At 39.6% G+C, this 47055-nt stretch carries 37 protein-coding genes, 3 tRNA genes and 1 pseudogene (1 of these 41 only partly in view); 25 read left to right on the forward strand and 16 right to left on the reverse strand.

Features of this window, described 5'->3' with window-relative positions; genetic code table 11:
* The 5 genes from kdpB to HMPREF1534_RS12800 all read right to left on the reverse strand — a co-directional run.
* Positions 1-892, reverse strand: the 5' portion of a protein-coding gene (kdpB, locus tag HMPREF1534_RS12815; protein ID WP_005852468.1) for a potassium-transporting ATPase subunit KdpB. The gene continues 1142 nt to the left of window position 1, outside the view; only the first 892 of its 2034 coding nucleotides appear in the window; the start codon lies at positions 890-892; the stop codon falls past the left edge of the window.
* A gap of 33 nt (positions 893-925) precedes the next feature.
* Positions 926-2632, reverse strand: a complete 1707-nt coding sequence (gene kdpA / locus HMPREF1534_RS12810; protein WP_005841245.1) for a potassium-transporting ATPase subunit KdpA — start codon at positions 2630-2632, stop codon at positions 926-928.
* A 26-nt stretch (positions 2633-2658) separates the two neighbouring features.
* Positions 2659-2739 (reverse strand): potassium-transporting ATPase subunit F, encoded by an 81-nt coding sequence (locus tag HMPREF1534_RS19715; protein ID WP_074783379.1) that lies wholly within the window; start codon positions 2737-2739, stop codon positions 2659-2661.
* Between the two features lie 398 nt (positions 2740-3137).
* Positions 3138-4682, reverse strand: a complete 1545-nt coding sequence (locus HMPREF1534_RS12805) for a sulfatase-like hydrolase/transferase (RefSeq protein WP_005938560.1) — start codon at positions 4680-4682, stop codon at positions 3138-3140.
* Between the two features lie 26 nt (positions 4683-4708).
* Positions 4709-6052 carry a sigma-54-dependent transcriptional regulator gene (locus tag HMPREF1534_RS12800; protein WP_005938563.1) on the reverse strand — a complete coding sequence of 448 codons (1344 nt, stop codon included), beginning with the start codon at positions 6050-6052 and terminating at the stop codon, positions 4709-4711.
* Between the two features lie 171 nt (positions 6053-6223).
* On the opposite strand from HMPREF1534_RS12800, the gene HMPREF1534_RS12795 reads away from it, so the two are divergent.
* From HMPREF1534_RS12795 to HMPREF1534_RS12775, 5 genes are all read left to right on the forward strand, one after another.
* Entirely contained in the window at positions 6224-7450 is a 1227-nt protein-coding gene (locus tag HMPREF1534_RS12795; protein WP_005938565.1) for a quaternary amine ABC transporter ATP-binding protein, read from the forward strand.
* Complete coding sequence (locus tag HMPREF1534_RS12790; RefSeq protein ID WP_005938568.1) at positions 7447-8271, forward strand: ABC transporter permease; 825 nt, start codon at positions 7447-7449, stop codon at positions 8269-8271. Before HMPREF1534_RS12795 ends, HMPREF1534_RS12790 begins: the two co-directional genes overlap by 4 nt.
* A 2-nt stretch (positions 8272-8273) precedes the next feature.
* Positions 8274-9113 carry a glycine betaine ABC transporter substrate-binding protein gene (locus HMPREF1534_RS12785; protein WP_005938571.1) on the forward strand — a complete coding sequence of 280 codons (840 nt, stop codon included), beginning with the start codon at positions 8274-8276 and terminating at the stop codon, positions 9111-9113.
* Between the two features lie 128 nt (positions 9114-9241).
* Positions 9242-10162 carry a DMT family transporter gene (locus HMPREF1534_RS12780; protein WP_005938574.1) on the forward strand — a complete coding sequence of 307 codons (921 nt, stop codon included), beginning with the start codon at positions 9242-9244 and terminating at the stop codon, positions 10160-10162.
* The gene (locus tag HMPREF1534_RS12775; protein WP_005938578.1) at positions 10155-10703 is read left to right on the forward strand and encodes a sugar O-acetyltransferase; all 549 of its coding nucleotides are present in this window, start codon (positions 10155-10157) and stop codon (positions 10701-10703) included. The genes HMPREF1534_RS12780 and HMPREF1534_RS12775 overlap by 8 nt, the downstream gene beginning before the upstream one ends.
* A gap of 50 nt (positions 10704-10753) precedes the next feature.
* Here HMPREF1534_RS12775 and HMPREF1534_RS12770 read toward each other — a convergent pair whose 3' ends face one another.
* Positions 10754-10972, reverse strand: coding sequence for a winged helix-turn-helix domain-containing protein (locus tag HMPREF1534_RS12770; RefSeq protein WP_005938580.1), 219 nt, complete (start codon positions 10970-10972; stop codon positions 10754-10756).
* 266 nt (positions 10973-11238) lie between these two features.
* Here HMPREF1534_RS12770 and HMPREF1534_RS12765 point away from each other — a divergent pair, with 266 nt between their 5' ends.
* Positions 11239-11703: a TspO/MBR family protein gene (locus HMPREF1534_RS12765; RefSeq protein WP_005938582.1), complete on the forward strand. Its 465-nt coding sequence runs from the start codon at positions 11239-11241 to the stop codon at positions 11701-11703.
* A 75-nt stretch (positions 11704-11778) separates the two neighbouring features.
* On the opposite strand, the gene HMPREF1534_RS12760 is transcribed toward HMPREF1534_RS12765, so the two are convergent.
* Together HMPREF1534_RS12760 and uxaC are read right to left on the reverse strand one after the other, a co-directional pair.
* Positions 11779-12084 (reverse strand): hypothetical protein, encoded by a 306-nt coding sequence (locus tag HMPREF1534_RS12760; RefSeq protein ID WP_005938584.1) that lies wholly within the window; start codon positions 12082-12084, stop codon positions 11779-11781.
* 255 nt (positions 12085-12339) lie between these two features.
* Complete coding sequence (gene uxaC / locus HMPREF1534_RS12755; protein ID WP_005938586.1) at positions 12340-13746, reverse strand: glucuronate isomerase; 1407 nt, start codon at positions 13744-13746, stop codon at positions 12340-12342.
* 357 nt (positions 13747-14103) lie between these two features.
* Between uxaC and HMPREF1534_RS0118900 the strand changes: the two genes are divergently transcribed.
* Complete coding sequence (locus tag HMPREF1534_RS0118900) at positions 14104-14514, forward strand: hypothetical protein (RefSeq protein ID WP_018452844.1); 411 nt, start codon at positions 14104-14106, stop codon at positions 14512-14514.
* A gap of 71 nt (positions 14515-14585) precedes the next feature.
* Positions 14586-16043 carry a sulfatase-like hydrolase/transferase gene (locus HMPREF1534_RS12750; protein ID WP_005938591.1) on the forward strand — a complete coding sequence of 486 codons (1458 nt, stop codon included), beginning with the start codon at positions 14586-14588 and terminating at the stop codon, positions 16041-16043.
* Positions 16044-16235: 192 nt separating this feature from the next.
* On the opposite strand, the gene HMPREF1534_RS12745 is transcribed toward HMPREF1534_RS12750, so the two are convergent.
* The 4 genes from HMPREF1534_RS12745 to HMPREF1534_RS12730 form a co-directional block, all read right to left on the reverse strand.
* A complete protein-coding gene (locus tag HMPREF1534_RS12745) occupies positions 16236-19106 on the reverse strand; it encodes a PD-(D/E)XK nuclease family protein (RefSeq protein WP_005938594.1) in 2871 nt (956 codons plus the stop codon).
* Positions 19107-19108: 2 nt separating this feature from the next.
* Positions 19109-22330, reverse strand: a complete 3222-nt coding sequence (locus HMPREF1534_RS12740) for a UvrD-helicase domain-containing protein (protein WP_005938598.1) — start codon at positions 22328-22330, stop codon at positions 19109-19111.
* Between the two features lie 164 nt (positions 22331-22494).
* Positions 22495-24162 carry an AMP-binding protein gene (locus HMPREF1534_RS12735; protein WP_018452846.1) on the reverse strand — a complete coding sequence of 556 codons (1668 nt, stop codon included), beginning with the start codon at positions 24160-24162 and terminating at the stop codon, positions 22495-22497.
* 198 nt (positions 24163-24360) lie between these two features.
* Entirely contained in the window at positions 24361-24846 is a 486-nt protein-coding gene (locus tag HMPREF1534_RS12730) for a PepSY-like domain-containing protein (RefSeq protein ID WP_005938604.1), read from the reverse strand.
* 141 nt (positions 24847-24987) lie between these two features.
* Here HMPREF1534_RS12730 and HMPREF1534_RS12725 point away from each other — a divergent pair, with 141 nt between their 5' ends.
* Positions 24988-25197, forward strand: a complete 210-nt coding sequence (locus HMPREF1534_RS12725) for a hypothetical protein (protein ID WP_005938607.1) — start codon at positions 24988-24990, stop codon at positions 25195-25197.
* A gap of 79 nt (positions 25198-25276) precedes the next feature.
* Here the strand turns inward: HMPREF1534_RS12725 and HMPREF1534_RS12720 are convergent, their stop codons facing one another.
* Together HMPREF1534_RS12720 and HMPREF1534_RS12715 are read right to left on the reverse strand one after the other, a co-directional pair.
* Positions 25277-27625 (reverse strand): family 20 glycosylhydrolase, encoded by a 2349-nt coding sequence (locus HMPREF1534_RS12720; RefSeq protein ID WP_005938609.1) that lies wholly within the window; start codon positions 27623-27625, stop codon positions 25277-25279.
* 777 nt (positions 27626-28402) lie between these two features.
* A tRNA-Ala gene (locus HMPREF1534_RS12715) sits at positions 28403-28476 on the reverse strand.
* 277 nt (positions 28477-28753) lie between these two features.
* On the opposite strand from HMPREF1534_RS12715, the gene HMPREF1534_RS12710 reads away from it, so the two are divergent.
* The 4 genes from HMPREF1534_RS12710 to uxuA are packed head-to-tail and all read left to right on the forward strand — an operon-like array spanning position 28754 to position 32881.
* Positions 28754-29059 (forward strand): DUF4286 family protein, encoded by a 306-nt coding sequence (locus tag HMPREF1534_RS12710; RefSeq protein WP_005938612.1) that lies wholly within the window; start codon positions 28754-28756, stop codon positions 29057-29059.
* On the forward strand, positions 29056-29625 hold the full coding sequence (gene ruvC / locus HMPREF1534_RS12705) for a crossover junction endodeoxyribonuclease RuvC (RefSeq protein WP_005938614.1): 570 nt from the start codon (positions 29056-29058) through the stop codon (positions 29623-29625). Before HMPREF1534_RS12710 ends, ruvC begins: the two co-directional genes overlap by 4 nt.
* Before the next feature lie 37 nt (positions 29626-29662).
* Positions 29663-31657, forward strand: a complete 1995-nt coding sequence (pulA, locus tag HMPREF1534_RS12700) for a type I pullulanase (protein WP_005938616.1) — start codon at positions 29663-29665, stop codon at positions 31655-31657.
* A 45-nt stretch (positions 31658-31702) separates the two neighbouring features.
* Positions 31703-32881 carry a mannonate dehydratase gene (gene uxuA, locus HMPREF1534_RS12695; protein ID WP_005938618.1) on the forward strand — a complete coding sequence of 393 codons (1179 nt, stop codon included), beginning with the start codon at positions 31703-31705 and terminating at the stop codon, positions 32879-32881.
* Here uxuA and HMPREF1534_RS12690 read toward each other — a convergent pair.
* Positions 32864-35065, reverse strand: a complete 2202-nt coding sequence (locus HMPREF1534_RS12690; RefSeq protein ID WP_229031993.1) for a patatin-like phospholipase family protein — start codon at positions 35063-35065, stop codon at positions 32864-32866. The genes uxuA and HMPREF1534_RS12690 overlap by 18 nt on opposite strands.
* A 388-nt stretch (positions 35066-35453) precedes the next feature.
* Here HMPREF1534_RS12690 and ileS point away from each other — a divergent pair, with 388 nt between their 5' ends.
* The 5 genes from ileS to HMPREF1534_RS12665 all read left to right on the forward strand — a co-directional run bounded on the left by ileS (position 35454) and on the right by HMPREF1534_RS12665 (position 41325).
* On the forward strand, positions 35454-38939 hold the full coding sequence (gene ileS / locus HMPREF1534_RS12685) for an isoleucine--tRNA ligase (RefSeq protein ID WP_005938631.1): 3486 nt from the start codon (positions 35454-35456) through the stop codon (positions 38937-38939).
* Between the two features lie 25 nt (positions 38940-38964).
* Complete coding sequence (locus tag HMPREF1534_RS12680) at positions 38965-39345, forward strand: TraR/DksA family transcriptional regulator (RefSeq protein WP_005938633.1); 381 nt, start codon at positions 38965-38967, stop codon at positions 39343-39345.
* A 72-nt stretch (positions 39346-39417) separates the two neighbouring features.
* Positions 39418-40065, forward strand: a complete 648-nt coding sequence (locus tag HMPREF1534_RS12675) for a lipoprotein signal peptidase (RefSeq protein ID WP_005938635.1) — start codon at positions 39418-39420, stop codon at positions 40063-40065.
* Positions 40055-41002, forward strand: coding sequence for a DUF4296 domain-containing protein (locus HMPREF1534_RS12670; RefSeq protein ID WP_005938636.1), 948 nt, complete (start codon positions 40055-40057; stop codon positions 41000-41002). The genes HMPREF1534_RS12675 and HMPREF1534_RS12670 overlap by 11 nt, the downstream gene beginning before the upstream one ends.
* Positions 40999-41325: a hypothetical protein gene (locus HMPREF1534_RS12665; RefSeq protein ID WP_005938638.1), complete on the forward strand. Its 327-nt coding sequence runs from the start codon at positions 40999-41001 to the stop codon at positions 41323-41325. The genes HMPREF1534_RS12670 and HMPREF1534_RS12665 overlap by 4 nt, the downstream gene beginning before the upstream one ends.
* Here HMPREF1534_RS12665 and HMPREF1534_RS12660 read toward each other — a convergent pair.
* Positions 41322-42074, reverse strand: coding sequence for an RNA methyltransferase (locus HMPREF1534_RS12660; protein ID WP_005938640.1), 753 nt, complete (start codon positions 42072-42074; stop codon positions 41322-41324). The genes HMPREF1534_RS12665 and HMPREF1534_RS12660 overlap by 4 nt on opposite strands.
* 101 nt (positions 42075-42175) lie before the next feature.
* On the opposite strand from HMPREF1534_RS12660, the gene tamL reads away from it, so the two are divergent.
* The 7 genes and pseudogenes from tamL (at position 42176) to HMPREF1534_RS12625 (ending at position 47019) form a co-directional block, all read left to right on the forward strand.
* A complete protein-coding gene (tamL, locus tag HMPREF1534_RS12655) occupies positions 42176-44491 on the forward strand; it encodes a translocation and assembly module lipoprotein TamL (protein WP_005938642.1) in 2316 nt (771 codons plus the stop codon).
* Between the two features lie 22 nt (positions 44492-44513).
* Complete coding sequence (locus tag HMPREF1534_RS12650; protein WP_005938645.1) at positions 44514-44762, forward strand: DUF6965 family protein; 249 nt, start codon at positions 44514-44516, stop codon at positions 44760-44762.
* A 160-nt stretch (positions 44763-44922) separates the two neighbouring features.
* Positions 44923-45252, forward strand: a pseudogene (locus HMPREF1534_RS21220) (DUF6845 domain-containing protein).
* Between the two features lie 126 nt (positions 45253-45378).
* The gene (locus tag HMPREF1534_RS12640; protein WP_005938655.1) at positions 45379-46182 is read left to right on the forward strand and encodes an MBL fold metallo-hydrolase; all 804 of its coding nucleotides are present in this window, start codon (positions 45379-45381) and stop codon (positions 46180-46182) included.
* 90 nt (positions 46183-46272) lie between these two features.
* A tRNA-Lys gene (locus HMPREF1534_RS12635) sits at positions 46273-46345 on the forward strand.
* A 22-nt stretch (positions 46346-46367) separates the two neighbouring features.
* Positions 46368-46440, forward strand: a tRNA-Lys gene (locus HMPREF1534_RS12630).
* Between the two features lie 195 nt (positions 46441-46635).
* On the forward strand, positions 46636-47019 hold the full coding sequence (locus HMPREF1534_RS12625) for an ISAon1 family transposase N-terminal region protein (RefSeq protein ID WP_005937579.1): 384 nt from the start codon (positions 46636-46638) through the stop codon (positions 47017-47019).
* Positions 47020-47055 lie beyond the last annotated feature (36 nt).

The raw sequence follows: 47055 nt of genomic DNA on the forward strand, positions 1-47055 counted from the left end.
TGTCTCCGGCTGTTTCCACTGCTTTACCCGATTTGGTTATGACATTGGCACGCAAAGCACGATCCATCCCGGCGATACCGATAGCCGAAAGCAATCCTCCGATAGTGGTAGGAATGAGGCAGACAAACAAGGACAGAAAAGAAGCAATGGTAATGACAGTTCCCGTATAATCGGCAAACGGTTTAAGGGTGATACACACAATGACAAAGACCAATGTAAATGCTGCCAACAGGATAGTCAATGCAATTTCATTCGGTGTTTTCTGGCGGGATGCGCCTTCCACCAATGCAATCATCTTATCCAGGAAACTTTCACCCGGCTGGGTGCTTACCATTACTTTTATCTGATCGGACAATACTTTTGTACCTCCTGTTACTGAACTCTTGTCACCGCCTGCTTCACGGATTACAGGAGCGGATTCGCCTGTGATGGCACTTTCGTCAATAGACGCCAGTCCTTCGATGATCTCGCCATCGGCAGGAATTACATCTCCTGCCTCGCATACAAAAATATCACCTTTCTTTAACCGGGAACTACTGACAGTTTTCAAAGTCCCGTTCACAATCAATTTGGCAGGGGTTTCCTCACGAGTCTTCCTCAGGCTATCGGCTTGTGCTTTTCCGCGCGCTTCGGCAATAGCTTCAGCAAAATTAGCAAATAACAAGGTGATGAACAGGATTACGAAAACCCATAAATTATAAATAAATGAGCCTTGTGAATCATTAACGATAGAGTAGAGCATCACCAAGAACATAATAGCTGTACAAACCTCTACCGTGAACATAATCGGATTCTTAATCATCACTCGCGGATTCAACTTCACGAATGATTGTTTTATGCTGTCAATAACTTGCTCCTTCTGAAATAAAGAAGCTGATTTATTATCTTTCATATCTTCTATTAATATCGTTGTCTGTTATCAGAATTATAAACTCAAATGCTCGGCAATAGTGCTTAATGCATGTACCGGGAAGAATGATAGTGCGGCAACAATAAAAATAACCGCAAATGTCATCACACCGAATGTCACTGTATCGGTTTGCAATGTGCCGGCGCTTTCGGGAATAAATTTTTTCTTAGCCAGAATACCTGCTATGGCCACTTGACCTACAATCGGGACAAAACGTCCTAATATCAGCACAATACCACAAGAGTAGTTCCAAAACCATGTGTTATCACCCAGTCCTTCAAAACCGGAACCATTATTGGCGGCACACGAGGTGTATTCATAAAGCATTTCACTCAGACCATGATATCCGGGATTGTTCAGCCAGCCACCTTCACTTTCCACAAATGCAGGCGCATGAACAAACAGATAAGCAGCCAATGCCGTACCAACTAAAATGATAAACGGATGAAGTAGTGCCACAATGGAAGCAATCTTCATTTCACGTGCTTCTACTTTATGACCAAGGAACTCCGGTGTACGGCCTACCATCAACCCACTGATGAACACGGCGATAATAATAAATGTAAAGTAGTTCATCCATCCCACACCTACACCGCCAAACCATGTGTTGATCTGCATGTTCAGCATTTCCATCATACCCGAAAGCGGCATTGTTGAATCGTGCATACCATTGACAGAACCATTGGAAGTAACCGTAGTAGTAATACTCCACAAAGCAGTGGCGGCCGAGCCCAAACGTATTTCTTTACCTTCCATCGCGCCATTATCCTGCGCTATCCCCATTTCGTCAATACGTGGATTACCACCCATCTCCTGACTCACATTGATACAAACTCCTACCAGATAGGCAAACAGCATGACACCATATATACTATAACCCAATTTTTTACGTTTCAGATAGAAACCGAATGCAAATGCCATCGCCATAGGTATGATAAGGATAGACCAACATTCCACCATATTGGCAAAATAGGTAGGGTTCTCCAATGGATGAGAAGAGTTTACACCAAAATAACCACCACCATTAGTACCCAATTGTTTGATAGGGACAATAGCCGCCGTAGGGCCTTGTGATACATATTGTGTAGCTCCTTCCATGGTGGTCACCTTCATTTTTCCGTCAAAGCCCATCGGAGTTCCTTGCACAATCAGGATAAAGCCTACGACCAATGAAAGAGGCAACAGGACACGGGTACAACTTAATACCAAATAGTTCCAGAAATTGCCAATAGTCTGAGTAGTCTTTGCAGCCAGCGCTTTCATTATACCTGCCATGGCAGCCATACCGGTAGCGGCAGTAATAAACTGAAAGAGCATGATGACGAATAGCTGAGTAAAATAAGTCAGCCCACTTTCACCGCTATAATGTTGCAAGTTGCAGTTCACCATGAAACTGATACAAGTATTGAATGCCTGATGCGCAGTCTGACCGACATTTCCATCCGGGTTAAGCGGTAGCACACCTTGTGTAACCAACAGTACCATCCCCCAAAGGAACCAAAATAGATTTACCACCAGCAAGGCTCTCAAAAACTGTTTCCAGTTCATCTCCTCATTGGGATTGATACCACTCAGTTTGAACATAACCCGTTCAACGGGCTTCATAAAATCCGACCAAGTCTTTTCACCTTTATAAACTTTAGCGATATATTTGCCCAAAGGATAGCTGAGCACTACCATTAAGACAATTTGCGCTATAACACCTAAAACTTCAGTATTCATAACTCTTTATTTCTTAACTTACTTTTTTAAAACTTCTCCGGCTTGATGAGAACATACATCATATAGCCGAACATAATCAAACTAACTACAAATAATGCTGTGTACATAACTTGTTTCTCCTTTCTTTTTTTAGATCTTCTCGAACCAGTCTATGCATTTAAAGAAAAGCCAAAAGCAAGCTATGCCGCTCAAGGTACAAACTACAAATCCGATTGAAAATAAATCCATAATTCCTTTTTTTTAATTAATACTATTGTTAACTGTCACGTTATATGCCAATAGTGTGCCAAAGAAAAAACATGTAATGTATATACTTGTAAAACAGAATAATGCAATAAATCAGGAAGTAAAAGGAGAGGAGTATACCTTTTCAAAATGAAAAGAGATCAATATCAAAACAGGAAGATATTGAATAAAAGATGAAGGTGTGCCAAAATGAAATGCCCCCCGAAAGTTTTTTATCTGACTTTCGGGAGGCATTTCATTTTTTAATAAGAAAGAGAATTTAATAACGAGTCACTTTATCTGTATGTCCTTTCAAATATTCAAAGCGGTTGATTAATTTTCCTAATAATTCAGGGTATTTCTCTGCTAAATTATTTTGCTGGCTAATATCTTCTTTCAGATTATACAATTTATATCCGTATCCTAAACCGATAAATTCACCATCTTCTTTACTGTATGGATTATAATAAGGAGGAATCAATGCCCAATCACCTTGGCGGTATGCATAATTAAACATTCCTTCAATAACCAATTCTTTACGCCCTTCTTGACTCTTACCCAAAAAAGCATCTAATGTATTTTCGCTGTCCAATTGATCAGGATAAGTCTGCCCCAATAATGCGGCGAATGATGCTAACAAATCCATTTGACAAATAAAGGCATCGGAAACCTGCGGTTTTACCTGAGCCGGCCAACGTAGCATAAACGGAATTCGTGTTCCGCCATCAAACATACTGGTTTTACCACCACGTAACGGACCTGCAATCTTGTGGTCACCTACCAGCTCTTCTGCTTGATCTTTGTATCCGTCATCAAGTACCGGACCATTATCGCTAGTAAAAATCACGATAGTATTTTCCGTTAATCCCAACTTATCTAATTCTTTCAAAAACTCACTTACACACCAGTCTGCTTCCAAAATAGCATCTCCACGAGGCCCCATACCCGATTTCCCTACAAAACGTTCGTTTGGAACACGAGGCACGTGTGGTTGATGAAGTCCATAATATAAAAAGAATGATTTCTCTTTGTTGATATTTACAAATTGCTTGGCTTTATTCAAGAACAATTCTGCCATCTCTTCGTCTTTCCACTGAGCAGCTTTTCCTCCCTTCTGAAAACCGATGCGAGGCACTCCATTTACAATAGACCCTGCATGACCTACACTAGGATGCATACGAAGTAGCTCAGGGTTATTCTTTCCAGTGGGTTCACCAGGAAAATTCTTCCGATAATTTACATAAAGAGGATCATTAGGATCTAGCCCTACGACTTTTCCATTTTCAAGAAAAACACAGGGCACGCGGTCATTGGTAGCTGCTTGAATAAAGGAATAATCATATCCGATTTCTGCTGCACCGGGACTGACCTCTTTATTCCAATCTACATTTCCGTCTCCCAATCCGATATGCCATTTACCGACCGAACCTGTAACATAACCTGCCTGCTTCATCAGTTTAGGAAAGGTTATTTTTTGAGTATCAATAATTAAGGCTGCATTTCCGGGAAGGATTTTAGCATCGACATTGCTCCAAGGGTATTTACCGGTCATTACCGAATAACGACTGGGAGTAGAAGTTGCTGCTGTACAAAATCCTTGTGTGAAGCGAATGCCTTCATTGGCAATGCGATCCATTCCGGGAGTTTGGAGGCGATGAGCACCATAACAGCTTAAGTCACCATATCCCAAATCATCGGCAACTATCAAAATAACATTGGGGTGTTTATCCTTCTGTTCTTGTTGGGGCTGTAAGTTTGCAGTCATCGCAACCGTTGGCGAAAATGCACTTGCCATCAGGCCTAGAGTGTAACTGAATAATTTCATATCATAATAGTTTTAAGTGTTTTTCATTAAAGGCTTATACCGTATTCTTCTATCTTACGATAAAGCGTGGTCAGGCCTATTTTCAATAAACGCGAGGCTTCAGTCTTATTTCCTTTAGTATATTGCAGAACTTTAGTGATGTGATGTTTTTCCATAGCAGCCAGTTCAAATTCTGAATAATTTTTGCTAGTAAGCTCTTCTTGCTGGCTGTTTTGTATTTCAATGGGAAGGTCTTGCAAAGTTAATTGTTTATCACAAATAATCATACTGCGCTCTATCACATTACGCAACTCACGAATATTCCCTCTCCAATCAGCTGCTTTCAAAGCTGTCAAGAACTCCGGAGTCATTCCTTCCACTTGTTTTCCCAGTTTATTTGAAAAAAGCCGGATAAAAGTTCTCGCTAAGATTTCGATATCTTCTTTACGTTCACGGAGGGGAGGAAGATGTATCTGAAAAACGGAAAGGCGATAATAAAGGTCTTCACGGAAATTGCCTTGTTCTATTTCTTTTTTCAAATCACGATTGGTGGCGGAGATAATACGAACATTTACTTTCGTGGGCTTCGTGTCTCCTATTTTTATATATTCTCCTGATTCAAGCACACGGAGTAATTTAGCTTGCAATTCAAATGCCATTTCACCTATTTCATCTAGAAAGATAGTGCCATTATTAGCAACTTCAAATAAACCTTTCTTATCTTTCATCGCTCCGGTAAATGAACCGGCTTTATGGCCGAATATCTCGCTTTCAAGCAAATCTTTACTAAAGGCGGAACAATTTATCGCCACAAAAGCATTCTCTTTACGAAGGCTATTACGATGGATAGCTTGCGCGAAGACTTCTTTTCCTGTTCCGGTTTCTCCGGTAAGCAATACTGTGACATCAGTCGCTGCCACTTTCTGGGCTAAAGCGACAGTTTGTTGCATGCAGTTCGACTTACCTTTAATGGTTTCAAAAGAATAGGTATGCGCTTCTTCCGGTTTTGCTTTTTCTCCTATATTCTTTTTAGCTTGCTCCATGGCGCGACTAACGACAGGAATAATCTTATTGTTATCGTCTCCCTTGGTGATATAGTCGAAAGCCCCGTTCTTAATCGCCTGCACTCCATCAGGAATGTTTCCGTGAGCTGTTAATAAAATGATTTCCAGCTCGGGATAGAGCTTTTTCATAGTAAGAACCAAATCGACTCCGTGACCATCAGGCAAAAAGACATCACACAATGCCACTTGAGGAGTGTGCAGTTTCAATTGTTTTAAAGTCGATTGGCAATCAGTTGCTTGAAAGACCTCATAGCCTTCTAGTTCCATCATCCGTGAAAGGAGTTTTCGTATCTGCGGTTCGTCGTCAATTATCAAAATACTATCCATTTCCATTTTATTTGTTTCACAAAGATAGAACAAAATAGCGTCTCACAAAAGATTATTAAAAAAAATGTCCGATGAACAATTTTATATATTCTTTCGTTAAATAAAACGGAAGCTACTTCTTTATACCTCTTCACCTGCCCTATTCTTATTAATTTAAACTCTATATAAACAATGAATAAAATAGAAATTAAAAACTTATATCTTATTTTCGGTTCGGAAAAACAAAAAGCCCTTCGGATGTTGAAAGAAGGAAAAAGTAAAAATGAAATATTAAAAACTACTGATTGCACCATCGCTGTAAAAGACGCAAATTTAGATATCCATGAAGGCGAGTTCTTTGTTATAATGGGATTGTCGGGCAGTGGAAAATCAACACTGCTTCGTTGCATCAATCGGTTGATAAAGCCCACGAAAGGACAAATCCTTATCAATGGCAAGAATATTACCACAATGTCTGATAAAGAATTGTTGGATATGCGGCGCCACGAGATTTCTATGGTGTTTCAAAACTTTGGCTTGCTTCCTCATCGCAGTGTGTTGAGCAACATAGCCTTCGGATTGGAGTTGCAAGGTGTTTCCAAACAGGAACGTGAAAAGCAAGCAATGAAAAGCATGGAAATCGTCGGACTGAAAGGTTACCAGAATCAAATGGTGGGACAATTGTCGGGAGGTATGCAGCAACGGGTGGGACTAGCACGTGCATTAGCAAATAATCCTGAAGTATTACTTATGGACGAAGCTTTTTCCGCACTCGACCCCTTAATCCGCGTGCAGATGCAGGATGAAATGCTAACCATACAGTCTAAGATGAAAAAAACGATTATTTTTATTACTCACGATTTGAATGAAGCCATTAAATTGGGAGACCGTATTGCTATCATGAAGGATGGGGAAATAGTGCAAGTGGGAACTTCTGAAGAAATCCTGACTGAACCTGCTAATGATTATGTAGCACGTTTTGTTGAAAATGTAGACCGAAGTAAGATTATCACGGCAGGAAGCATTATGATAACTCGTCCGGCAGTCGCTCGTCTGCGTAAAGAAGGACCTGAAGTCTTGATTCGGAAAATGAAAGAAAGAGATATTACCGTACTTCCGGTGATAGATGAAAATGATAAATTGATTGGAGAAATCACATTGGAAGACACTGCTATTCTCCGACATAAAGGGATAAAATCCATCCAAACTGCTGTACTGAGTGAAGTACATTCCGTTACAGAAGATACTAAAATAGAAGACTTACTTCCATTGATTACCAAAACCAATTCCCCCATCTATGTGGTTAATGAAGAACGTGAATTAAAAGGATTGGTTCCTCTCTCATCCATTGTAGTAGAGATGACCGGAAAAGATAAAAACGAAATTAACGAACTTATTCAAAACGCAATCGAATTATGATAAATATCGGAAAATATATAGAAATGGCAATCAATTGGTTGACCGAAAACTTTACACTTTTTTTTGATGCAATTAATGTCGGGATAGGCGGGTTCATTGACGGATTTCAAAATGTATTGATGTGGATTCCTTTTTATATAACTATTGTGCTGCTGACTCTTCTTGCTTGGTATAAATCGGGGAAAGGAGTAGGGGTGTTTACCGTCTTCGGGTTATTACTTATTTGGAGTATGGGATTTTGGAATGAAACGATGCAGACACTGGCATTGGTATTGTCGTCCACCATTATTGCTCTGATTATTGGGCTTCCTCTCGGAATTTGGAGTGCCAATAGTCAACGATGCGATAAAATTCTGCATCCTATTCTCGACTTGATGCAGACAATGCCTGCTTTTGTTTACCTGATTCCCGCTGTCCTCTTTTTGGGATTGGGCACTGTGCCTGGAGCATTTGCAACTATCATCTTTGCTACGCCTCCGGTGGTACGTTTAACTAGTTTGGGCATTAAGCAAGTCCCCAAAAACGTAGTCGAGGCATCCCGCTCTTTCGGAGCAACTCCCACACAGCTATTGTTCAAAGTACAATTGCCTTTAGCATTACCCACCATCATGACAGGTATCAATCAAACCATCCTGATGTCACTCTCGATGGTGGTAATTGCAGCCATGATTGCGGCTGGCGGTTTGGGAGAAATCGTATTGAAAGGCATCACACAAATGAAAATCGGTCTAGGATTTGAAGGGGGGATAGCAGTGGTTATTCTTGCCATTATTCTAGACCGCATTACACAAGGATTTGGAAAACAAAAGAAAGGAAAATAAACATGAAAAGAATCTTTTATTTTTTATCTTTCCTTTTGCTGCTCACATCGTGCAGCGGAAAGAAGGATAATAAAACAATCAGCATAGGATACATAAACTGGGATGATGGCATTGCCCTGACCCATTTGGTGGAAGTGATTTTGGAACAGCAGGGTTATCGGGTGATACTGAAGAATGCCGACCCTGCACCCATCTATGCTACCATGGCTCGCGGAAAAGTGGATTTGCTGATGGATGCGTGGTTGCCTGCCACACAAGCAGATTATATGAAACAGTATGGCAAGAATCTGGAAATCCTTGGCGAGATTTATCGGAATGCCCGCATCGGATTGGTAGTACCGGATTATGTATCCATGAATTCCATTGAGCAATTGAATGCCAACCGTGAGAAATTTAAAGGGGAGATTATCGGCATTGATGCAGGGGCAGGTATTATGCATGCCACCGATTTGGCGATAGAGAAGTATAAGCTCAACTATAAATTGTTAGAATCAAGCGGTCCTGCCATGACTGCCGTCCTGAAGCGTGCCATTGATGAGCACCAATGGATCGTAGTGACCGGATGGACTCCTCACTGGATGTTTACCCGCTTTAAACTTAAATTTCTGGAAGATCCGAAAGGTATTTTCGGAAAGGTGGAAATAATTACTGCCATTGCCCGAAAAGGCTTTGGCAAACAGCATCCGTTTGTGGCAGAGTTAATAGGTAATATACACATGACCACAGATGAAATCAGTAGTCTGCTGAATGATGTCTCGCAAAATGAATATAATGAGAAAGAAGGGGCAGAAAAGTGGGTAAAAGAACATCAAAGTTTGGTAGATTCCTGGATACCAAATTAATTCTTTTTCGGAGAGATACCAGATACCTTTATTTTAAATAATAGCAAGAATATTTTTTTATGCAATCTACATTAGAACGAATTGTTTTTATCTCTATCTTTGCATTATTATAAAATATGATATGAAACATGAATGCAACTAAATCGAGATTGATTTTTCATCTTATAGCTATCGTAACTGTAATTATCTGGGGAACGACTTTTGTTTCCACTAAGATTCTCATTCAAAATGGCTTGACTCCTTCAGAGATATTCTTTTACCGTTTTGTTTTGGCTTATATCTGTATGTGGAGCATCTCCCGCAAGAAGTTTTTTGCCAATAGTATTAAGGATGAGTTTTTATTACTTTTAGCCGGACTGTGTGGAGGAACTATATATTTTCTTACTGAAAATACAGCACTGGGTATCACACTTGCTTCCAATGTATCATTAATTGTTTGCACGTCACCCATCCTGACAGCTTTCTTATCATATCTTTTTAAAAGAAATGAATCCTTTACGCGACATTTATTTTATGGCTCATTTATGGCATTAATAGGAGTAGGACTGGTAGTTTTCAATGGTAGTTTTATTCTCAAGATAAATCCATTGGGAGATTTCCTATCATTAATAGCAACTCTAATGTGGGCTTTCTACTGCCTTATTATTAAACAGTTAGATAGTCGGTATTCTACAGCATTTATTACTCGAAAAGTCTTTTTTTATGGAATAATGACAATATTGCCTGTTTTTTTATTTCGTCCATTGCATTGGGATATTTCCTTGATGCTACAACCTGTCGTTTGGGGTAATCTATTCTTCTTGGGTATCATTGCTTCCATGTTTTGTTTTATCTCTTGGAATGCTTGTGTAAAAGAACTGGGTGCGGTACAAAGTACTAGCTACATTTATATCGTTCCACTGGTAACATTACTTACCTCAGCCATAATTATAAATGAGAAGATTACTGTAATAGCATTATCCGGTTGTTTCCTTATATTATGTGGCGTATATTTGGCAGAAAGAAAAATATCCTTTACATTTAGTACAAAATCCAAAGTATATGAATGAAATAGATAAAATGCGTAAAAGTGAATTGGCTGATATGGAAAAGCCAGAAATACAAGCTAGTTTTATCCATGCCAAAAAGTTATTGGCCAAGATGAGAACAATGACTATTTATGATGAAGATTTTCGTCAAATATTAGAAGAATTGGTGCCGAATATCCCTATTACTTCCATCATTTGTCCGCCTTTTTATTGTGACCATGGCACCGGTATCAAATTGGGAGAACATGTATTTGTCAATTCTAATTGTACTTTTTTGGATGGAGGATATATAACTATCGGTGCCCACACCCTTATCGGCCCCAACGTACAATTATATACTCCACACCATCCTATTGATTATATTGCAAGAAGAGAAACCAAAGAATATGCTTATCCTATAACAATCGGTGAAGACTGTTGGATAGGAGGAGCTATTATCTGTCCGGGAGTAACTATTGGAAACCGATGCATTATTGGAGCCGGTAGTGTTGTTACAAAAGATATCCCGGATGATTCTATTGCCGTAGGTAATCCGGCTAAAGTTATTAAGAATTTAAATTGAGATTAAACAGAGAATGGTACCATAATCTATGATCCATTCTCTTTACTTTATTATCCGATATACACATTTACACATAAAAACAATCGATCGTTCCCACCTTCGGTTTCAAAATCAATTTTATCTTCACGAGCCAACCAGCCAATGGCGGCATTTAAATCTCTATCAGACAATCCGACCGCCTCCTTCAATTCAGAATAGCTCCATCGTTTATTATTATTTAGAAGCTGCCAAACTTTTCCGGCATTTAAGCCAATTAAATTCTTATTCATTTTGAACTTTCATTAAATAGGTTAATAATAGAATGCTTAGTTATTTGTCGTGAAAATAGCATTTTATCATGTAAAAAGCTAAATTTTATATATAAATTTCATTTAAATGACGTTATAATTTAACATTATTTTCTTTTAGATTTCATCATTTCTCATTTAGTAGTGTTATTGATAGAGATGATAAGTCCCTTTTACAAAAATCTTATCTGTCTTTATTAAGCAAAACAGAATTTTATTTGTTATTGCATAAAACAAAATAATCAATAATGAATAAAATAATACCAGTACTTGTAGCGGTAATAATTTGTTTTAGTGTGGGAGTCATGGCTTCATATTTCCAGGTTGATGCTATTCAAACATGGTATCCATTCTTAAATAAACCATTATTAACTCCTCCTAATTTTATATTTCCTATTGTGTGGAGCATACTTTATTTTTGTATGGGGATATCGATAGGACTAATATGGAATACTAAACATAGAAAAAGGAAAATATTGAGATGGCTTTTTAGTTTTCAACTATTACTTAATTTTACATGGAGTATTTACTTTTTCTACTTTCAAAATCCGTTTCTGGGATTTATAGATATACTACTTCTTGATATATTTGTCATATATTATATGATGAAAAGTTATTCAATAAAGAAGATGAGCTCCTTATTATTTATTCCTTATATATTGTGGCTACTACTTGCCACATATCTGAATGGATATATAATGCTATATAATTGATATGTATATATTATAAGAAAGGTTCCGACTTATCACAAGCCGGAACCATCATCATTCTACATACTAACTAAAAAATTATCTTATCACTTTTCCATCTTCACTGAAGTATCTAGTAGTTTCTTCCAAACTACTAGTCAAGATAATCACTTTATAGATTCTGCTTCCATCAGCACCATAGGATAAAAATGCCTGTTTTATCATGGCACCTTCACATGCCAAAGTATCCATGATCGTTTCGGGAACATCATTCATATAGATTTCAATAAAATCGGGAGATTTCTTTACAGTTTGTTCCTTCTTTGCATCTTTTACACCTTCTGCGAATACAACTGACGTGCCTAATCCTAATACCACTGCTAATAAAACTAATACCTTTTTCATTATTTCTCGTTTTTAAATTAATTTGTTGTCGATATATAAGCAAGTTGCGTGCCAAAGTTTTGAAGATATTAATAATATATTGATAATAAGGTGCTTAATTATATGTATGCTTTTGAAGGAAGTGTGGAAAAATGATTTTAGCTCTACAAAATTGTAGAATAATTCCACATATCAAGTGTGGAGTGATTTCCTATAAAACTAAAAAAGTCACTGATGGCAACAGTAACCATCAGTGACTCATCAAAGGTTGCTTTATTAAAATTGAAAAAATTTCTTTGCGTTGTTATATGCAATGTCTTCTACCATCTGATTAACGCGTTCCATTTCGCATACGGGTATTTCACCGTTTTCTATATCATTGCCTAATAAGTTACACAAAGTGCGACGGAAATATTCATGACGAGGGTAGGATAGGAAAGAACGTGAATCTGTCAACATACCTACAAAACGACTTAATAGTCCTAATAATGATAATGCATTTATCTGCTTTTCCATACCATCTTTCTGGTCTAGGAACCACCATCCTGAACCAAACTGAATTTTGCCCGGAATAGTTCCATCTTGGAAATTCCCTACCATAGTAGCAATAACTTCATTAGCACAAGGATTCAAATTATAAAGAATAGTCTTAGTCAGTTTTCCTTCCATATTCAGGCGATCAAGAAATTTTGCCATTGCCTTAGCCGTAGTAAATTCACCGATCGAGTCAAAACCGGTATCAGGACCGAGGAGCTTGAACATCTTGGTGTTATTGTTACGGATAGCACCATAATGAAACTGCTGAGTCCAACCTTTCTCCCAATCCATTTCGCCCAATATAACTAACATGGCAGATTTGAATTTCAATATTTCTTCTTTTGTCAATACCTGTCCGCTATATACTTTATTAAAAATAGTTTTAATTTCAGCATCGGTATAATTTTCAGCATAGAATTCTTCAATGCCATGGTCAGATAATTTGCAGCCTTGTTCTGCAAAGAAATCATGGCGTTTGTGCAAGGCCGAGACCATATCATCAAAAGAAGAAATAGTAACACCGCTCACTGCCGATAGCTTTTCCATATATGTGCGAAAATCACTAGGAACCTCTACTGCCATAGTTTTGTCAGGACGCCATGTAGGAAGCATTTTTATTTCGAAACCACTTTCACGTGTTTTAATATGATATTCCAAAGAGTCAACAGGATCATCAGTTGTACAAACCGTTTCTACATGATAACGGCGCATCATACCACGTGCAGAGTATTCTGGTTGTTGCAGTTTCTCATTACATTCCTCATAAATTTCGCGGGCAGTTTTCGGATTTAATATTTTATCAATACCAAAAGCCGTTTTTAATTCCAAATGGGTCCAATGATACAGTGGATTGCGAAAAGTATATGGAACTGTTTCAGCCCATTTCTCAAATTTCTCCCAATCAGAGGTCTCTTTACCGGTACAATAACGTTCGTCCACTCCGTTGGTACGCATGGCACGCCACTTATAGTGATCACCTCCCAGCCAGATTTCGGTCAGTGACTTGAACTGATAATCATCGGCTACCATTTGAGGAATAAGATGACAGTGATAATCAATAATGGGCATTTTAGCTGCATGTTCGTGATATAATTTCTGTGCTGTTTCTGTCTGAAGCAAAAAGTTTTCATCCATAAAGTTTTTCATAAGTAGTCTTTTTAATATCTATATAATTGTTGTCTATTTTAACCTGTATCCAAGCATGGTATTTGAAAAGATATACAAGAACGTTTATTTAAAGTTATCAACTGTTATCGAACACGAAGTTAGAAGTTTTATTTGAAATAGCAAAATGATTCGTATATTTCAGCTGATATTTAAATATTTTAAATGATTACTGTTTGAATAGTAAATAAAGAAATATTATCACTTAATGCTGTTATGTAGTACTATGAATATACCATTAATTATCATAACCTTTACAAGGTGTAAATAATTTCTATGGGGAAGTTTGGTTATTTAACCTAATCTCCCTATTTTTGCTTAAATCAAATACGAAATAAAATGGAAAAATACGAATTCAGAACCAAGCAACCTTTGTGGGTATGGATACCGATAGCTTTCATCCTTATATTTGCAATAATATATGTAGGTATGACAAAAAAGTATGAATTAGGAATTATATGGCTGATTTATGCTATCATTACATTCTTGGCCGGTCATTTTACTTACACTATTACGCCAAACTATTTTATATATAACCCCGGATTGGGAAAAACAAGGAAATTCCCATTGGCTAATATCACAGAAATAGAGAGAAAAATGTCAAAGAATGAAGAAATAAGATCTATTATAGTAAGATATTCTGAGGATAAAATTTATCATAATTTTTTTGAGATTAAAGGACATAATGTTAATGTTAAAGCCATTTTAGATGCTATTCAGGACTATTATCCTACCGTTCTAATTCGTTAATGATAATTATCAAAGAAAAATAAAGAAATACCGATTTTGTTAAACTATAAATACTAAGAAAACTAATATCTATGAGAAAGTTATTATTTTCCATAGGAACATTATTATATACTGTTACCTGCATGGGAACATCGAAAAAGGAGTTACCCAATATTCTATTTCTTTTAGTGGATGATATGCAGCGGACTTGCATTCATCACAATGGTTGTGAACAAGTAAGTACACCCAACATTGATCGTATTTATCAAAATGGTATCTCATTTCATTCTACTTACACCAATGGCTCGTTGGGAGGCGCGCTTTCTATGCCTAGTCGTGCCATGATTATGACCGGTAGAGGAGTTTTTCAGATAGTAAAGGACGGACAAGTAATTCCTGAGCAACACGTTACATTACCCGAACTGCTGCGTCAGCATGGATATATTACTTTCGAAACCGGAAAATGGCACTCGGATTTCGCATCCTTCAACCGCTCTTTTTCTAACGGGGAAAATATATTCTTCGGAGGAATGCACACTTATGAAACAAACGGCCATGTAGAGCCTCGCCTGAATCATTATGATTCTAGTGGAAAATATCGAGAAAAGTTTACCGGAGATAAATTTTCCTCTGAAATGTTTGCTGATGCAGCTATTGCTTTCCTAAAAAAACAGAAGAACGGCAAACAACCGTTTTTTGCTTACGTGGCCTTTACTTCTCCTCATGATCCTCGATTGAAACATCCTGACTACGGTAAACATTATGAAGCGGATACCATTACATTGCCTATCAACTTTCTGCCACGTCATCCTTTTGATACGGGAGATATGAATGTGAGGGATGAAATATTAAGACCTGTACCGCGTACTGAAGAAGCCATAAAAAAGGAGATAGCAGATTATTACGGTATGATTAGTGAAGTAGATACTCAGATCGGTCGTGTATTACAGGCACTGCAAGAAAGCGGACAACTTGACAATACGATTCTGGTATTTGCTTCTGACAATGGTTTGGCGGTAGGTCAACACGGTTTGTTAGGCAAGCAGAATTTATATGATCACAGTGTTCGTATTCCTTTGATTATTTCCGCACCCGGAATGGAGAAAGGGACGCAACGAAATGTATATTGTTATCTATCGGATGTATATCCTACCCTATGTGATTTAATAGGCATCCGTCCGTCTTCTTCCGTAACAGGAAAATCATTGCTGCCGGTGATGAAAAAAGAAGAAAATACGCATCGTGACCATCTCTTTCTTGCCTACAACAGCATTCAGCGCGGTCTTGTGAAAGACGGTTGGAAATACATCATTTATAATATTAAGGGAGAGAAGAAAGAACAGCTTTTCAACTTGAATGAAGACCCATGGGAAATGGTGAATCTTGCAGAGATGCCGGCTTATGCTTTCTTGAAGAATGCTTATAAACGATTACTGAAGGAAGAAATGAAAAAGAACAATGATTTCTGTAATCTGGATGATTTCTATTGGTGGGGTAAACCAGGAATGATTTCCTGGGACGAATCACTGAAACTTTATGTAGAACCCTAATCAGGTCGGATACACTAATCTCAACTTTGGGAATGTGTCAAAACAAAATGACCTATCCCACCGTCAGCTGTAGGGGCAGGGGTTGCCCGAAGACACAAAACAAACTGTTTTCGGGCGAGCGAACCTCGTCCCTACGAGCTAAACGACAGCATTATCCACGTTTTGACCCCAAACTAACAATCATCACTAATATTATCGTTTGCACAATGTCTTAAAATCACAATAAGTACATTTCTCTACAATCTCCGTTTGAGTAAAAGGTATTTCCGGGTTAAATATATCCTCCAGCAACACTTGCAACCGCTCTCTGAATTCTGTTTCATATATGCTGAAGTCTTCCACAGGTTCTTTGGGTTTACGAGATTCTCCCATTTGAATAACCGGAGAGTAAGTTTCTGTCGCTGCCCGATGAATATAAAGCAAGGAAGGAGCGACCTTTAATGGCTGTTTCCGACACATAATGGCAGCATAAAGAAATGTTTGGAACACATAGTTGGAGCGTTTTTTAGCCGGCGTGAAGAGGGATTCCACGTTGGGAGGAGTGTCCGCATCACCACCGGTTTTATAGTCTACGATTCGCAATGTACCGTCTTTGCTGTCCAAACGGTCAATAATACCTCCAATACGCGATTTTATAATACCTTTCGGAGTCTTAATTTCGATATCCTCCTGCACAGGCTGTTCGGAACCCACGAAAGTAAAGGGCGTATAGCGCAAATCATTCTCCAACAATTGTTTCAGATACCTTGAGATAACAGCAGAATTTATTAACTGCACACCATTATATTCAGGCTTTTCATCTTGGGATACATTAAAGAACAGTTCTTTAAAAGCAACATCCACATAGTCTTGCAGTTTTACCTCATTATGAAGAAGTACCTCCAATGTCTCTTTGTCAATTACATTGTTATGTGCTGTCAAATCTTTATAAATATTCTCGGCTGCCAAATGGAAAATACTTCCGAATGTGGCAGAGTCTATTTCTGCACTGACTTGCTCAGGAGCTGAAAGTTCGGCTACATAAATATAATAGAATTTCAGCGGACAATCCAAATAATAATTAAGTGCCGAGGGAGAGAATTTGGCTTTTTTATTAATACGAATATCAAACACGTTTTGCATCTTTCTCATTACTTCCGGTGTTTTGGGGATAGTAATGGAAAGTGTACTTTGTGGTGATTGTCCTGTTTCCAAATATTGACGTATAATGGGGTGAGGCCATTCAATCAAGAATTGTAACATAAAGCGGCTCCATTCTCCACGATTAAGTCCATCAGAACTGGTATTGTATAATAAAGTAACTTTTTCGGCACGTTGCAGTAGTCGATAGAAATAATAAGCATAAACGGCTATCTTGTGCTCAATGGTAGTCATGCCAAACGCTTTACGTAAATTATAAGGTATGAAAGAAGAATCTCCTCCTGATTTGGGTAACTGACCTTCATTAACCGATAACATGATCAAATGGCGAAAATCCAAGTTACGTGTTTCGAGTACTCCCATTATCTGCATCCCAATGGCAGGCTCTCCGTGAAAAGGTATATTGGTAGCCGATAACACTTTAACCAACAAACGCCGTAATGTTTCCGGCCGAACTGTCAGTTCTCCTTCTTCTATTAAAGTACGGAATCTGCTGACTGTGGTATATGCCTTAAAAAGTGACTCACGATAAAGGTCTTCTTCAGTTTCATTTCGATAAATACCGGCTATTTGCTGCAATATTTCAGATATACGGAGACACAAACTTAGGTTACTGCCGGATGGCGGAGTGAATAATAGAGTAAGAAATTCATCTCTTTGCAATTCACCGGGTAACGGATAAAAACGATTGTGCTTGGTCAGTTCTTTTTCCAATGATTCGGAATTGGAACTCAATTGACGAGTATAAGGATGTTTCAGCAGAGTGACAACCGATAGGTATGTATAACGTCCGCTATGTTGGTTATACCCGTGAGTATGCAACTCCAGCAATGATGTAAGAAAGCTATATACAGGGGTTTGAGATAGAGGGAATCCCATAGTAATATTCACATGTTTTACTTCATCAGGCAAGGAATGAAGCACAGGTTGAAGTAATGCTTCGTTACAAAGGACAATAGCAGTTTCCTTTTCTTGCTTTGTCAAGTTTTCACGTATCCATGCAGGCAGATAACGGGCTTGTGCATTTTCGGTAGGCGCGGCAATATAATGGATTTCTTTGGGACGTGCTAGAGTATTAAATAACTCAGCAGGCAGGGGAGAAGGAAAATCACGCAAATTGCGGCGAATAAATTCTCCGGCTTCATGAGGATATGGTTCGTCAGCATTCACAAAAGAGTGAGAGCTCATGTAAAACTCATCATAATCCCAATAAAAAATTGCTTTTCCTGCTTCTTGCAACTTTTTAAATAAAGTCTGCTCTACTTTATTCAGTACATTAAAACCTATAAATACATATCTTTCGTAAGGCAATGCCTCTACATCCAAATGTTCAATTACATGACGATAAAGCATTCCTTCGTATGCAATTCCCCGGGATGAAAGTACTTCGTGAAATTTTTTGTAAATATTCCCCAAAGCATCCCACATGGAGATGAATCGCTCTTTCAGCACTGTGCGGTGCTCAATAGAGAAATTCTGAAAAAACTGTTGGATAGCTTCTTCCTGCTCATTGTTGAGGAAGGTATAATCATCCATGATATTTTTCAGGTCTTGCAGATTAGTGAACAAGTTATCGGTGTCCACCATATTTTTATCAGCATCATCAAAATCACTGATAAGCATCTCCCCCCAAAAATAGAAATCATCCAAAGTTTCTTTGCTTTGAGTTTCGTGAAGGAATACTTTATAGAGTTCGCATACCAACTTGACCGGATCGCCCACTTCCCATGTAGAAAGGCTACGGAAAAGTTCACTAATGCTCACATAAGTCGGTGACCAAATTGGTGTGTCCGACTGTTCCGCCAAATGCTCATTAAAAAACAAACCGGCGCGTTTGTTAGGAAATACCACAGCAGTATGCGCTAAGTCACCTTGAGTGCGATTATACAAATCTGTTGCTACGAGTTTTAAAAAGCTTTCCATGATTATTTTACCTCCACAAATTCATTATCAAATACATACCACAAATATCCACGGATATTCTCATATCCCATGTCGGACAACAAGTTCATATAATCGCGTACCTGCTTATTGTAATCGGTGCGTTTCTTTCCAAACTTAAAATCCACTACTACTACTTTACCGTCTTTCATCATCACACGGTCGGGACGACGCGTTTGCAATTCTCCCTTCTCCTTATATATAATAGCACATTCATTATAAAGCTCCCAATTCCCGGAATACCATTCTTTCACCAATGGATGATTCAGAGCCCATTCGGTCAATTTCTTGATTTGTCTCTCTTGCTCAGCCGACTCAATTATTCCTTCAAAACGAAGTCGTTCGATGGCAGAAGGGATATCATCTTGCGTGCGAATCACTGAAAACAGATTATGCAATAACTGCCCCTGACGAATATACCTCTCTCCGGTTTCTTCTTCTCCACAGATAAATTCGGCAGAACGGTTAGACTGTTTGAACTCGATGTTGCTTTCCAGTGATTCTAAATGAAGAGGAATTTTTTCAGGATTCATTAGTAATTTATTTTTTATAATGCCATCCGTTCTCTTTTCTTCTGATAAATAAAGCGTTCCCATTTCATACGCAATATTATCAGTATCGGTATTATCTTCTGATTTTTCCAAATGGCTGCTGCCATGTTCATGTTGTGGAATACTTATCTGTCCCATAGCCTGTTGCAACAGTTCCGAAACAGTCCCTTTCAGTCCGTCTTTACCCCAAATGATAAGATTCTTCTTGGCACGGGTAAACGCAACATAAAGCAAATTCAGGTTGTCCACCCACAACTGCAATCGCTCATTCAAATACTCTTCCCTGTAAATAGACTGCTGCATGGCTGTGGAGTAATTGACAGGAACGATATCGAGATCGTTAAACGGTGCCACTTTGGGTGTACACCATATCAGATGTGTCAAACTGCGTTCCTTTTCCATATTCCAATCACAGAAGGGAAGAAGCACTGTGTGATATTCTAATCCCTTTGACTTATGAATAGAGATAATCCGAATACCCTCTACTTCGCCTGAAGGTATTGTTTTCTGAGAGAGTGTCTCCTCCCAAAAAGCGATAAAGGCAGACATCTCCGAAGAATTATTTTGTAAATATTCCACAACAGCATCAAAGAATGCACAAAGATAGGCGTCTTGTTGTTTGATGCGTGACATCTCAAACAGACCGAACAATTTCTCCATCAGTTCATACAGTGGCATTAATCTCAGTTTCTTCTGCTGTTCGATAAAAGAGACCGGTAAATACTCATCTATATCATTCAGTAACAGCGTGTTCAAATCTATGTTGTTCTTCAGTATTTCATTTTGATAAGCTGCGGCAAGTTGTGCTTTTGCAATGCGATTCTCAGGGTTGGACAGATAGCGCAACCCATCCATTATCATACAGATGGCCAATGATGCATTCAATTGAAAAGCTTCATCCGATACTATTTTATAAGGTGTATTCTTATCAAAATAATCGGCCACCAACGGAATGGTTTTATTCTTTCGTACCAAAATGGCAATATCCTTCAATTGTATACCTGCCGTTACCAATAATTGAGTCTCATTTGCCAATTGCTGTAAAGTATCCTCAACATAAGCCATCTCTTCTTTTTCGGTCAGGAAAGTTACTTTCACATATCCTCCGTCCGGGTCTTTATCCTTTTCCTGGCATACATCGACATATGCTTCTTTCAAATCTTTACACTCTTCTCCTTGTTCTGACTTATAGATATCATTTAAAGTATGGCAAGCAGCAGTAAATACCTTATTATTGAATTCAATAATATTTCCTGCACTCCGACGGTTGGTGGTCAATGTCTTTACATTAATGGGAAATGACTCAATATGGTCTTTCAGCCCGTTCAAGATTCCCCAGTCTCCATTACGCCAGCGATAAATAGATTGCTTCACATCTCCTACAATCAGGCTGTTTTCTCCTTGCGAAAGTCCTTCTAACAGTAATAAACGGAAATTATCCCATTGCATTCGGGATGTATCCTGAAATTCATCAATCATCACGTTACGAATAGTGGTTCCTATCTTTTCAAACACAAAAGAAGAGTCACCGTCATGTACCAGATTATGAAGTAATACATTGGTATCCGAAAGTAGGAAGCGATTGTTCTCGTAATTCAAGCGGCGTACCTCTTCATCAATATTTGCCAACAATCGTACATTATTTATATAGCGTAAAGAAAGCTGGCAGGAGTTGACCAGCATGTTATTCTTACTTCGGAACTCTTCTGCTGTTTGCAGCAAGGGGATAAGTTCCGCAGCTGCCAGTTCGGTAATGGCGTTACGGCGAGGCGAGCTTTTGGGAGACCAGTTTTCAGGAGAGGCAAGATGTTTTTCCACTGTTGCATTGCGGAGGCTGTCATCCAACTTTCCCATCTGTAGTTTGCTGAAATAGCTGGATACCCCTTTACTTTTATTGGCCAGATTATCTATAGCCAGACCGTTGCTTTCCAATATCCCGAAAAATTGGTCGGCAAAACCTTTCATCTGTTCCAATGCTTCCGTTTCAATAGCTTGCAGTGTGCGGCGATAGTTTTTGATACAGTCTTTATCCTGCAATTTTCGGCGCAGTCCGTCACCTTTTTCTATATATCCTTCATCAAAGATATTCCGTCCGAAGTTCTTGATTTCTCCTGATACATTCCAACGTTTATCGTCAGCAATACGTTCCTCGATATACTCCAATAGCCAATAAAGAACAGGAGACTGACGGTTAAGCTTTTCAATCATTGAGTCCACCGCATCACTCAATACCTCCATATTGTTCAATTCAATCGTCAAGTTGGCTCCTAATTCCAGTTCTCGTGCCAAATTACGCATTACCGATTGGAAGAAAGAATCGATAGTTTCCACTCTAAAACGACTGTAATCATGTATCATCAGATGAAGTGCTTTACCGGCTGCCATGCGAATCTGCTCTTTGGGCATACCAAGCTCTTCTGTTATCTTCTCCAGATAAGCCTTGGAGGATTTATCGTTTATCCAAATTCCATACAGTTGACTCAAAATGCGTTCTTTCATCTCGGTAGTAGCCTTATTCGTGAAGGTTACTGCCAAGATATTACGATAAGCCCGGGGATTCAGTATTAATAATTTTATATATTCTACTGCCAAGGTAAAGGTTTTTCCCGAACCGGCAGAAGCTTTATAGACTAATAATTCAGGGGAATTCTTCATATTGCTTTTTTTAGTTGCTGCAAAGAAAATATAAAGCAATGAAGTATGCAATTTCTTCTGCAGTTTAATTCCGTATAAAGCCTCCCTAATAATACTTCTTGTTCTACCGGATAAGGAGTTTCAAACAGTTTTATGCTGATGAAACAATAAGAGTGAAAGAAAAACTATTCTTTTATATCCTGATATAAGAATCTTTTGATACTTTTCTTTGCTGTTTTTTCGAACTCTTCGGGATATAGTTTACAACGTGTAATTTGTGAGTAAGCAGGTAGTTGCTTGTTTAATTCAATGCGATTCTCCTCCATAGCTCTTTCAATATCGGCGTGTTTGAGTCCATGGGCAAAGGCATCATCATTATCAGGATAGACCAATGCCACTAATTTATCTTGTTGCAAAATAACCAAAGATTCCGATACGTATGGCATATTGTTAAGCTTTGACTCTATTTCCTCGGGATAAATATTTTGCCCGGAAGCGGTGAGCAACAGATTCTTACAACGACCTTTGATATAAATGTGTCCTTCGGAATCAATAATTGCCATATCTCCCGTGTGCAGCCAACCGTCTTTATCAATCACTTGCCCGGTGGCTTCTTCATTTTTATAATAACCTAACATCACATTAGCTCCCCGGCAAACCAATTCACCCGGCACTTCTGATGGGTTGGAAGAAAGTACTTTAGCCTCCATACGTGCTGCTACCGTACCGCAAGAAGCTTGCTTTAACTCTGTCCAATGATTATGGCAAATAATAGGACCGCACTCAGTCATGCCATATGCAATGGTATAAGGAAAGTTAATACTACGGACAAATGCTTCGACTTCTGCATTAAATGGAGCTCCTCCAATAATTATTTCTATAAAGTTCCCCCCGAACACTTCCATTGCCTTCTGACGTATCAGTTCTTTTATTTTGTCACTGATAATGGGGACATGAAGCAAGAGTTTGCCTAATTTATTGTCCACCTTGGGTAAGATGTTTTTCTTGAATATTTTCTCCACAATCAAAGGTACACATGAAATGACCCTTGGGCGAATTTCGGCAAAAGATTCTGCAATGATTTTAGGTGACGGCATACGGGTAAGAAACCACAAATGTGCACCAACAGTGAAGCCGTAAAGGAAATCAAAAACCATGCCGAATACGTGTCCCAATGGGAGCATGGACACGACACTATCACCGGCTTTGATTCCAATCTTTTCTTTACAGTACAATACATTTGAAAGGATACTGCGATAAGGGAGCATCACTCCTTTGGAATATCCGGTGGTGCCCGATGTATAATTGATTATTGAAAGCTCTTCAGGCGAAGTCTCTTTTCGGTACGATACATTCTCGGGGCGAAAACGGCATGGATATTTGCGGCCGAACATTTCGTTAAGATGTTCGCGGGCATAAGTCAATTTCTCCGAACGGGAGACTACCAGGCCGAAGTCCTTTAATTCGATGATACCTTCTAAATGGGGCATTACCATTTCATTCAGGTTTTCCCACACTTGATCGCCCGCAAAAAGCAGCCGTGCTTCCGAATGGTTGACAATATTATGCACTTGATCGGGCTTGAATTCATGTAAAATGGGTACTACCACACCACCATACGTCATAACAGCAAGAAAAGTAACAGTCCAATGGGCACTATTACGTCCGCAAATGGCTATTTTATCTCCTTGCACGATGCCGGCATTCTCCAGCATAATGTGGATTTTCTCTATCTTTCGGGCGACATCCCGGTATTGAAGCGTAGCACCTTTATAGTCAGTCAGGGCATTCAAATACCAATTTGCCTTTATGCTTTGCTCTATAAGAGCGATAAAACTCTGTTCTAATTCCATGATAACTTTTGCACAATTTATGGCCAAGTGTGCGCAAAAGTAGTAAAATGAGCCTATGAGACAGGAATACACAATAGCTTTTTACATTAATTTAACGACATTCACCCGGTTTTGTCCTTTTCTTCATCCTCTTTCAGAAGGAGAGGCTTAATAATAAGTCTTTTTTCACTACCAGTGCAATGTTTATTTCACCTTTTTCTACATAAAATCAAAGACGGAAGGGGAGATGGCAGTATTATTATAGCTTGCATCCTTTGTTTGCAGCATGCGTCCGCCGGGGGTAAGGAATAGCTGATAAATAGCATCAGAATTATCCATATTTACCTGTACGACATAGACAGCCGGTCGTTTGGGGAACTCGATAAAAAAGACATTTTGTACCGTCCATTGTGAAAAGGAACTGAATGTAAACGCATTATAAGCACCGGGAGGCAGTTGGTCTGCAGTTTGCAAATCGGTATTCGTCATTACCCATTGAGCATTGATATTCATCCATACCTTTGTGTCGAATCCATTTTGTATAAAATCAGCCGTATGATAGTTTCCCTGTTGCGACCATTCAACATCAGCAGCCAAAGGATATATCTTTTTTAATGCCGAATAAAAGGCAGAAGGCGTAGCAGCAAGACCTGCCTGTAACCACAAGCAAGTGATAATCAGGATATAATATTTTGTTTTTATCATAATACGATACTTGTCAAATACAACAAATAAAACAGCAGATATTCTTTTTTTGTTTATGGGAAACTAAAATATAATTTAATTCGGCTCTATATTCATTAGAAATTATATCTTTGCACCCCAATTTTAAACTATGAACAAATAATGGAAACATACGATATTTACTTCAGAGACGAACAAGACTCAGCCAATAAGGGATTCAACTTGAAGGACAAAGAGAAAGCTATTCGGATGGCAGAAGATATGCTGGCAGAGAAAAAAGGTTATGTGAAAGACTTTCCGGGAGGAATTATTTCAGTTATAGATAAATCGACAAAAGAAGAGGTGTGGTCTAAGCCGATACCAAAGAATTAGGAAGATATATTTTAGGCACGGAATACACGAACTTCATAAAAAGAGAACCCGTAGCTTCCGTGCCCGGTATTACTTATTATTAATAGAATAATTGTTCAGGCTTGATAGGAGTGAATTTCTCCTGATCTGCCTTGCGGATTGAGATAGAAGCATCATCCCACAGTGAAGGCCATCCACCAATGATGTGTCCAAGGAACACTACCTTCAATTCGTGCAGACCTTTAGCCAATGCGACTGATTTGTCATTGCGTGAGAAACGTTTCACTTCGCCCTCATTGCTGATAAGAAGCTTACCGTCAATCCATACTTCATCATTGTTTGTGGTGAAGTAATAAACACCATCTTCAGGAATATCTACATATCCGGTAGCGATAGCACCGTATTGTTTTACGCCACGCATACTTTCGGTAGATTCCACCTGGCTGCGTATATCACGAAGAGATTTCACTGTCATTTCTTTCCATTCTGTTGCTTTATTCAATTCACTTGCTTTAAAGAATGTGCCGTCAGCCATCTTCATCTTCAGCCCCGGAGTCGTTTTTTCAACCACTTTGGCAGGAGCCAATGCCTGTTTTTCTACAGTGATATTACGAACCGGACTCATTTTTCCGGAAGGAAGAACTGTACGAATCTTTAGGGTAGTGGTTTCTGTCACTTTAATCGGTTCTGTGTATTGAGTAGACAAAGGTGTCGGGTCAGTACCGTCCAGCGTGTAAACCATCGTTTCGGGACGTGTAGTTTTGAATGTCAAAGAAGTGGAATCAACAAAAGCCACAAAGTTACAAGATCCGTTCGGTTGTTCAGGTTGCGGAATATGGTAATTGACATCATGACCATCCAAACGCACATAAGCATTGTTGATACGGCGTTCAAAGTCTTTGTAATCCTTTTTATCCAACGGAGTCCATGCAATTTCAGAAACAGCCAGCATACGCGGATACATACGATATTCCATAATGTCGGTATTGTACATATATTCCGACCAATGATTAGCCTGTACACCTTTAATATGTTTATCTTTACCCAAAGTGACCAATGTATCGGGCACCGGATTGTAGCTATACACTTTTTCCAACAAGGTGTAGCCACCGATACTTACCGGTTCGATCTTTGAATCTCCCTGGAAGGTATCGAGATACATACCGTTTCCGCCCGGAGTCATAATAGCATCGTGATCCTGCAAAGCAGAAGCGATACCTCCGGCTTCGCCGCGCCATGACATTACAGTAGCCTCAGGACTTAAACCACCTTCAAGAATCTCATCCCAGCCGATAATTTTCTTGCCATGTTTAGCAAGCATTTTCTCCATGCGCTGAATAACGTAACTTTGCAAACGTTCTTCGGCCGTGTGATTTTTATCCGTTTTCAAACCTTCAGCCTTGATGCGTGCCTGACAAGCCGGACAGTTCTTCCAGCTGCTTTTAGGACATTCATCACCGCCAATATGGAAATAAGTGCCGGGGAACAACGGAACCATTTCTTCAACAACATCTTCCAGGAATTTAAACATGTCTTCTTTTCCCGGACACATTACAATATCTTCCACACCCCAAATAATACGTGGAGTGGTGGGCTGACCTTTACAAGAAAGTTCGGGATAGGCTGAGATGGCAGCCAGCTCATGTCCCGGAGTTTCCAATTCTGGAATCACCGTAATAAAACGTTCGGCAGCATAAGCTACTATATCCTTTATTTCCTCCTGTGTGTAAAAACCGCCATATTCAGTACCCTCTCCATCAATACGCTTAGAGCCTATTTCTGTTAACTTGGGATATTTCTTGATTTCGATTCTCCATCCCTGGTCGTCGGTAAGATGCCAATGAAAAGTATTGATTTTGAACAAAGACAATACGTCAAGTTGTTTTTTCACATTTTCCACCGGAATAAAGTGACGGCATGGGTCAAGCATCATACCACGATAAGCAAAACGTGGAGCATCATCGATACTTACGCAAGGTGCACTCCATTCGATGTTTTTGACCACTGAAGGACTCTCCACTTCGGCAGGCAGCAATTGCAAAAAACTTTGCATACCATAAAAGACACCCTGTGGAGTCTTGGCCTGGATTTTGACACCTTGTGGAGTAACATCCAATCGGTAACCTTCCTCGTTTATCTCCATGGCAGGATCAATGAGAAGAGAAATTCCGCCATCCTTCTCTGCATCAGCTATTGCAAAATTAAATCCTGTAGAATTTTTCAATTTGGCTGCGAAGAACTCTGCAATAGTTTTGGCTTCCGGTGTAGGAGCATAGAAAGAAGAACTGGAAGATAATAGGAAACGACCTTCCTGTTGCTGCAAAGAAGCCGGCATCGGGATGATGTTTATCCCTTCGTTGTAAGTTCTTTCCGGTGCGGTTTGTGTACCGCATGATGTAAGTAAGCCGAGAGTAGCGGCTACACACACCGTAGTAAAAAGTTTTTTCATGTAAGTGAAATGTGTTTAAAGGTTTATCTTGGGCAATATGCCATATAACATAATTATCGGACTAAGATAGAGCAAAATTAGCTGATTGCCAAATTATGTGTCGGATATGTAACAAATTAGTAGTAAATAATGGGGATTTTTAATAATAATAGTTATCTTTGTGAGGCTGACTTATGATTAAGCAGCTTTCAGGCTATGAGAACATTTCTTTATTTTTTCTAAAAAAAATCGGGTCACTTATTATTCTTGGGGGGGTAAATATCATATCACAAACAAAGGGAAGAATAAACCGTTTCCTATGGCCGGTCAAGGTCTTTTAAACGGAAGATTATTACAGTCTGCGGCAATGGACTGTACAGTCCACTGTAGCAGACTGTACGATCCACTGCAACGGACTATACAGTCCGCCGCCGGAGACTGTAGTAATTCGACGGACAGACAGGCATAACCGGAAGGACGAAAACGCTTGGTCCGGCTAATGAAACGACGTAGGAAGCTCAAAAAACGCATGCAGGGGTTGAAAACCGGAGGAGACAACATCAGGGGACAGGTGTTTGATTGATATGCTAAATCCTCAAGAATAATGACCGGCTCCTTATCACCCACGGAGTTTTCGGATTGACCCGATTTACTTCAATATCGGTTGCTGTTTCAGGGAATGTGACAAATAAAAATAGGACGTAGATACCTACGTCCTAAATGTTGTTTTGATAAAATTTTTAAATTCCCTGATAATTCTTTCTGCTTTTTATATAAAGCAACAGGGAAGGGATATTGTGGAGCATGCGAGACTCGAACTCGCCACCTTTAGACTGCCAGTCTAACGCTCTAGCCAGATGAGCTAATGCCCCGGTTTTGTGTTGCAAAGATATACATAAAATTGAAATTGCAAAATAGAAACCTTATTTTTCTTCCAATTATTTTAATATAATATTATTTCTCCTCTATGAATGAACAAAGAATCATCCATTCTGTTTATGAGGTTCATCAGGTGAAGCAACTATCGAGTTGCATATCTGATTAATTTAATTTTTTGTTCATAATAGATGCCCCGGCTTGCGAGAAGTCGGGGTATTTTTATTACATTTGCAAAAACGTATCTGTTTAATGTAAACAAATAAAATGAATATGCTGATATATAATACCACTTATCAAGTAGCAATTGATGATGCACGTAACTTTGTCATCTGGCTTAATGAATGCTATATTCCCGAAGTAGAAAAACAAGGATTGCTTCAAAGTCCGCGCCTTACTCACATCCTCAGTCATAAAGAAGAAGACAGTGAATGTTTTTCACTGCAATGGGAAGTAGAAGACAGTGCAGCCTTACATCACTGGCATACCCGGCAAGGTATGAAGCTTAACGAAGAAATGATGAAAGTCTTCAAAGACAAAGTGGTAGGATTTCCCACCTTAATGGAGGTTATCAAGTGATTCAGCCGGTTAAAGAGAAAATAATTCTGGGCATTGACCCCGGAACTACCATCATGGGTTACGGATTGCTGAAAATAACAGGTACCAAACCGCAAGTCATCACCATGGGAGTGATAGATTTGCGTAAATACGATAATCATTATCTTAAGCTTCGTCGAATCTTTGAACGTGTTATCGGCATTATTGAAGCGTATCTGCCCGATGAACTGGCCATTGAAGCTCCCTTTTTTGGAAAGAATGTACAGTCCATGCTAAAATTAGGGCGTGCGCAAGGGGTAGCAATGGCTGCCGCACTAAGCCGTGACATCCCCATCACCGAATATGCTCCATTAAAAATAAAAATGGCTATCACCGGCAACGGACAAGCCAGTAAAGAACAGGTGGCGGATATGCTGAAGCGTATGCTCCATATTCCCGATAACGAAATGCTACCTTTTATGGATGCTACCGATGGACTTGCCGCAGCCTATTGCCATTATTTGCAAGCCGGAAGACCCACTCTTGCCAAAGAGTATTCAGGATGGAAAGATTTTATCAATAAAAATCCTGATAAAATAAGGAGATAAACAAAAAAAGTATTGGTAAGTAACAAAATATAAATTTATGAATGTCAAACACGTTATTTGGGCATCGATTATGTCAACCACCATCAGTTGTCAGTCTGTAAAGAAAGAATATACATCTTTTGAAGAATATCCTATCCCCGAAGGGAAGTTAGTGGAAATGGAGTACTCGCCAATTGAAACCAAGTTTACACTTTGGGCACCTACAGCTGAAGAAGTGCGTGTATTGTTATATGATTCGGGCAACGAAGGTTCTGCTTATCAAACTCTGTCGCTTGAAATGGGAGAAGATGGTATTTGGAATACTTCTATTAAAGAAGACTTAAAAGGAAAGTTCTATACTTTTAATGTAAAAGTAAATGGTAAGTGGCTGGGAGATACCCCGGGCATTATGGCTAAAGCAGTGGGAGTAAACGGAAAGCGTGCTGCTGTCATTGACTTGCGCTCCACCGATCCTGAAGGCTGGGCGAACGATGTACGTCCGCTTTTAAAGGACTATGCCGACATCATAGTATATGAAATGCATCATCGCGATTTTTCTTTGGATTCAGTTTCGGGAATTCGTAATAAAGGAAAATTCCTTGCATTAACCGAATTAGGAACTACTACTTCGCAGGGTGAAAAAACCGGCATCGACCACCTGAAAGAACTGGGTGTCACGCACGTGCATATTCTTCCTTCATACGATTATGCATCTGTGGACGAAAGTAAACCGGACAAGGCACAATACAACTGGGGCTATGATCCTCAGAACTATAATGTACCTGACGGTTCTTATTCCACCGATCCTTATAAGCCCGATGTGAGAATCAAGGAATTCAAGCAGATGGTGCAGGCCCTTCACAAAGCAGGTATCCGTGTGGTACTCGACGTGGTTTATAATCATACTTTTAACACTGAGGAAAGCAACTTCGAGCGTACGGTACCCGGCTACTTCTATCGCCAAACAAAGGATGGTAAACCGGCCAACGGCTCCGGCTGCGGAAACGAGACTGCCAGTGACCGTGCCATGATGCGTAAATACATGGTGGAGTCTGTACTCTACTGGATAAACGAATATCACATTGACGGCTTCCGATTTGACCTGATGGGTATTCACGATATTGAGACAATGAACGAAATCCGTGCTGCCGTAGACAAGATAGATCCATCCATCTTTATTTATGGTGAAGGATGGGCCGCCAGCGCTCCCCAGCTTGATCAAGAAGAACTTGCCATGAAAGCCAATATATACAAGATGCCACGTATTGCCGCTTTCTCCGATGAAATGCGCGACGGTTTGCGCGGTGGTTGGGATGATGACCGGAAAGGTGCTTTCTTGATTGGCCAACCGGGGCATGAGATGAGTATAAAGTTTGGGTTGGTGGGAGCAGTCAAACATCCACAAGTAATAAATGATTCGGTGAATTACAGCAAAGAACCGTGGGCATTACAACCGACCCAAATGATAAGTTATGTCAGCTGCCATGATGATATGTGTCTGGCAGACAGACTAAAAGCTACGATGCCGGATGCAACGGACGAAGAACGTGCCTCTCTGCACAAATTGGCCGAAACTTTTGTCTTCACCTCACAAGGTGTACCTTTTATTTTTGCCGGAGACGAAATGATGCGAGACAAGAAAGGAATACATAATTCTTACAATAGTCCTGATAGTATCAACACAATTGATTGGAGGAACAAGACGATACATCATGATGTTTTTGATTATGTGAGAGAGCTGATAACATTGCGAAAAAATCACCCGGCTTTTCGAATGGGAGATGCCGATAAAGTACGCCAATACATGGAATTCCTGCCTGTAGAAGGCAGCAATCTGGTGGCCTTTATCCTGAAAGATAATGCTAACGGCGACTCATGGAAAAATATTATCGTGGCGTTCAACAGCCGTAAAGAGCCTGCCAAATTATCTATTCCGACCGGTCGCTATACAATTGTTTGCAAAGATGGAAAAATCAAGCAGTCGGGAATGGGGCAAGTATCAGGTAATGAAATCATTGTACCGGCACGCTCTGCAATGATTATTCATCAATAAAGTATATTCTTGATTACCTAAGATAGAATCAAAACGACAATAAAGATGGAAAAGACATGGAGATGGTTTGGAAAGAATGATAAAATTACTCTTCCCATGTTGAGACAAATCGGAGTAGAAGGTATTGTGACTGCTCTTCACGAAATTCCCAATGGTGAGGTGTGGCCTTTGGAGGCTATCCTAAACCAAAAGACATATATTGAGACTTATGGTCTGCGCTGGTCGGTGGTAGAAAGTTTGCCGGTGAGTGAAGCCATAAAATATGGCGGTGCCGAGCGTGATAACCTGATAGAGAATTACAAGAAAAGTCTTATTAATTTAGGCAAGGCGGGAGTAAAAACAGTCTGTTATAACTTCATGCCTGTTATCGACTGGATTCGTACAGATTTAGAGCATCTTTGGGAAGATGGAACATCATCACTCTATTTTGATAAAATACGTTTTGCATATTTCGACTGCCTGATTCTACAACGCGCAGAAGCTGAAAAAGACTACACGGTAAATGAATTGAAACAAATGTACGAATTAGATAAAGTCATTACCGATGCTGAAAAAGAAGAACTTGTAGATACCATCATTATTAAAACCCAAGGCTTTGTAAATGGAAATATCAAGAATGGGGACAAGAACCCTGTTGACACATTCCATCATCTGTTGGCACCCTACAAAGGAATAGACCGTGACGCCCTGCGCGAAAATTTACGTTATTTCCTTCAAGCTATTATGCCCGTATGTGATGAATATGGCATCAATATGTGTATTCATCCCGACGATCCTCCTTTTCCTGTTCTTGGTTTGCCACGCATTGTAACCTGCGAAGAGGATATTGCCTGGATACTGCATGCTGTAAACAATCCGCATAACGGGCTCACTTTCTGTGCCGGTTCGCTCAGTGCAGGACTGCACAACAATGTACCTGCTTTGGCGCGAATGTTTGCCCACCGCACTCATTTTGTACACCTGCGCAGTACGAACGCTTTTCCCAACGGAAATTTCATTGAAGCCTCCCATTTGGGAGGCCGTGCTCATATCATCGAACTTATCCGTATCTTTGAGAAAGAGCGTCCGGGCGTTCCCATGCGTGTAGACCACGGGCGTATGATGCTCGGTGACACCGACAAGGGATACAATCCCGGATATTCGTTTCACGGTCGCATGATGGCATTGGCCCAGATAGAAGGGATGATGGCCGTTGTCAACGACGAATCAAAACTTGAATCCTAAATTGACATACATACTCACTTTATCGGCATGGTTTGCGTAGTTGATGGATGCTTCCAGCGGACCAAATATACTATCCAATCCATAGCCGACTCCACAGCCGAACATAGTTTTCTCTTTCAGTAACCCACTCACTTTATGACTGCTCAGCGCATAATTGCCGGTCAAAGTGACATAATGCACACTTCCCATTCGCTGCCGGAACTTTATCGTGCCTATCAATAACGAATTATCCATAAGTTCTACATTATTTATTCCCACAAAAGGCAACTGCTGTTGCAGGAAGCGTGACGGAACATCTCCACCCATGGCATTCAATTTGGAGTAGGGGATTTCCTTTCCAATGAGAAAGCGTCCGTATACGGAAGGAAGAATCGAGAAACGATTGGTCAGCCGCATTACCCCTTCGCAATAACCTTTGATAGCAGAGAAAGGAGCATGGTCATTATATTGTGTAAAATTATCTGTATAGAGTGAATAGGAAGCACGCGCCGAGATACCTCGTGAAGGGAAATAAGCCTTATCAAATGTTTCGTATTCCATTTGAGCAAAATAACTAAAAAAATGCTCATTGTCTGTCGAGTATTGCTGAGTGGTGCTTCCTTCCTGATAAAGAAACTTATCATAATCATAATACTCATAACGGAGACCAATACCGAAACGCACATTTTTATACCACACATCCGAGAAAGCAAACTCTGCCTGATGATAACGGAAAGTAGAATTGTGTGTGCGGTCGCCATAATGATAAAAATTGACGTCATTGTATTGGAACAGGTAGGACAGCCCGACACGTTTCAGCGGAGCCGGTTCCCAAGCATAATTAATTCCGGCAGTATAACGTTTTCCTAAACGTCCCGTAAGTGATAGCGTACTGGGCAATTTCCCTTTGAAATTACTGGTTACGTTTATTAATAAACTGGCTATTTCTTCCGAGTCGAAACGAATGCCGACATTTAGTTTGTTTTCATACTTCTTACTTAACGTGTAATTCAGGTTATAGCCACCTCCCGGGGCTTCAGGCAAATTATAAGTCGCCCCCGAATAGCCTAAATTGGCCGACAGAATAGCAGTAGCTTCCTCTATCCGGCGAATACTTATCTCGGAATTTTCTTTAAGATCGCAACGCTTCAACAACCATTTTTTGTCTTTCTCATCAAGACCGTCAAAAGTAATTTCTTTCACATATACCTTTCGCTCAGGCGAGTAGGGATAAGAAGGAATCGGTTGGGGCATATAAGTACTATCCAGCCCCAACTGGCTTTTCAGAGCCATTAATGCACTATCCTGTGCCATGGCAGCTTCTTCGCCACGCATTATCAGAGTATCGATGGCGGAGGGAGTAAAACTGGCGGCAGAATAACCCTCTACGTTTACCTTAATATAAGTAGTCGTTTCTTTCAGATTCTTCTTATATAAATCCTGCCCCATGAGATTCACCAATTGCCCTAATATGGCACCGGCACTATTTAATTCTCCGGCAGGCTTAAGTTCACTTTGAACATCCACCCCGATAATTAAGTCTGCTCCCATGGCACGCGCCACATTTACAGGATAATTATTTACTACACCACCGTCTACCAGTACCATACTGTCTAGCCTGACCGGAGTAAAGACTCCGGGAATGGCCATGCTGGCACGCATAGCAGTGGCCAATACACCTTCATGAAAATTAACCTCATTGCCATTTACTATATTCTCGGAAACACAGGCAAAAGGAATAGGCAACTTATTAAAATTGATGGAGTCGTGATAACCGATAGTAAGCTCACTGAACAAGTTGGCAAGATTTTGCCCTCTTATCAGTCCACCGAAAACTTCGGCTTTTACCCCTTTACCGAAAGGAATAGAAAACACATACTTTTGTGAGGCATCGCGTTCAGATAGATTTTGTTCACTTCTCGGTATCTTGTCGCTCAAAAGGAAAGTCCAGTCCTGACGGCGTACCATGCTGTCAAGTTGCTCGGGAGAATAACCGATAGAGTAAAGACCACCGATGATAGATCCCATGCTGGTACCTACCACATAGTCAATAGGAATACCGGCTTTTTCTATAACTTTCAGAACACCGATGTGCGCCATGCCTTTAGCGCCACCGCCACTTAGCACCACACCCACTTTCTTACGGTGGGCAGGCCGAGGCTGTGCCTTAAGAAGAGCAGGTATAAAGAGTAGACAAACTGCCATTGTTGTCAATGAAGAACGGCTGAATCGTTTCATGTTTATTTTTCTGTATTTAAAAATCTTTTATATAAAAAACAAAAACTGTGCAAAGATGGTTTAATCTTTCGGGGAATGCAAGTCTAATTGTTATAGTTATTGGTCGATTTCCTTTTTTCCTTCAATTTTTCAATCCTCCTAAATCGAACCGATAAATTAAACGAGCCAAACAAATGCTACATGAAGATTGCGTTTTTGCACTTTAAGAGAGCTGAATGAAATCACTTTCTTAAAAAAACAGGCTATAAAACTTTCTATCTAACTAATTTTCTTGTAAATTTGCAACTTAATTTTTGGGAGACTATGTCTTTGCCCGATTTACAATTTAGAGAATACAAGAAAAACGATATAGATTATGAGTAAGAAATTTGCTGAACACTCGCAACTCAACCTATCACAGGTCAATAAAGATGTGCTGAAAAAGTGGGATGAAAACGATGTTTTCGCCAAGAGTATGACAGAACGTGAAGGATGTCCTTCTTTTGTCTTTTATGAAGGACCTCCCTCAGCCAACGGTATGCCGGGTATTCACCACGTAATGGCACGTACTATAAAAGATACTTTCTGCCGCTACAAAACCATGAAAGGTTTTCTTGTCAAACGTAAAGCCGGATGGGATACTCACGGACTACCGGTAGAACTGGGCGTGGAAAAAGCACTCGGAATTACCAAGGAGGATATCGGAAAAACGATTTCTGTGGCCGAATATAACGCAGCCTGTCGTAAGGATGTGATGAAGTTTACAAAAGAATGGACAGACCTTACTCATAAAATGGGTTATTGGGTAGATTTGGATAATCCATACATCACTTATGACAACCGCTATATTGAAACTTTATGGTGGCTCTTAAAGCAACTATATAGCAAGAATTTACTGTATAAAGGATATACCATTCAGCCTTATTCTCCGGCAGCCGGAACAGGACTGAGCTCTCACGAATTAAATCAGCCTGGATGTTATCGGGATGTAAAAGATACTACTGTAGTGGGGCAATTCAAGATGAAGAACCCGAAACCCGAAATGACGGAGTGGGGTACTCCTTACTTCTTGGCATGGACTACTACACCATGGACTTTACCCTCAAACACCGCTTTGTGCGTCGGTCCCAAAATCGATTATGTAGCTGTACAAACATATAATGGCTACACAGGTGAGAAAATGACAGTAGTGCTGGCTAAACCATTGCTTTATGCTCATTTTAACCAAAAAGCAGAAGGACTGCCTTTAGAAGACTACAAACCGGGAGACAAGCTGATTCCTTTCAAGGTGGTAGGTGAATACAAAGGCACGGATTTGGTAGGTATGGAATATGAACAGCTTATTCCATGGGTGAAACCGGTAAACGTAGACGAAAACGGTAATTGGGAAGAAGCTGCCAATCAAGCATTCCGTGTTATCCTTGGTGACTATGTGACTACGGAAGACGGTACAGGTATCGTACATATCGCTCCAACATTCGGTGCGGACGATGCTTTTGTGGCACGTGCAGCAGGCATACCTTCATTGTTTATGATTAACAAAAAAGGTGAACCTCGTCCGATGGTAGACTTGACAGGTAAATTCTTCCTGCTGGATGAACTAGATGAAAAGTTCGTAAAAGAATGTGTGGATGTAGAACAATATCAAGAATATCAGGGGCGCTGGGTGAAAAATGCATACGACCCTCAATTTACTGTAAATGGTAAATACGATGAGAAAACTGCTGCCTCTGCCGAGACACTGGATATTTACATCTGTATGAAAATGAAGGCTTCCAACAAAGCATTCAAGATAGAAAAGCATGTACACAATTATCCACATTGCTGGCGTACAGACAAACCGGTCCTTTATTATCCGCTGGATAGCTGGTTCATCCGTTCTACTGCTGCCAAGGAACGTATGATAGAACTCAATAAGACCATTAACTGGAAACCGGAATCTACCGGAACCGGACGTTTCGGCAAATGGCTGGAAAACCTGAACGACTGGAATTTAAGCCGTTCGCGCTATTGGGGTACTCCGCTTCCTATTTGGCGTAGCGAAGAAGGTGAGGAATTATGTATCGGTTCGGTAGAGGAACTCTATAACGAAATAGAAAAATCCATCGCTGCCGGTTTCATGACTGCTAATCCTTATAAAGAAAAAGGATTTATTCCGGGTGAATATACCGAAGACAATTATGATAAAATAGATCTTCACCGTCCTTACGTAGATGATATTATCCTCGTTTCTGAAAGCGGAAAACCGATGAAACGTGAAGCGGATTTGATTGACGTATGGTTTGATTCAGGCGCCATGCCATACGCACAGTTACATTATCCGTTTGAGAATAAAGATATTGTAGATAATCGTTCTTATTATCCGGCTGACTTCATTGCAGAAGGGGTAGACCAAACTCGTGGCTGGTTCTTTACATTGCATGCTATCGCAACTATGGTATTCGATAGTGTAGCCTATAAAAATGTTATCTCTAACGGACTGGTGCTTGACAAGAATGGAAATAAAATGTCCAAGCGCCTGGGTAATGCTGTTGATCCGTTTGGTGCCATCGAACAATATGGTTCTGACCCTTTGCGTTGGTATATGATTACTAATTCTTCTCCGTGGGATAACTTGAAATTTGATACCGACGGTGTAATGGAAGTAACCCGCAAGTTTTTCGGAACATTGCACAACACATATAAATTCTTTGCTCCATACGCTAACCTTGACGGATTTACCTATCAGGAAGCCGATGTTCCTATGAGCAAACGTCCGGAAATTGACCGTTGGATTCTTTCGGAACTAAACTCATTGATAAAGAATGTGGATATGTGCTATGCTGACTATGAACCGACTAAAGCCGGACGATTAATCAATGATTTCGTAAATGATAATCTGTCCAACTGGTATGTACGTCTATGCAGAAAACGTTTTTGGGGTACAGGCTATACAGAGGATAAGCTGGCGGCATATCAAACATTATATGTATGTCTGGAAACTGTAGCTAAACTAATGGCACCGATTGCTCCTTTCTATGCAGACAAATTGTATATGGACTTGATTGCAACAACCGGACGCGACCATGTAGCTTCTGTCCACCTTGCAGATTTCCCGGTTTGCGATGAGACTGTTATTGACAAAGAATTGGAAACCCGCATGGAGTTAGCACAGAAAGTATCTTCTATGGGGTTGGCGCTGCGCAAGAAAATAAATATTATCGTTAAACAACCGTTACAGAAGTTGATGATTCCGGTGGATGCACTGATGAAAGAACGTTTAGAGTCTGTAAAATCATTGATAATGAACGAAGTGAATATTAAAGAAATAGACTTCGTGGAAGGTACATCCAATTTGCTTGTGAAGAAAGTGAAGTGTAACTTCAAGATTCTAGGTAAGAAATTCGGTTCATTGATGAAACAGGTGGCCGCTGCTGTAACTGCCATGAATCAGGAACAAATCAGCGTTCTTGAAAACGAAGGGAAAATTGTTCTCGACCTAAATGGTACTCCGGCTGAAATAGAAACGTCTGAAGTGGAAATTTTCAGTGAAGATATCCCCGGATGGGTAGTTGCCAATGAAGGCGTATTGACAGTAGCTTTGGATACTGTTGTAACCGAAGAACTGCGTCGTGAAGGTATTGCTCGTGAACTTGTGAGTAAGATTCAGAATATTCGCAAGGGCAGTGGCTTTGAAATAACTGATAAAATAAAGGTATCTTTATCTAAAAATGAGCAAACCGATAGCGCAGTAAAAGAATATAATACTTATATTTGTAACCAAGTTCTTGCCAACTCCCTTAATTTGGTAGACGAAGTGAAGGATGGCATAGAATTAAGTTTCGATGATTTCTCGCTTTATGTGAGTGTCGTAAAGGAATAACATTAACCTTTTAAAACTAAATAATATGGCTGAAAAAACAAGATACTCTGATGCAGAACTCGAAGAGTTCCGTGCCATTATCATGGAAAAACTGGAATTGGCCGAGCGTGATTACGAACGCTTGAAAAGTAGTATCATGAATAAGGATGGTAATGATACGGACGATACTTCCCCTACTTACAAAGTATTGGAAGAAGGTGCCAATACGCTGTCCAAAGAAGAAACGACAAGATTAGCTGCACGTCAGTTGAAATTCATTCAGGGACTGCAAGCTGCTTTAATCCGTATTGAAAACAAAACATACGGTATTTGTCGTGAAACAGGTAAACTGATTCCAAAAGAAAGACTTCGCGCTGTTCCTCATGCCACTTTGAGTATCGAGGCTAAAAACGAAGGAAAGAAATAGCATTTTTATAGTTGACAGGAAAGCAGGTCAAAGAGGCTGCTACCTGTCGACTATTAATTATCACCTATTATAATGAATAAATTACTCACGAAAGGGCAACTTTCTGTTCTGATTGTTTTTGGAGTATTAATTATTGACCAGATAATAAAGATATTGGTAAAGACTAATATGTTCTGGCATGAAAGTATCCGCATTACAGATTGGTTTTATATCTATTTTACAGAAAATAACGGCATGGCTTTCGGCATGGAATTGTTTGGAAAGCTATTTCTTACAACATTCCGCATCGTTGCTGTGGGACTGATAATTTGGTATCTGGCTAAAATCATTAAAGAAAATTATAAGACAGGCTATATTGTCTGCCTTTCATTAATATTGGCCGGCGCCGTAGGAAATATCATTGATAGTGTATTTTATGGCGTAATCTTCAATGAAAGCACTTATAGCCAAATAGCACATTTTGTTCCTGTAGGCGAAGGCTATTCTGAATGGTTTCATGGTAAAGTAGTGGATATGTTTTATTTTCCAATCATTGAAACCAACTGGCCGGAATGGATACCGGGAATAGGTGGAGAACATTTTATCTTCTTCAGTCCGATATTTAATTTTGCTGACGCTGCTATCAGTTGTGGTATCATTGCATTGTTGTTATTTTATGGAAAATATCTGAACACAGGTATTCACCCGGAAGAAAAAGCTCAGAAAAAAGATGCACAATAAGAAGATTCGTTGGACGTTGTTGCTCAGTGCGGCTTTGCTGGCAGGATGCGGAAAACAAATACCAAAAGATGTCATCCACCCGGATAAGATGGAGGACATCTTGTATGACTATCATTTGACTACGGCTATGTCCGGCAATATCTCTTATGATGAGAACTACAAAAAAGAAGCTCTTCGCAATTACGTATATAGAAAACATCACGTAACCAAAGCAGAGTTTGATTCATCTATGGTGTGGTATACTCGTCATACAGAAAACCTTGCCAAAATTTATACCAATTTAGGAAAACGTTTCCGTGAGGAAAAGAAGGATGTGAAACGCTTGCTGGCAATGCGCGAAAACAAACCCTCAATGTCACAACCTGGAGATACAGTAGATGTGTGGTATAATAAAACACTATATTGGCTGACGGATGCACCACTATCCAACAAGATTACTTTTGAAATTCCCACTGACTCCAACTTCAAAGCAAAGGATGCTTTCTTGTGGTCGGCAAATTACATATTCCTCTCAAACCTGCAACAACAGGTGACGATGGGATTCAATATTCTGTTTGATAATGATTCAGTGTCGGGTAAAGTAGCCGAAGTAACGGCTTCAGGCATACAATCATTATATATCAAGCCGGATTCTGCTTATAAAATCAAGAGCATCAATGGTTTTATCTATCTTACGGGGGATTCTGTCAAAGCTCCGGGTATCATAGTGGATAAAATTTCATTGATTCGTTACCATGAACTAGCAGATACCATATCTATTGTCGCAAAAGATAGTGTACCCGAAAAATCAATGTCTGTCATAGATAAAGATACAGATTCATTAAAAATGGATTCAGTCCAGATGAAAGAAGCTGTTACCCCCGTACGCTTGAATCCACGCGATATGAAAGAAAAGGAGGGTATTCGCCCACAACGTACTCGCCTGCAAAAGAAATGAGACGATTTGCCTGTCAACGTTTATATCTTTCTCCTGACACATACTTCATCCGTTATGTGGTAGAATTGGGAAACAACGGAAAGATACAGAGCTATTACCCTTTGGAAGAAGAAATATATGCTACTCAATGGATAGGGGGAGTGATTGTGCTTTCTGCGAGAAGAAAACTCGAACCGATTATGCCGGAAAAGAATTTCAAAACCTTCCTTGCTCAAGCTACCCGGACAAATACCAAAATTCAGGAATGCTATGCATGGCATATTGCCAATTTTGATATTGTCCGAGAAGAATTTGTCCCTCAAAGCCATATTATCCGACTTTAGCGCAATCTTCTTCTGAACTCGGCACAAACCACAGCTGTGGCAATAGCTACATTCAAAGACTCCGAAGTCTCTCTTTCCTGTGGATAATTAGGAATATACAATCGCCTATTAATAAGTGCTTCCACCTCTCTACTTATTCCATTTCCTTCATTTCCCATTACAATCAATCCGTTAGCAGAAAGAGTCTCAGAATAGATTACATTTCCATCCAGGAATGTTCCATAAACCGGAATCCCTTTGAGTGAAGAAATTAATTTCGGTAAATCACAATAATGCACTTTCACTCGTGCTATTGCCCCCATGGTAGCCTGCACGGTTTTAGGATTAAAGACATCCACCGTTCCGGTAGAGCAAAAAATATCCTCTATACCGAACCAATCGGCTAAGCGGATAATAGTTCCTAAATTGCCCGGATCTTGTATATTGTCCAAAGCCAGGCATAAAGATTTTGAAATAACTTTGCTGTCCGACTCATAAACAGGTTGTTCAAATATAGCCAATACCTCTTGCGGTGTCTTTTGCAAACTGACCCGTGAAAGCTCTTCCTGCCCAACCTCTATCACCTCGTCGGCATGACAACCAGGATGAGAAGAGAACCATTCAGCTGTCCCCGTCAACAACCGACAAGGAAAATGCCCCATCAAATCATCTACCAATTTATGTCCTTCAGCAACAAATACTTTTTCTTCCTTACGATTCTTTTTTAACTCTAACGAACGAATATATTTAATTTTATTCTTACTTAGCATGATTATTTCCATTAAATAACAAATATTAGAGGCAAAGCTAAGAAGATATTTTCAATTAATATCTATCTTTGCGAGTAAATTTGCGAAGGTTACGGATTTGTATGAAGAAAAGCGCACACCCATATATATACACACTCATTTTAGCACTATGCACTTCGTGTTCGGTCAATAAATTTATCCCTGAAAATCAATATTTATTGGATGAAGTAAAAATTGTATCAGACACAAAGGAGGTAAAACCATCGCTTTTTAACTCTTACCTCCGTCAAAATCCTAATGCCAAATGGTTTAACATGGTTAAAATCCCCATGTATATTTATGGTGCATCAGGTACGGACTCTACCAAACGTGTAAATCGCTTCTTCAGAAAAATTGGGGATGCCCCGGTCATTTACAATGCAGATGTTGCCATGAAATCTAAGGAGGAGATAGAAAAAGCCGTACGTAACATGGGGTATATTGGAGCTAAAGTGACTATTCATACCGAAGCAAAGAAGAATAAGTTAAAACTGTTCTACCATATAGAAGCTGGACGTCCCTATATGATACGTCATATAGCTTACAATATTGATGATTTAAATATTAGCGATTGTCTTCAACAGGATTCTGCCCAAAGTATGCTTTTCCCCGGTATGCCGTTTGATGTAAATGTACTTGACGCTGAGAGACAACGAATCACCAGATTGCTCCAGAACAAAGGGTACTATAAATTCAATAAGGATTTTCTGGTATATCAAGCAGATACCACCCGCAATACTTATTTGGTAGACCTCACTTTGAAATTACTTCCTTATCAACGTAAAAAGGAAGATCCACCACAAAAACACAGACAATATTTAGTGAATAGTGTCAACTTTATAGCTGATAGCGAAATGACCCCCATCCGTAAAGGTTCATTTACCGGTTTCGATTCATTGAGCTATAAAGGATACAACATGTACTATAAGGATAAAATGTTTTTGCGCCCGAAACTGTTAGTGGATTTCAACCGTATTCGTCCCGGAGAGTTTTATAGTGAACGTGATGTGCAGAATACTTATAGTGCATTGGGACGTCTGCGCATGCTGAAATATTCCAATATTCGTTTTAAGGAAGTAAATGTAAGCGACAGTACCAAATTGGATGCATATATAGTGATGTCAAAAGGACAAAATAAATCAGTTTCTTTTGAGATAGAAGGTACAAACTCTGCGGGAGATTTGGGTGCGGCTGCTTCCATTTCTTTCCAGCATAGAAACGTGTTCAAAGGGTCGGAAACGTTTACTATGAAAGTACGCGGTGCTTATGAGGCAATCACCGGATTGGGACAAGATTATGTCAATGACAACTATACGGAATATGGTGTGGAAAGCAGTCTTAACTTCCCTGAATTTATGTTTCCCTTTCTTTCTTCGGACTTTAAAAGGAAAATTAAAGCTACCTCTGAAGTGGGACTGAAATTTACATCACAGGTACGTCCTGAATTTTCTCGTATGCTTGCATCAGCGTCCTGGAGTTATCGATGGAGTGATAGAAAACATATACAGCACCGCCTTGATCTGGCGGATATTAATTATGTATATATGCCAAGCAAATCGCCCGATTTTCAAGAGTATTTAGATAAAATGACGGCTAACAACTCATTGTTACGTGCCAGTTATGAAAATGTACTGATAGTGCGTATGGGATACAACTTCACATATAACAGTGCCGGTAATACCATGATGCGCACACCGACAAAGAGTTCGTATTCCTTGCGTGTAAACGTGGAGGAAGCCGGTAATCTAATGTATGCCGCATCCAAACTGGCACACTCTACTCCGAAAGGGGACAAGGGATTTGTATTGGCTAATATTCCGTTTGCACAATATATAAAAGGAGATTTTGACTTTGCCAAGAATTTCATGATTGACCCACGCAACTCTTTCGTTTTTCATATAGGAGTAGGAGTGGCTTATCCTTATGGGAACTCACGGGCACTTCCTTTTGAAAAGCGTTATTTCTCCGGCGGTGCCAACAGTGTGCGCGGTTGGTCGGTACGTTCACTGGGCCCCGGAGGATATAAAGGTAGTTCAGACGGGCAGATGGACTTTATCAAACAGTCGGGGGATATCAAGTTAGACTTAAATGTGGAGTATCGCACCCATCTGTTTTGGAAGTTAAACGGAGCGGCTTTCATAGATGCCGGTAATATTTGGACAATACGCTCAGACTCAGAGCAGGAAGATGGTGTGTTCAAATTCAACAAATTCTACAAACAGATTGCTGTAGCATATGGTTTGGGCATCCGCTTTGATTTAGACTATCTCATTTTACGTTTTGATGGTGGAATGAAAGCTATCAACCCGATGGAAACGGGTAAAGGACGTTACCCGATAACGCGACCTCGATTCAGCCGAGATTTTGCTTTCCATTTTGCAGTAGGTTATCCGTTTTAATTAGATTATAATTTTATAGCTTATGAAAAAAATAGAGAAAAAGGTATATACAGTAGAGGAAGTGGATGAGTTAAAAAAATGGTTTGATAATCAAACACTTCCACAGTCCATGCAAATAAATTCATCCGCTTATTCACCTGATTTAAAAGATACAGTGGCGATGCTGTTTGAACAAGCATATATCTGCTGTAACAACCCGAAGATGCAAGGATGCCTTTTATTATTAGAAAATATTAAGAAAAATTTAGAGGAGAAAAAGGGAATCGAGTAAGCAAAACATTCTTCATATTTGTTTAATACATTAATAGTATTTAATGCAGACAGTATGAAAAAGAATTTATTATTGTATGGCGTCTTTTTTGGGTGCCCTCTCATTATCTTCCTGTTCAGGCAATGCCAAAAACAAAGAAATGACTGACAATGGCATGAGTATGGAAAGTGCAAACGAAGTAATAAGGCATTGTGATACCTCGCTGAAAGTACTGAAAGATTTAATTAATGAAGATTCAATAAAAGCCATATTGGGTTATATAGATAAGACAGAGGGTACAGATATGCTCCCTATTGTTCCACAACCGGCTTTATATGAAGGATAGAGCCTATCTGAAAATAATTATACAATGGCCAATAAAATAAGAAAAGAGGAACTCCTGTTAAGTATAGCCCTATCCGAATACAAACAAGTGATATTTGATATTCTAACCCCGACAGTAGAAAGTGCCAAAACCGTTTTACCTTCCGTTCAAAAGGATAAAAAATAAGAGATAATTCAAAATCCGATAGGCTTATTTTGAAAAAGGTGGGATATGTTTCCACCTTTTTATGTATATTTGCGACTCTTTTGACGCAGCAATTGCGACAATACTATAACTAGAAAACGAAACACAATGAAAATTAAATTTATAAGTCTGGCTAGTGGCAGTAGTGGCAACTGCTATTTCATTGGAACAGACGCATATGGCATATTAGTGGATGCTGGTATTGGAATCCGTACTATTAAAAAACATTTAAAAGACTTGGGTATTGGACTTGATAGGATTCGAGCTGTTCTTATTACCCATGATCATGCCGATCACATTAAAGCGGTAGGGCATTTGGGAGAGAAATTCGGTATTCCTATTTATTCCACTCCCGAAATCCATATAGGCATCAACAAAAGTTATTGTGTGACAGAAAAACTTTCGACCTCCGTCCGCTATTTAAGTAAAGGAACACAAATTCAGATTGAAGATTTCAGAATAACAGCTTTTGAAGTTCCCCATGATGGAACAGATAATGTGGGTTATTGTATAGAAGTAGATGGCAAAACTTTTTCTTTTTTAACAGACTTGGGACATATTACATCTACAGCAGCTGAATATATCTGCAAAGCCAATTATCTAATATTGGAGGCTAACTATGACGAAGAAATGTTGAAAATGGGATCATATCCCCAATATCTTAAGGAACGTATTGCCGGGTCTAATGGTCATATGAGTAATCGTGAAACAGCAGAGTTTTTGGCTGAGAATATCAATGAAGGATTAAAATATATTTGGCTTTGCCATCTGAGTAAAGATAATAATCATCCGGAACTCGCTTATAAAACAGTAGAACTTCTGTTAAGAAGCAAAGGGGTGCTTGTGGGTAAAGATGTACAACTCATTGCTTTAAAGCGAAGTACACCTTCCATGCTCTATGAGTTCGAATAAATTTCGATGAAAAAGTGAAAAAAATGGTGCAAAATATTTGGTAGTTTAAGATAAAACGCCTACCTTTGCAACCGCAAATCAGAAATGAACGCACTCTTAGCTCAGTTGGTAGAGCAACTGACTCTTAATCAGTGGGTCCAGGGTTCGAATCCCTGAGGGTGTACAATAAAAAATGATTTGCAAATGCACTCTTAGCTCAGTTGGTAGAGCAACTGACTCTTAATCAGTGGGTCCAGGGTTCGAATCCCTGAGGGTGTACGAATCAGAAATGAAAATTGAAGAAAAGCTCTGAAAATCAATGATTTTTGGAGCTTTTTCTTTTATGGATTCCTACAAAATATAGAAGGTTCAGTTTGAAAACTTGGGCTCAGTTTGAAAACTTGGGCTCAGTTTGAAAACTTGGGCTCAGTTTGAAAACTTGGGGGAATTAGTTAAAAACACTATCTTTGTGGCATGAAACAGAACCTTCACCCCCCTGCCACTCCACTGGAGATGTTGAGCTTGTTCCTTCCTGCAGGCCTGCTTGACTATTTTGACCTGGTTAACCATGTCTCTCAAGAGACTTGCTTCATTTTTTTTCTTGAGGAAAAGCCTTCCATTCCTCAAGAGCATTCCCATTTACATCTACATTCCAAAGGTTTCTTCCCGGAAATAGAAGTGCAAGACTTTCCTGTTCGCGGCAAGGCTGTATATCTACGCATCAAGCGGCGTCGTTGGGAAGACCCGGAAACAGGACAAACTTATAGCCGTGATTGGAACTTAGTAGCCTCCGGTACTCGCATAACAGCTGAGTTCGGAGCTTTTTTAAAAGCGTTACTTAGACAATCATGCGGTTAGTTGCCAAAGTGTAGCAGAACATTACTGTATGGATGG

It is taken from the genome of Phocaeicola massiliensis B84634 = Timone 84634 = DSM 17679 = JCM 13223 (assembly GCF_000382445.1).
Classification (GTDB): domain Bacteria; phylum Bacteroidota; class Bacteroidia; order Bacteroidales; family Bacteroidaceae; genus Phocaeicola; species Phocaeicola massiliensis.

Excerpts from the sequence above, each read along its gene's own strand:
- ileS (WP_005938631.1), top strand. The coding sequence starts at position 35,454 with ATGAGTAAGAAATTTGCTGAACACTCGCAACTCAACCTATCACAGGTC.
- HMPREF1534_RS12780 (WP_005938574.1), top strand. The coding sequence starts at position 9,242 with ATGAATGCAACTAAATCGAGATTGATTTTTCATCTTATAGCTATCGTA.
- HMPREF1534_RS12640 (WP_005938655.1), top strand. The coding sequence starts at position 45,379 with ATGAAAATTAAATTTATAAGTCTGGCTAGTGGCAGTAGTGGCAACTGC.
- HMPREF1534_RS19715 (WP_074783379.1), bottom strand. The coding sequence starts at position 2,739 with ATGTACACAGCATTATTTGTAGTTAGTTTGATTATGTTCGGCTATATG.
- HMPREF1534_RS12760 (WP_005938584.1), bottom strand. The coding sequence starts at position 12,084 with ATGAAAAAGGTATTAGTTTTATTAGCAGTGGTATTAGGATTAGGCACG.
- tamL (WP_005938642.1), top strand. The coding sequence starts at position 42,176 with ATGAAGAAAAGCGCACACCCATATATATACACACTCATTTTAGCACTA.
- uxuA (WP_005938618.1), top strand. The coding sequence starts at position 31,703 with ATGGAAAAGACATGGAGATGGTTTGGAAAGAATGATAAAATTACTCTT.
- HMPREF1534_RS12660 (WP_005938640.1), bottom strand. The coding sequence starts at position 42,074 with ATGCTAAGTAAGAATAAAATTAAATATATTCGTTCGTTAGAGTTAAAA.
- uxaC (WP_005938586.1), bottom strand. The coding sequence starts at position 13,746 with ATGAAAAACTTTATGGATGAAAACTTTTTGCTTCAGACAGAAACAGCA.
- HMPREF1534_RS12785 (WP_005938571.1), top strand. The coding sequence starts at position 8,274 with ATGAAAAGAATCTTTTATTTTTTATCTTTCCTTTTGCTGCTCACATCG.
- HMPREF1534_RS12675 (WP_005938635.1), top strand. The coding sequence starts at position 39,418 with ATGAATAAATTACTCACGAAAGGGCAACTTTCTGTTCTGATTGTTTTT.
- HMPREF1534_RS12690 (WP_229031993.1), bottom strand. The coding sequence starts at position 35,065 with ATGGCAGTTTGTCTACTCTTTATACCTGCTCTTCTTAAGGCACAGCCT.
- HMPREF1534_RS12680 (WP_005938633.1), top strand. The coding sequence starts at position 38,965 with ATGGCTGAAAAAACAAGATACTCTGATGCAGAACTCGAAGAGTTCCGT.
- HMPREF1534_RS12795 (WP_005938565.1), top strand. The coding sequence starts at position 6,224 with ATGAATAAAATAGAAATTAAAAACTTATATCTTATTTTCGGTTCGGAA.
- pulA (WP_005938616.1), top strand. The coding sequence starts at position 29,663 with ATGAATGTCAAACACGTTATTTGGGCATCGATTATGTCAACCACCATC.
- HMPREF1534_RS12740 (WP_005938598.1), bottom strand. The coding sequence starts at position 22,330 with ATGAAGAATTCCCCTGAATTATTAGTCTATAAAGCTTCTGCCGGTTCG.
- HMPREF1534_RS12725 (WP_005938607.1), top strand. The coding sequence starts at position 24,988 with ATGGAAACATACGATATTTACTTCAGAGACGAACAAGACTCAGCCAAT.
- HMPREF1534_RS0118900 (WP_018452844.1), top strand. The coding sequence starts at position 14,104 with ATGGAAAAATACGAATTCAGAACCAAGCAACCTTTGTGGGTATGGATA.
- HMPREF1534_RS12770 (WP_005938580.1), bottom strand. The coding sequence starts at position 10,972 with ATGAATAAGAATTTAATTGGCTTAAATGCCGGAAAAGTTTGGCAGCTT.
- HMPREF1534_RS12800 (WP_005938563.1), bottom strand. The coding sequence starts at position 6,052 with ATGGATAGTATTTTGATAATTGACGACGAACCGCAGATACGAAAACTC.
- HMPREF1534_RS12665 (WP_005938638.1), top strand. The coding sequence starts at position 40,999 with ATGAGACGATTTGCCTGTCAACGTTTATATCTTTCTCCTGACACATAC.
- HMPREF1534_RS12730 (WP_005938604.1), bottom strand. The coding sequence starts at position 24,846 with ATGATAAAAACAAAATATTATATCCTGATTATCACTTGCTTGTGGTTA.
- HMPREF1534_RS12750 (WP_005938591.1), top strand. The coding sequence starts at position 14,586 with ATGAGAAAGTTATTATTTTCCATAGGAACATTATTATATACTGTTACC.
- HMPREF1534_RS12710 (WP_005938612.1), top strand. The coding sequence starts at position 28,754 with ATGCTGATATATAATACCACTTATCAAGTAGCAATTGATGATGCACGT.
- HMPREF1534_RS12765 (WP_005938582.1), top strand. The coding sequence starts at position 11,239 with ATGAATAAAATAATACCAGTACTTGTAGCGGTAATAATTTGTTTTAGT.
- HMPREF1534_RS12775 (WP_005938578.1), top strand. The coding sequence starts at position 10,155 with ATGAATGAAATAGATAAAATGCGTAAAAGTGAATTGGCTGATATGGAA.
- HMPREF1534_RS12735 (WP_018452846.1), bottom strand. The coding sequence starts at position 24,162 with ATGGAATTAGAACAGAGTTTTATCGCTCTTATAGAGCAAAGCATAAAG.
- HMPREF1534_RS12745 (WP_005938594.1), bottom strand. The coding sequence starts at position 19,106 with ATGGAAAGCTTTTTAAAACTCGTAGCAACAGATTTGTATAATCGCACT.
- HMPREF1534_RS12670 (WP_005938636.1), top strand. The coding sequence starts at position 40,055 with ATGCACAATAAGAAGATTCGTTGGACGTTGTTGCTCAGTGCGGCTTTG.
- HMPREF1534_RS12625 (WP_005937579.1), top strand. The coding sequence starts at position 46,636 with ATGAAACAGAACCTTCACCCCCCTGCCACTCCACTGGAGATGTTGAGC.
- HMPREF1534_RS12790 (WP_005938568.1), top strand. The coding sequence starts at position 7,447 with ATGATAAATATCGGAAAATATATAGAAATGGCAATCAATTGGTTGACC.
- HMPREF1534_RS12805 (WP_005938560.1), bottom strand. The coding sequence starts at position 4,682 with ATGAAATTATTCAGTTACACTCTAGGCCTGATGGCAAGTGCATTTTCG.
- kdpA (WP_005841245.1), bottom strand. The coding sequence starts at position 2,632 with ATGAATACTGAAGTTTTAGGTGTTATAGCGCAAATTGTCTTAATGGTA.
- HMPREF1534_RS12720 (WP_005938609.1), bottom strand. The coding sequence starts at position 27,625 with ATGAAAAAACTTTTTACTACGGTGTGTGTAGCCGCTACTCTCGGCTTA.
- HMPREF1534_RS12650 (WP_005938645.1), top strand. The coding sequence starts at position 44,514 with ATGAAAAAAATAGAGAAAAAGGTATATACAGTAGAGGAAGTGGATGAG.